Annotated in this window: 51 protein-coding genes (2 of these 51 running past the window's edge); 32 read left to right on the top strand and 19 right to left on the bottom strand. The window is 70.0% G+C overall.

Annotated elements, in window-relative coordinates; all coding sequences use genetic code 11:
• The 4 genes from galE to AC4PMY_RS16290 form a co-directional block, all read left to right on the top strand.
• Positions 1 to 681, top strand: the 3' portion of a protein-coding gene (gene galE / locus AC4PMY_RS16305; protein ID WP_491623208.1) for a UDP-glucose 4-epimerase GalE. 282 nt of this gene lie to the left of the window's left edge; only the last 681 of its 963 coding nucleotides appear in the window; the start codon falls outside the window, past its left edge; its stop codon occupies positions 679 to 681.
• Between the two features lie 186 nt (positions 682 to 867).
• Positions 868 to 1,197, top strand: a complete 330-nt coding sequence (locus AC4PMY_RS16300; RefSeq protein WP_079002812.1) for a WhiB family transcriptional regulator — start codon at positions 868 to 870, stop codon at positions 1,195 to 1,197.
• A gap of 111 nt (positions 1,198 to 1,308) precedes the next feature.
• Complete coding sequence (locus tag AC4PMY_RS16295) at positions 1,309 to 4,677, top strand: glycosyltransferase (RefSeq protein WP_491623207.1); 3,369 nt, start codon at positions 1,309 to 1,311, stop codon at positions 4,675 to 4,677.
• Positions 4,667 to 6,106 (top strand): DUF5719 family protein, encoded by a 1,440-nt coding sequence (locus AC4PMY_RS16290; RefSeq protein WP_491623206.1) that lies wholly within the window; start codon positions 4,667 to 4,669, stop codon positions 6,104 to 6,106. Before AC4PMY_RS16295 ends, AC4PMY_RS16290 begins: the two co-directional genes overlap by 11 nt.
• Before the next feature lie 16 nt (positions 6,107 to 6,122).
• On the opposite strand, the gene AC4PMY_RS16285 is transcribed toward AC4PMY_RS16290, so the two are convergent.
• Complete coding sequence (locus tag AC4PMY_RS16285; protein ID WP_064295223.1) at positions 6,123 to 6,560, bottom strand: metallopeptidase family protein; 438 nt, start codon at positions 6,558 to 6,560, stop codon at positions 6,123 to 6,125.
• Positions 6,561 to 6,655: 95 nt separating this feature from the next.
• On the opposite strand from AC4PMY_RS16285, the gene AC4PMY_RS16280 reads away from it, so the two are divergent.
• Both AC4PMY_RS16280 and ahcY read left to right on the top strand, forming a co-directional pair.
• Complete coding sequence (locus tag AC4PMY_RS16280) at positions 6,656 to 6,877, top strand: DUF3499 family protein (RefSeq protein WP_064295224.1); 222 nt, start codon at positions 6,656 to 6,658, stop codon at positions 6,875 to 6,877.
• An 82-nt stretch (positions 6,878 to 6,959) separates the two neighbouring features.
• On the top strand, positions 6,960 to 8,450 hold the full coding sequence (ahcY, locus tag AC4PMY_RS16275) for an adenosylhomocysteinase (protein ID WP_064295225.1): 1,491 nt from the start codon (positions 6,960 to 6,962) through the stop codon (positions 8,448 to 8,450).
• Between the two features lie 22 nt (positions 8,451 to 8,472).
• Here the strand turns inward: ahcY and AC4PMY_RS16270 are convergent, their stop codons facing one another.
• Positions 8,473 to 9,333, bottom strand: a complete 861-nt coding sequence (locus AC4PMY_RS16270) for an RDD family protein (RefSeq protein ID WP_064295226.1) — start codon at positions 9,331 to 9,333, stop codon at positions 8,473 to 8,475.
• A gap of 67 nt (positions 9,334 to 9,400) precedes the next feature.
• On the opposite strand from AC4PMY_RS16270, the gene AC4PMY_RS16265 reads away from it, so the two are divergent.
• Positions 9,401 to 10,396, top strand: coding sequence for a stage II sporulation protein M (locus AC4PMY_RS16265; protein WP_064295227.1), 996 nt, complete (start codon positions 9,401 to 9,403; stop codon positions 10,394 to 10,396).
• 3 nt (positions 10,397 to 10,399) lie between these two features.
• Here AC4PMY_RS16265 and AC4PMY_RS16260 read toward each other — a convergent pair whose 3' ends face one another.
• Complete coding sequence (locus AC4PMY_RS16260; RefSeq protein ID WP_056012681.1) at positions 10,400 to 10,795, bottom strand: DUF5997 family protein; 396 nt, start codon at positions 10,793 to 10,795, stop codon at positions 10,400 to 10,402.
• Between the two features lie 98 nt (positions 10,796 to 10,893).
• Here AC4PMY_RS16260 and AC4PMY_RS16255 point away from each other — a divergent pair, with 98 nt between their 5' ends.
• A complete protein-coding gene (locus tag AC4PMY_RS16255) occupies positions 10,894 to 11,760 on the top strand; it encodes a LysR family substrate-binding domain-containing protein (RefSeq protein ID WP_064295228.1) in 867 nt (288 codons plus the stop codon).
• 60 nt (positions 11,761 to 11,820) lie between these two features.
• Here AC4PMY_RS16255 and AC4PMY_RS16250 read toward each other — a convergent pair whose 3' ends face one another.
• Genes AC4PMY_RS16250 through AC4PMY_RS16230 form a run of 5 tightly spaced genes read right to left on the bottom strand, consistent with a single transcriptional unit; the run spans position 11,821 to position 17,493 of the window.
• Positions 11,821 to 13,128, bottom strand: a complete 1,308-nt coding sequence (locus AC4PMY_RS16250; protein WP_064295229.1) for a DUF58 domain-containing protein — start codon at positions 13,126 to 13,128, stop codon at positions 11,821 to 11,823.
• Positions 13,129 to 14,118, bottom strand: a complete 990-nt coding sequence (locus tag AC4PMY_RS16245; RefSeq protein ID WP_064295230.1) for an AAA family ATPase — start codon at positions 14,116 to 14,118, stop codon at positions 13,129 to 13,131.
• On the bottom strand, positions 14,115 to 15,332 hold the full coding sequence (locus AC4PMY_RS16240) for a DUF4350 domain-containing protein (protein WP_139205506.1): 1,218 nt from the start codon (positions 15,330 to 15,332) through the stop codon (positions 14,115 to 14,117). Before AC4PMY_RS16240 ends, AC4PMY_RS16245 begins: the two co-directional genes overlap by 4 nt.
• The gene (locus tag AC4PMY_RS16235) at positions 15,329 to 15,997 is read right to left on the bottom strand and encodes a DUF4129 domain-containing protein (protein ID WP_064295231.1); all 669 of its coding nucleotides are present in this window, start codon (positions 15,995 to 15,997) and stop codon (positions 15,329 to 15,331) included. The genes AC4PMY_RS16240 and AC4PMY_RS16235 overlap by 4 nt, the downstream gene beginning before the upstream one ends.
• Positions 15,994 to 17,493, bottom strand: coding sequence for a DUF7847 domain-containing protein (locus AC4PMY_RS16230; RefSeq protein WP_491623205.1), 1,500 nt, complete (start codon positions 17,491 to 17,493; stop codon positions 15,994 to 15,996). The genes AC4PMY_RS16235 and AC4PMY_RS16230 overlap by 4 nt, the downstream gene beginning before the upstream one ends.
• Before the next feature lie 163 nt (positions 17,494 to 17,656).
• Between AC4PMY_RS16230 and mtrA the strand changes: the two genes are divergently transcribed.
• The 5 genes from mtrA to hpf all read left to right on the top strand — a co-directional run bounded on the left by mtrA (position 17,657) and on the right by hpf (position 23,347).
• The gene (gene mtrA, locus AC4PMY_RS16225) at positions 17,657 to 18,340 is read left to right on the top strand and encodes an MtrAB system response regulator MtrA (protein WP_064295232.1); all 684 of its coding nucleotides are present in this window, start codon (positions 17,657 to 17,659) and stop codon (positions 18,338 to 18,340) included.
• Between the two features lie 6 nt (positions 18,341 to 18,346).
• Positions 18,347 to 20,038, top strand: coding sequence for an MtrAB system histidine kinase MtrB (gene mtrB, locus AC4PMY_RS16220; RefSeq protein WP_071262479.1), 1,692 nt, complete (start codon positions 18,347 to 18,349; stop codon positions 20,036 to 20,038).
• The gene (locus AC4PMY_RS16215) at positions 20,031 to 21,764 is read left to right on the top strand and encodes an LpqB family beta-propeller domain-containing protein (protein ID WP_491623204.1); all 1,734 of its coding nucleotides are present in this window, start codon (positions 20,031 to 20,033) and stop codon (positions 21,762 to 21,764) included. Before mtrB ends, AC4PMY_RS16215 begins: the two co-directional genes overlap by 8 nt.
• Before the next feature lie 275 nt (positions 21,765 to 22,039).
• Entirely contained in the window at positions 22,040 to 22,561 is a 522-nt protein-coding gene (locus AC4PMY_RS16210) for a ComF family protein (protein ID WP_491623203.1), read from the top strand.
• 141 nt (positions 22,562 to 22,702) lie between these two features.
• The gene (gene hpf / locus AC4PMY_RS16205) at positions 22,703 to 23,347 is read left to right on the top strand and encodes a ribosome hibernation-promoting factor, HPF/YfiA family (protein WP_079002806.1); all 645 of its coding nucleotides are present in this window, start codon (positions 22,703 to 22,705) and stop codon (positions 23,345 to 23,347) included.
• Here hpf and AC4PMY_RS16200 read toward each other — a convergent pair.
• Positions 23,322 to 23,942: a PadR family transcriptional regulator gene (locus tag AC4PMY_RS16200; protein WP_491623202.1), complete on the bottom strand. Its 621-nt coding sequence runs from the start codon at positions 23,940 to 23,942 to the stop codon at positions 23,322 to 23,324. The two genes, hpf and AC4PMY_RS16200, sit on opposite strands and share 26 nt — an antisense overlap.
• 226 nt (positions 23,943 to 24,168) lie before the next feature.
• Between AC4PMY_RS16200 and secA the strand changes: the two genes are divergently transcribed.
• Entirely contained in the window at positions 24,169 to 26,997 is a 2,829-nt protein-coding gene (secA, locus tag AC4PMY_RS16195) for a preprotein translocase subunit SecA (RefSeq protein ID WP_491623201.1), read from the top strand.
• 94 nt (positions 26,998 to 27,091) lie between these two features.
• On the opposite strand, the gene AC4PMY_RS16190 is transcribed toward secA, so the two are convergent.
• Entirely contained in the window at positions 27,092 to 27,592 is a 501-nt protein-coding gene (locus AC4PMY_RS16190) for an Rv3235 family protein (protein WP_491623200.1), read from the bottom strand.
• A 147-nt stretch (positions 27,593 to 27,739) separates the two neighbouring features.
• Here AC4PMY_RS16190 and AC4PMY_RS16185 point away from each other — a divergent pair, with 147 nt between their 5' ends.
• Entirely contained in the window at positions 27,740 to 28,330 is a 591-nt protein-coding gene (locus tag AC4PMY_RS16185) for a hypothetical protein (RefSeq protein ID WP_491623199.1), read from the top strand.
• 33 nt (positions 28,331 to 28,363) lie between these two features.
• Here AC4PMY_RS16185 and AC4PMY_RS16180 read toward each other — a convergent pair whose 3' ends face one another.
• The gene (locus AC4PMY_RS16180; RefSeq protein ID WP_064295239.1) at positions 28,364 to 28,660 is read right to left on the bottom strand and encodes a helix-turn-helix domain-containing protein; all 297 of its coding nucleotides are present in this window, start codon (positions 28,658 to 28,660) and stop codon (positions 28,364 to 28,366) included.
• 189 nt (positions 28,661 to 28,849) lie between these two features.
• Here AC4PMY_RS16180 and AC4PMY_RS16175 point away from each other — a divergent pair, with 189 nt between their 5' ends.
• The 4 genes from AC4PMY_RS16175 (at position 28,850) to AC4PMY_RS16160 (ending at position 32,955) form a co-directional block, all read left to right on the top strand.
• On the top strand, positions 28,850 to 29,506 hold the full coding sequence (locus AC4PMY_RS16175; protein WP_491623198.1) for a hypothetical protein: 657 nt from the start codon (positions 28,850 to 28,852) through the stop codon (positions 29,504 to 29,506).
• A complete protein-coding gene (locus AC4PMY_RS16170) occupies positions 29,506 to 30,771 on the top strand; it encodes a CpaE/TadZ family protein (protein ID WP_491623197.1) in 1,266 nt (421 codons plus the stop codon). Before AC4PMY_RS16175 ends, AC4PMY_RS16170 begins: the two co-directional genes overlap by 1 nt.
• 208 nt (positions 30,772 to 30,979) lie before the next feature.
• On the top strand, positions 30,980 to 31,315 hold the full coding sequence (locus AC4PMY_RS16165; RefSeq protein WP_064295242.1) for a histone-like nucleoid-structuring protein Lsr2: 336 nt from the start codon (positions 30,980 to 30,982) through the stop codon (positions 31,313 to 31,315).
• 140 nt (positions 31,316 to 31,455) lie between these two features.
• Positions 31,456 to 32,955: a sensor histidine kinase gene (locus AC4PMY_RS16160; protein ID WP_079002802.1), complete on the top strand. Its 1,500-nt coding sequence runs from the start codon at positions 31,456 to 31,458 to the stop codon at positions 32,953 to 32,955.
• A gap of 77 nt (positions 32,956 to 33,032) precedes the next feature.
• Here AC4PMY_RS16160 and AC4PMY_RS16155 read toward each other — a convergent pair whose 3' ends face one another.
• The gene (locus tag AC4PMY_RS16155) at positions 33,033 to 33,281 is read right to left on the bottom strand and encodes a WhiB family transcriptional regulator (RefSeq protein WP_056012627.1); all 249 of its coding nucleotides are present in this window, start codon (positions 33,279 to 33,281) and stop codon (positions 33,033 to 33,035) included.
• Between the two features lie 193 nt (positions 33,282 to 33,474).
• On the opposite strand from AC4PMY_RS16155, the gene AC4PMY_RS16150 reads away from it, so the two are divergent.
• Positions 33,475 to 33,900, top strand: coding sequence for a hypothetical protein (locus AC4PMY_RS16150; RefSeq protein WP_491623196.1), 426 nt, complete (start codon positions 33,475 to 33,477; stop codon positions 33,898 to 33,900).
• A gap of 10 nt (positions 33,901 to 33,910) precedes the next feature.
• Here AC4PMY_RS16150 and bcp read toward each other — a convergent pair whose 3' ends face one another.
• From bcp to aroA, 3 genes are read right to left on the bottom strand one after another with little or no spacing between them, the layout of a single operon-like run.
• Positions 33,911 to 34,390, bottom strand: a complete 480-nt coding sequence (bcp, locus tag AC4PMY_RS16145; RefSeq protein WP_491623195.1) for a thioredoxin-dependent thiol peroxidase — start codon at positions 34,388 to 34,390, stop codon at positions 33,911 to 33,913.
• Between the two features lie 13 nt (positions 34,391 to 34,403).
• The gene (rsgA, locus tag AC4PMY_RS16140; protein WP_064295360.1) at positions 34,404 to 35,465 is read right to left on the bottom strand and encodes a ribosome small subunit-dependent GTPase A; all 1,062 of its coding nucleotides are present in this window, start codon (positions 35,463 to 35,465) and stop codon (positions 34,404 to 34,406) included.
• A 4-nt stretch (positions 35,466 to 35,469) separates the two neighbouring features.
• Complete coding sequence (gene aroA / locus AC4PMY_RS16135; protein ID WP_491623194.1) at positions 35,470 to 36,819, bottom strand: 3-phosphoshikimate 1-carboxyvinyltransferase; 1,350 nt, start codon at positions 36,817 to 36,819, stop codon at positions 35,470 to 35,472.
• A 43-nt stretch (positions 36,820 to 36,862) separates the two neighbouring features.
• On the opposite strand from aroA, the gene AC4PMY_RS16130 reads away from it, so the two are divergent.
• Both AC4PMY_RS16130 and AC4PMY_RS16125 read left to right on the top strand, forming a co-directional pair.
• Positions 36,863 to 37,552: a sigma-70 family RNA polymerase sigma factor gene (locus AC4PMY_RS16130; RefSeq protein WP_079002798.1), complete on the top strand. Its 690-nt coding sequence runs from the start codon at positions 36,863 to 36,865 to the stop codon at positions 37,550 to 37,552.
• On the top strand, positions 37,549 to 37,800 hold the full coding sequence (locus AC4PMY_RS16125) for a zf-HC2 domain-containing protein (protein ID WP_064295247.1): 252 nt from the start codon (positions 37,549 to 37,551) through the stop codon (positions 37,798 to 37,800). Before AC4PMY_RS16130 ends, AC4PMY_RS16125 begins: the two co-directional genes overlap by 4 nt.
• 16 nt (positions 37,801 to 37,816) lie before the next feature.
• On the opposite strand, the gene AC4PMY_RS16120 is transcribed toward AC4PMY_RS16125, so the two are convergent.
• Both AC4PMY_RS16120 and AC4PMY_RS16115 read right to left on the bottom strand, forming a co-directional pair.
• A complete protein-coding gene (locus tag AC4PMY_RS16120; protein WP_079002797.1) occupies positions 37,817 to 39,520 on the bottom strand; it encodes a cation:proton antiporter in 1,704 nt (567 codons plus the stop codon).
• A 136-nt stretch (positions 39,521 to 39,656) separates the two neighbouring features.
• Complete coding sequence (locus AC4PMY_RS16115; protein ID WP_071262472.1) at positions 39,657 to 43,412, bottom strand: multifunctional oxoglutarate decarboxylase/oxoglutarate dehydrogenase thiamine pyrophosphate-binding subunit/dihydrolipoyllysine-residue succinyltransferase subunit; 3,756 nt, start codon at positions 43,410 to 43,412, stop codon at positions 39,657 to 39,659.
• A 146-nt stretch (positions 43,413 to 43,558) separates the two neighbouring features.
• Between AC4PMY_RS16115 and guaB1 the strand changes: the two genes are divergently transcribed.
• Entirely contained in the window at positions 43,559 to 44,998 is a 1,440-nt protein-coding gene (gene guaB1 / locus AC4PMY_RS16110) for a GMP reductase (RefSeq protein WP_071262471.1), read from the top strand.
• A 48-nt stretch (positions 44,999 to 45,046) separates the two neighbouring features.
• Positions 45,047 to 45,346, top strand: coding sequence for a hypothetical protein (locus AC4PMY_RS16105; protein ID WP_071262470.1), 300 nt, complete (start codon positions 45,047 to 45,049; stop codon positions 45,344 to 45,346).
• A gap of 15 nt (positions 45,347 to 45,361) precedes the next feature.
• On the opposite strand, the gene AC4PMY_RS16100 is transcribed toward AC4PMY_RS16105, so the two are convergent.
• Positions 45,362 to 46,207, bottom strand: coding sequence for a LysR substrate-binding domain-containing protein (locus AC4PMY_RS16100; protein ID WP_079003972.1), 846 nt, complete (start codon positions 46,205 to 46,207; stop codon positions 45,362 to 45,364).
• Between the two features lie 203 nt (positions 46,208 to 46,410).
• On the opposite strand from AC4PMY_RS16100, the gene AC4PMY_RS16095 reads away from it, so the two are divergent.
• From AC4PMY_RS16095 to AC4PMY_RS16085, 3 genes are all read left to right on the top strand, one after another.
• Complete coding sequence (locus AC4PMY_RS16095) at positions 46,411 to 47,724, top strand: MFS transporter (RefSeq protein WP_491623259.1); 1,314 nt, start codon at positions 46,411 to 46,413, stop codon at positions 47,722 to 47,724.
• A gap of 149 nt (positions 47,725 to 47,873) precedes the next feature.
• On the top strand, positions 47,874 to 49,193 hold the full coding sequence (locus AC4PMY_RS16090; RefSeq protein WP_064295253.1) for a hemolysin family protein: 1,320 nt from the start codon (positions 47,874 to 47,876) through the stop codon (positions 49,191 to 49,193).
• Positions 49,190 to 50,239: a hemolysin family protein gene (locus AC4PMY_RS16085; RefSeq protein ID WP_064295254.1), complete on the top strand. Its 1,050-nt coding sequence runs from the start codon at positions 49,190 to 49,192 to the stop codon at positions 50,237 to 50,239. The genes AC4PMY_RS16090 and AC4PMY_RS16085 overlap by 4 nt, the downstream gene beginning before the upstream one ends.
• A 75-nt stretch (positions 50,240 to 50,314) precedes the next feature.
• Here AC4PMY_RS16085 and AC4PMY_RS16080 read toward each other — a convergent pair whose 3' ends face one another.
• Positions 50,315 to 51,391: an NADH:flavin oxidoreductase/NADH oxidase gene (locus AC4PMY_RS16080; protein ID WP_491623193.1), complete on the bottom strand. Its 1,077-nt coding sequence runs from the start codon at positions 51,389 to 51,391 to the stop codon at positions 50,315 to 50,317.
• Between the two features lie 140 nt (positions 51,392 to 51,531).
• Here AC4PMY_RS16080 and AC4PMY_RS16075 point away from each other — a divergent pair, with 140 nt between their 5' ends.
• The 5 genes from AC4PMY_RS16075 to AC4PMY_RS16055 form a co-directional block, all read left to right on the top strand.
• A complete protein-coding gene (locus AC4PMY_RS16075; RefSeq protein ID WP_491623192.1) occupies positions 51,532 to 52,395 on the top strand; it encodes an ADP-dependent NAD(P)H-hydrate dehydratase in 864 nt (287 codons plus the stop codon).
• 149 nt (positions 52,396 to 52,544) lie between these two features.
• The gene (locus AC4PMY_RS16070) at positions 52,545 to 53,075 is read left to right on the top strand and encodes an FMN-binding protein (RefSeq protein WP_491623191.1); all 531 of its coding nucleotides are present in this window, start codon (positions 52,545 to 52,547) and stop codon (positions 53,073 to 53,075) included.
• A gap of 20 nt (positions 53,076 to 53,095) precedes the next feature.
• Positions 53,096 to 53,983 carry an FAD:protein FMN transferase gene (locus tag AC4PMY_RS16065; protein WP_491623190.1) on the top strand — a complete coding sequence of 296 codons (888 nt, stop codon included), beginning with the start codon at positions 53,096 to 53,098 and terminating at the stop codon, positions 53,981 to 53,983.
• A 58-nt stretch (positions 53,984 to 54,041) separates the two neighbouring features.
• Positions 54,042 to 55,583 carry an FAD-dependent oxidoreductase gene (locus AC4PMY_RS16060; protein ID WP_491623189.1) on the top strand — a complete coding sequence of 514 codons (1,542 nt, stop codon included), beginning with the start codon at positions 54,042 to 54,044 and terminating at the stop codon, positions 55,581 to 55,583.
• 89 nt (positions 55,584 to 55,672) lie between these two features.
• On the top strand, positions 55,673 to 56,074 hold the 5' portion of the coding sequence (locus AC4PMY_RS16055) for a glycosyltransferase 87 family protein (protein ID WP_491623188.1). The gene runs 828 nt beyond the window's last position; 402 of the gene's 1,230 nt are visible here — the first part of the coding sequence; its start codon is at positions 55,673 to 55,675; its stop codon lies beyond the right edge, outside the window.

Here is a 56,074-nt window from a genome sequence, read left to right as displayed (position 1 = left end):
ACGGCCACCGCGATGCTGCTCGCCGCGATGGAGGAGCACCGGGTGGAGCGCATCGTCTTCTCGTCGAGCGCCGCGGTGTACGGGACCACGGACGTCGACCTCGTCACGGAAGACACCCCGAAAGCACCCGAGTCGCCCTACGGCGAGTCCAAGCTCATCGGTGAGTGGCTGCTCCGCGACCAGGGTGTCGCCACCGGGCTGCGCCACACCTCGCTGCGGTACTTCAACGTCGTCGGCTCCGGGACGGACGAGGTCTACGACACGAGTCCGCACAACCTCTTCCCGCTCGTCTTCGACGCGCTCCTCGCCGGACGCACCCCCCGCATCAACGGCGACGACTACCCGACGTCGGACGGCACCTGCGTCCGCGACTACCTGCACGTCGCGGATCTCGCAGCCGCGCACGTCGCCGCAGCCAAGCGGCTCGATGCGGGTGAGCCCCTCGAGGCGGCGTACAACCTCGGAAGCGGGGACGGGTCGAGCGTCGGCGAGATCATGACCGCGATGGCGGAGGTGACCGGGATCGACTTCACCCCCGAGATCATGCCGCGGAGGGCGGGCGATCCCGCACGGATCGTCGCGTCCGGCGCGCTCGCAGCGCGCGACCTCGACTGGCGGATGCGACACGATCTGCGCCAGATGGTGGAGAGCGCGTGGCGGGCCAGGCGCGCCGCCGACTGACGTCGCGCGGCCGCACGATCCGCCCCGACAGGCCCCGACACCCAGTTCGGGTCACACTCGGCGCGTCGCGAACCCTCACCTCGTGATTGAGGCTTTACGATGTGCGACTTGACTCGACCATAACTACAAGGGTGTAATTATGTATCGCGCCGCGTGGCGCAGGGTACGAGTAGGTGGGGAGACGGTATGGCGATTCCTGAGTATCGTGCCGGAGTACCCGACGACTGGTTCGTCGATCCGGTCAATCTGGGAGTCCCCGGCGTCCGTCAGCCCGCTGCGGAGGGCGAGGACGACACCCAGCTCTCCTGGCAGACCGATGCGCTGTGCGCGCAGACCGACCCCGAGGCGTTCTTCCCCGAGAAGGGTGGATCCACGCGCGACGCGAAGCGGATCTGCACCAGCTGCGACGTCAAGTCGCAGTGCCTGGAGTACGCGCTCGCGAACGATGAGCGCTTCGGCATCTGGGGCGGCCTCTCCGAGCGCGAGCGCCGGAAGCTGCGCAAACGCGCCGTCTGACGCTCCTTCGAACGCCGACCGAGCCGCTCCCGGCTCACCGGAACGCCCCCGATTCGGGGCGCGCCCGCTCGGTTCCCGCTCTTCCGGCCGGACCCGCTTAGTCTGAATCCGATGTCTCCCCGAGTAACGGCGATTCTCGTGGTGCGCGACGGCTCAGAGCCGCTCGCACGCACGCTCGACGCCCTCCGTGCCCAGACCCGTCCGGCGGACGGGATCATCGCCGTCGCCACCCGCGCGAGTGAGGCGACGATCGAGGAACTCGGCCGCGTCCCCGGCATGAAGCTCGTGACCTCGACCGAGGATCTCAGCTTCGCGCAGGCCGTGGCCGCCGGCGTCCGCGTCACCGATCAGCCTGAGGACGCCGAGCAGATGCTCTGGTTGCTCTCGGAGGACACGGCTCCCGAGCCAACGGCGCTCGCCGCACTGTTGGGCGCCCTCGAGGTCTCACCGTCCGTCGGTGTGGCCGGTCCGAAGATCCTCGACTGGGACGACGCGTCGTTCCTCCGTCGCTACGGCGAGACGATCACCACCCTCGGTGCGGCGGTCCCGGTGGTCGAGGACGAGCTCGACCAGGCTCAGCACGACACGATGAACGACGTGATGGCGGTCGGTCCGGCCGGCATGCTCGTGCGCCACCAGCTGTGGGACCAGTTGGGAGGCTTCGACCAGGCCCTCGTGGCGGACGACGCCCTCGACTTCTGCATCAGGACCCGCCTCGCGGGCTACCTGGTCGCGGTCGTGCCGACGGCGCGGGTCGCCTCCGCCGGCGAAGGCATCGCCGGGCCCTCCTGGTCGAACCGGCTCGGCGCGCGTCGCCGCCGCCACCGTCAGGCCCGCGCCGCGCAGCTCCACCGCCGTCTCGTCTATGCGCCCGGGATCATGGTCCCGGTGCACTGGCTCAGCCTCGTGCCCCTCGCCATCCTCCGGGTCATCGGCCACTTCGTGAAGAAGCAGCCCGAGCTCGTGCTGGGCGAGCTCTCGGCGGCGTTCGCCGTCGCGTTCTCCGGGACGAAGGTCGGGAGCGCCCGGCGCCAGCTCGCGAAGAACCGGACCTTGGGCTGGTCGAGCATCGCCGGCTTGCGGATGCGACTCGACGAGGTCCGACGCAAACGCGCGCTCGCGCGGGAGGCGACGCAGATCGGCTTCATCGGCGAGGAACGCGACCTTCGCTTCTTCTCCGGCGGAGGCGCCTGGGTCGTCCTCGCGACGGCGGTCATCGGAGCGGCCATCCTCGCTCCGCTCCTCGGGGCCACGTACCTCACCGGCGGAGGGCTCCTCCCGCTCTCGGCGACGGTCGGCGACCTCTGGCAGCACATCGGCTTCGGCTGGCGCGACGTCGGCCTCGGGTTCGTCGGCGCAGCCGACCCGTTCAGCGCTGTCCTCGCGGTACTCGGGAGCATCACCTTCTGGCAGCCCTCGTTCTCGCTGGTCCTGCTCTTCCTGCTCGCGCTCCCGCTCTCGGCGCTCGGCGCCTGGTTCGCCGCCACCCGGCTCACGGAGCGAAGCGGTCCTCGTGCGGTGGCGGCGCTGCTCTGGGCGCTCGCCCCGACGCTCCTGACCGCGCTCGCCGACGGTCGTCCTGCGGCCGTCATCGTCCACGTCCTGCTGCCCTGGCTGTTCTACGCGGGTGTGGTCGCTTCCCGGTCGTGGGCCGCAGCCGGCACGAGCGCCTTCCTCTTCGCCGCGATCGTCGCGAGCTCGCCGTCCCTGGCCCCGGCGTTGCTCGTCATCTGGCTCGTGGCGATGGTCTTCGCCGGTCGGGGAGTCGCGAGGGTGGGACTCGTCCCGATCCCCGCCATCGCGCTGTTCGCCCCGCTCATCTGGCAGCAGGGGATCCATCGCAACAACTGGCTCGGACTCCTCGCGGATCCGGGCGTCGCGACGCCCGCGACCGCGGCTTCCGGCTGGCAACTGTCCCTCGGCTTCCCCGGCGGCAGCCTGGGTGGATGGAGCCAGCTCGGCGCGGCGCTCGGGCTACCGGGTGCTGCTCCCGGCATCGTGGTGCCCGCGCTGCTCGCGCCGCTCGCGATCGTCGCCCTGCTGGCCCTGTTCCTCCCGGGGTCCCGACGGGCCGTCCCGTTGCTCATCGCGGCGTTCCTCGGACTCGTGTCGGCGGTGTTCGCCACGCATCTCCTCCTCGCCTCCGCCGCCGGAACGGCCGTCCCTGTCTGGGCCGGTGCGGCGATCAGCCTGTACTGGCTCGGAATCGTGGGCGCTGCGACCCTCGGCCTCGACCGCATCCCACGGTTCCGGGCGGTTCCGGCGATCGTTATGGTCATCGCCGCCGCGGTGATCGCCCTCCCGCTCGCCCTCGCCCAGCCCCTCGGCACCTCGGTGGTCCGGGAGAGTTCCGGGCGCCAGCTGCCCGCCTACGTGACGGCCGCGACGCAGACCGATCCTCGGCTCGGCACCCTCGTCATCACGCCCGGTGACGACGGCACCATCACCGCAGTCGTCATCCGTGGCCAGGGGGAGACGCTCGACGGCCAGTCCACCATCGCCCAGACGGCCCCCGGCGTGTCCTCGGACGACCGCGTCGTCGCCGAGCTCGCCGGTAACCTCGCGTCGCAGAGCGGACTGGACCCGACGGAGACCCTCGTCGAGCACGGCATCGCCTTCGTGCTGCTGTCGCCGGTCGCCGACGGCGAGGAGCAGACGGTGGCAGGTCAGACCGCCGGTCGTGCGGCGAGTGCGCTCGACGCCAACGCGGCGCTGGTCGCCGTCGGTGACACGACGAGCGGGACGCTCTGGCGCACCGTCGCGGACGTCGGCACCGGCCCCGAACTCCCCACGTCCAACGTGCTCGGCACCCTCATCGGTGTCGGCCTGGGCGTCGTGTTCCTCATCACCCTGCTCCTGAGCATCCCCAACGGCGCATCCCGCGACGGGTACCGCGCGGGATCCCGGAAGCCCGTGAAGCTGAAGGGTCGTGCCGCTCGCAAGGCGGCCGCATCCGGGGTGGCGGTCGCGGTGATCGACGACGAGGCGACCGGCACGTACGACGACGAGCAACCGTCCGCCGATCTCGACGACGAGGCGGAGGGTTCCGAGTCGGCCACCACCGCCGACGCGTCGACACGTCCCTCCAAGCCGCGTTGGTGGCGCCGGGGTCAGGCCTCCGCCGAGGCACCAGCTCCCGCGTCGGCACAGGCCGAAGCAGCCGATGACGCCGTGTCGGTCGATGACGCTGCGTCGACCCCCGACGCCGCGTCGGCCGATGACACCGTCGCTCGCGATGGAACCGGGGCGGTGGTGGAAGACGCCGTCGACCCGGACCCCGACGTGACCGGATCGACGCCGGCCGCCGACGCCGTCGTGGATGCGAACACCACAGCCGACCAGGTCTCCGACGAACCTGCGGTCGCCACGGGGGATGCCGTCGTGTCCGAGGCGGATCCGAGCGACTCGACCGAGACGGCGCCGGATACCGACACCACCCGCCGGGACACCCCTGGAACGGAGCAGCCGCATGCCCAGTAAGCGCGGAGTCGCCATCACCTCCGGTCGGATCGTCACCGGCCTCGTCGGGATCGGGATCGCCGCGGTCACGATCGCAGCGGCCGGGCAACTGCCCCTCCCGACGGTCGAGATCGCCCCTCAGGACATCCGAGTCACCCCGGTGGCCGGCGACCAGTCGGTCGTGTGCCCTGGGCCGCTGCTCGCCCTGGCCCAGGACGCGACGGCCGCCACGGCAGCCGGCTCCTTCGGCCCGGCGAGTGTCGACTTCGGAGCGAACGGGGTGACGCCCACGACGCGTGAGCTGGCCGCACCCGACAACACGAGCGGCGCGGCGGACGGCGGACCCACGGTGATCACCGTCCCCGGCGCGACCGACGGGACGGTGACCCCACTGAGTGGCGCGCAGTCGCAGATCGCCGCCGAAGCCGAAGCCGAGGTCGCCGGTCTGGCGGCCGCCGCCTGCACGCCGGCCTCGGCCGAGAGCTGGCTCGTCGGCGGGTCGAGTGACATCGGTCGCACCACGCTGGTCCTGCTGAGCAATCCGTCGGCCGTCGATGCGAACGTGACCCTCGAGGTCTTCGGTGCTGCCGGGCGGATCGACGCTCCGGGTGCCGCCGGGATCGTCGTCGCCACCGGCACGCAGCGCGTGATCGCCCTCACCGGCCTCGCGCCCAACGAGCCGACCCCCGTCGTGCACGTGTCGAGCGAGGGCGGTCAGGTGGTGGCCGCGCTCCAGCAGAGCACGGTCCGCGTCCTGACCCCCGGCGGCGTGGAGGTCCAGGGGCCGACCGCGTCGCCCTCGACCGACCTCGTCATCCCGGGCGTCGTCGTCACCGCCCCGGCGGCCGCAGGGGCGAGCTCCGACACCGCGTCCGTCGACGACCGGGCCACGGCCCTCAGACTGTTCGCGCCGGGATCCGATGCCGCCGACGTCGTCATCACCGCCACCCGCGAGAACGCGAAGGACGAGCCGATCGTCATCGACGCCACCATCCAGCCGGGCGTTCCCGGCGAGATCGCCCTGGCCGACCTCCCGGCCGGTGAGTTCTCGCTGGAGGTCACCTCGACCCGACCGGTGGTCGCCGCGGCCAGGACGAACTCGCGCGGCGGAACGCTCGAGGATTTCGCCTGGTTCGGAGCGACACCCGCACTCGACGACACCGCGGCCTTCACCGTCCCGACCGGGCCGGGACAGAAGCTCCACGTCTTCAACCCGACCGGCACCGACGCCGAACTCACGTTGACGGGGGCTGACGGCAAGGAGACCACGGCGAAGGTCGGAGCCGGAGCCGCGGTGACGCTCGGCGTCGGCCCGGGTCAGAGTTACGTCCTCGCCGGGGGCGACGGCCTCCACGCCTCGATCAGTCTCGCTGCGGCGGGGCGGCTCACATCACTGCCGGTCACACCGCCGAACCCGCTGGCTGCGCCGATCAGCGTCTACCCGCGGTGACCGCGGCGGCCGCGGGTCAGAGGAACCGGTAGCGTTCCGGCCCGAGGTCCCAGGGGTCCTTGCCGAGGAGCTCGGCGACGGCGCGGAACACGCAGCTCTCCACCATCATGCGCTGATGCAGCTCGTCGTTCCGGTGGAGCTTGCTCATCCGCTGGATGGGCAGCCGGTACAGGATGATCCGTCGGCGTGCTCGGTCGACGAACCAACGGTCGACGCCGTCCGTCCCGGAGTTCTGCGCCGGCATCGCGCCGACCTCGAACCGGACGTCGGCGAGTTCGGCGGGCCAGGCTCCGCGGAGGTAGTCGGCGGTGGTGGCGACCGTCAGGTCGAACTGGTCGATCCGGGTGTCGATCGGTGGCACGTCCGGTCCGACGACGCTCGAACGACCGTTGCGACCGTGCCGTGATCGGCGGCGCGAGAGGGCGCCTCGCGTCTCCTCGTCAGCCTGCGCCATGCGTCCAGTCTAGGTGTCGTCGGCGGCCCGGTTCAGACCCGCTCGACCGGCGAGCCGGACGGTGCCGCCGGCGCCGCCGGGCTACGCTGGGGCAAATGGTGGACAGGATGTGTTCGAAGGTCGGCTGCTCGCGCGAGCCCGTAGCGACGCTGACTTATGACTACCGTGACTCGATGGCCGTCCTCGGGCCGCTGAGCATCGAGAAGAGTCCACACAGCTACGACCTCTGCTCCATCCATGCCGTACGGCTGAGCGTGCCGCAGGGCTGGAGCGTCGTGAAGCACAGCGTCCTCGGCGACGTCGGCTACGGCTCCTGACCAGCGGCATCCCACCGCGCCTTGCCGATCTCGGGGCCGACATGAAGGTCCACGACGCGTGACGGTCTGCGAGAATGGCGTCATGAGTTCTTCCGCACCGTCTGCCCCCACGACCACCCTGCCCTACAAGGTGGCCGACCTGTCGCTCGCCGAGGCCGGCCGACACCAGCTCCGCCTCGCCGAGAACGAGATGCCCGGCCTGATGGCCCTCCGCGAGGAGTTCGGCGCGAGCCAGCCCCTCGCCGGCGCCCGTATTGCCGGTTCGCTGCACATGACGGTGCAGACCGCGGTGCTCATCGAGACACTCGTCGCGCTCGGCGCCCAGGTGCGCTGGGCGAGCTGCAACATCTTCTCGACCCAGGACGAGGCGGCGGCCGCTGTCGCCGTCGGTCCGCACGGGACCGTCGAGGCACCGGCCGGTGTGCCGGTCTTCGCCTGGAAGGGCGAGACGCTCGAGGAGTACTGGTGGTGCACCGAGCAGATCTTCGACTGGTCGACCGAAGCGGCCACGGCCGGAGCCGAGTGGACCGGCCCCAACCTCATCCTCGACGACGGTGGCGACGCGAGCATGCTCGTCCACCAGGGCCGTCGGTTCGAGCTGGCTGGAGCGGTCCCCGACACGACCGACGCCGACAGCCACGAGTACAGCATCGTCCTCGACGTGCTCCGCCGTTCGCTCGCCGGCAGCAGCGACCGCTGGACGAAGGTCGCCGCCGACATCCTCGGCGTGACCGAGGAGACCACCACCGGTGTCCACCGCCTCTACGAGCTGGCGAAGCAGGGTGAGCTGCTGTTCCCCGCGATCAACGTGAACGACTCGGTCACGAAGAGCAAGTTCGACAACAAGTACGGCATCCGGCACTCGCTGCCGGACGGCCTCAACCGCGCGACCGACGTGCTCATCGGTGGCAAGGTCGTCTTCGTCGCGGGCTACGGCGACGTCGGGAAGGGCGCGGCCGAGGCCCTCCGCGGCCAGGGCGCTCGGGTCATCGTCTCCGAGGTCGACCCGATCTGCGCCCTCCAAGCGTCGATGGACGGCTTCCAGGTCGCGACCCTCGAGAGCGTCGCCGAGCAGGTCGACATCATCGTGACGTGCACCGGCAACTTCAACGTCGTCACCCTCGACCACATCCTCGCGCTCAAGCACCTCGCGATCGTCTCGAACGTCGGGCACTTCGACAACGAGATCGACATGGCCTCGCTCGAGGCGCTCGAGGGCGCCGAGAAGATCGAGATCAAGCCCCAGGTCCACGAGTGGCGCCTCCCCACGGGGCGCAGCGTCCTCGTGCTCAGCGAGGGACGCCTCATGAACCTCGGGAACGCGACGGGGCACCCCTCGTTCGTGATGAGCAACTCCTTCACGAACCAGGTGCTCGCACAGCTCGAGCTCTGGACGCGGATCGAGGAGTACCCGATCGGCGTGTACGTGCTGCCGAAGCACCTCGACGAGAAGGTCGCTCGCCTGCACCTCGACGCGCTCGGCGTGCAGCTGACGACGCTCACGGGCGAGCAGGCCGACTACATCGGTGTGCCGGTCGAGGGCCCGTACAAGGTCGACCACTACCGCTACTAGGCGGTGTCGCCGGTTCCCCGCCTCAGCGGTCGGGGAACCGGTGCGGCTGACCGCTCAGCACCGGCTGGAGGAGCGACAGTCGCTGACGGGCCGCGAGCTGGGCCTGGTACTCGCGCTCCCGGCGGATGACGGCGACCCCGACGAGGAACGCCTCCGGCGGAGCGATCGGCAGGGGCGACACGAATCGGGACACCTCTGCCGCGAGTTCGGCCGCCAATCGGGTCCTCGTGGCCGGGGTGAGCGAGCCGGCCTGCTTGAGGAACTGGGTGACGCGCCGCGCCAGCGGGTCGGGCAGTCGGGCGACGTCCGCACCGCCGGCCCAGGCGGCGAGCTGCGGCGGGATCATCGCCACGGGCTCCACCACCCGCGGCAGACGCTCACGTTGGCTGTAGGTCCCGGCGAGCACGTCGCCCAGGCGCTTCGAGCGAGCACTGAGCAGGCCGGTGAGTGCGGCGATGCCGCCAGCTGTGGCGTAGATCTCGAAGTACCCGGTGAGCGCACGGATGAACGCGTGCCGGAAGCCGGGTGCACCCCCGTCGTCTCGGACGATCCGCGCACCGACGACCAGTCTGCCGAGCGACCGTCCGCGGGTGGCGATCTCGACCGCTGCCGGCAGGACGACGAGGCAGAGCACCGTCAGGCCGAGCACGATGGCGGTGAACATCGCGGTGTCCATGGCGACTCCCGACAGGATCCAGGAGAACATCGCGAGCATGAGGCCGACGAACACGAGGATCGACACTACGTAGTCGATGATGGCACCCGCCGCGCGCAGGATGAATCCGGTGGGCCGCACGTCGAGGGCGACCGCCTCGCCGGTGATGAGCTCGGTGCCGTCGTCCAGCGTCGTCTCGTGCAGCGGGACCCTGGCCGGTTCGGACATGTGCTCCATTCAAGCAGATGCGCGGGGGACCGGCCATGGAGCGCCGCCACCGCGTAGCATGGCTGCGATGGACCTCGACGCCTACTCCGCAGCCCACCGCCAGGAATGGGACCGCCTCGACGCGCTCGGCAAGCAGCGGTTCTTCAGCGGGCCTGAGGCCGATGAGTTGATCGACCGCTATCAAGCCGGGGCGACCCAGCTCTCCGCGATCAAGACGACGGCCGGATCGACGCTCGTCGGCGACCGTCTCTCGGTGTCGCTGTCGCGGGCACGCCTCCGGTTCACCGGGGCCAGTGCGAACGTGTTGTCGAGTGTCCCGCGGTTCTTCGTCCTGGCGCTGCCGGCCGCGCTCTACCGGGTCCGGTGGGTGACCCTCGCGGTAGCGGTCGCGACCGTCGTCATCGCGACCCTGTACGCCGTGTGGATCGCCGGCAACCCACAGGTCCTCGCGAACCTCGGTACCGACGCCCAGCTCAAGCAGTACGTCGAGGACGACTTCGTCGCCTACTACTCCGACAACCCGGCCGCGAGCTTCGCCGGCCAGGTGTGGACCAACAACGCGTGGATCGCAGCGCAATGCGTGGCGTTCGGTATCAGCGGCGTCTGGGTCCCGTACATCATCGTCACCAACGCCCAGGGGGTCGGGCAGGCCGCGGGCGTCATGTTCGCCTACGGCAAGGGCGACGTGTTCTTCGAGTACATCCTCCCGCACGGCATGCTCGAGCTCACGGCGGTGTTCGTCGCGGCAGCGGCGGGTCTCCGCATCTTCTGGGCCTGGGTGGCACCAGGGCCACGGACGAGGGGCCAGGCGCTTGCCGAGGAGGGCCGAGCGCTGTTCACGATCGCCATCGGGCTGGTGATCGTGCTCTTCGTCTCGGGGCTCGTCGAGGGCTTCGTGACGCCGGCACCGTGGCCGTGGGCGGTCAAGATGCTCATCGGCGGGGGAGCGCTCGCCGCGTTCCTGACCTACATGTGCTGGTGGGGCGGTCGCGCGTACCGCTCGGGTGAGCGCGGCGACCTGGCTGCGTTCGAGGCCGGCGCGAAGCGGATCGTCGCCGGCTGACGGTTACTCGCCGGCTTCGGATCGTGCGCGGCGCTCGGCGTTCCTGGCGTTGACCCGGGCGTTCTCGGCGTTCACCTCGGCGTGGACGGCACGCTCCTGCACGAGCCAGGCGGGCAGCGTGCGGAGCAGCTCCTGGATCTGTTCGGTGGTCAACGCCTCGGTGATCTCGGCGCGAGCCAGACCGGAGGTCGACACGCCCAGCTTGCGGGCGACGACGTCGCGCGGGTGCGGTCCGTTCTTGCGGAGCTCGACGAGCCAGTCCGCCGGGTTCGCCTGCAGTTCGAGGAACGCCGACCGCGTGATCGGCTCCTCCTGGAACGACGCCGGGGTCGCCGGCAGGTAGACCCCGAGCTTCTTCGCCGCGGTCGCCGGTTTCATGATCTGTTCGCTCGCACCCATCCGCTCAGCGTACCTCGCTGCGGTGTCCTCGCCCAACCGGCCGGATCACCCGTCGACTGAGCTGCAGTAGTGTGGCAAGCCGAGCAGTGGAGGCTTCGATGGACAGGCAGGACGACCAGGTCGACGGGATCGAGGTCGGCGACGACGGGATCGGCGCCGACACGGTGCCGGAGATCGTTCCGCCGGCGCTGACCGTCGCCTACGCACGCGGCGTGAACCCGGGGAAGTGGGCGCGCATCTGGAGCGAGCGCCGTCCGGACGACGAACTCCGCCTGATCCGGGTGGACCTCGACGAGCAGCGAGCGGTCCTGGCCTCCGGTGCGGCGGACGTCGTGCTCGCCCGGGTCCCGATCGACCATGACGGGCTGAACACGATCGCCCTGTTCGAGGAGCTCCCCGTCGTCGTCTTCGCCAAGGGCGCTGCCCTCGGAGCCGAGGACACGGTCGGGATGGCCGCGCTCGCCGACGAGCAGCTGATCATGACGCCGCTCGTCCTCGAGTGGGCCGAACGTGCCGCCGCGCTCGGGTTCGAGGCCTCGGCGGCGCCGTTGACCGACGACCCGGAGGCCGCGGTCGAGCTGGCCGCGTCCGAGGTCGGAATCGTCGTGGTCCCGCAGTCGGTCGCGCGACTGCACCAGCGGAAGGACGTGGAGTACCGTCCGATCGCCGATCTTCCATCCATCCCGGTCGTGCTGGTGTGGCCTCAGGACCGCGAGGACGAAGCCGTGGAGGAGTTCATCGGCATCGTGCGCGGACGCACGGCCAACAGTTCGCGACGGTCCGCCCCGACCGAGCAGGCCGCCGCTCCTGCACCGCAGCAGGCCGCGAGACGACGGAAGAAGCCGAAGGCCGGCTCGACCCAGGGCACCGCCGCCGGGACGAGCCGGGGCGCCCAGCTCGCCGCGCGGAAGGCCAAGCAGGAGGAGCTCGCCCGGGAACGCCGCAAGAAGCGCAAGGGCCGCTGATCCGTTCTCCCGGGTCCCGCCGGCACGCGGAGGGACCCCGTCGATCGGCGACGGATCGGGTCAGAGTCGACCGGAGGCCTTGAGCGCGATGTAGGCGTCGGCGAGCGCCGGAGGCAGGGTCTCGGGTGAACCGGTGACGACGTCGGCCCCGAGCTGTCTGATCGCCGCCGACACGCGTTCGATGTCGAGCAGGGCGCGTTCGGCCGCAGCGGCGCGGTACACGGTCTCGCGGTCGCCGCGGTCGCGCGTGGCCTCGAGGGTCGCCGGGTCGACGACGCTCGTCACGACCACCGTGTGGCGCTGTGTGAGCTGGGGGAGGACGGCGAGGAGCCCGCGCGCGGCCCCGGGGGCGTCGATCGAGGTCTGCAGGACGACGAGGGCGCGCTGGTTCGTGATCTGTCTGACCTGGCCGGGGACGGCGTCCCAGTCGGTCTCGATGAGTTCCGGGTCGACGAGCGCCATCGCGTCGACCATCCTCGAGAGGAGTTCGGCACCGGTCGCGCCCTGGACGCGACCACGCACCCGCCGGTCGTAGGCGAGATAGTCGATGCGGTCCCCGGCTCTCGTGGCGAGGGCGGCCAACAGGAGCGCGGCTTCGAACGCCGTGTCGATGCGCGGCTCATCGGCGATGCGGGCAGCCGAAGTGCGGCCGGTGTCGGTGACGATGACGACCCGGCGGTCACGCTCGGGCCGCCAGGTGCGGATCATGACGTCGCCGCGTCGTGCCGTGGCACGCCAGTCGATCGAACGCACGTCGTCACCTCGCACGTATTCGCGGAGGGAGTCGAACTCGGTGCCCTGACCGCGGACCATGACGCTCGTCGCGCCGTCGAGCTCGCGGAGGCGTGCGATCCGGCTCGGGAGGTGCTTCCGGGAAGTGAACGCCGGCAGGACCCGGAGGTGCCCGGTGCTGTTCAGCGTCGCCTGTCGAGCGAGGAGACCGAGCGGACCGAACGACCGCACCGTGACCTGGGACACCCGTCGCTCGCCCCGACGGAACGGGGTGAGCACCAGGCTGAGGCTCCGCCGCTCACCGGGCGGGAGGTCGACGCGGAGCCGCTCGGTGGGCGCGCCGGCCGATGGCTGCCAGGCGTCGCGCACCAGCGCCCGGACGCGGCGACCTCCGCGGTTCGTCAGGAAGAGGGTGCTCGTCGCCGAGTCACCGAGCCTGACCCGGGACGGCAGCTGCCGCTGCAGGACGATGTCACGAGGCGAACCGGCGACCGCGAGGTCGAGCGCTCCGAGCGCGGCGGCGAGCACGAGCCACGCGATGAACGCCGGAGCTGCGTCGCCCGTGAGCACGCCGAGCACCACGATCGGCACGATGCCGAACGCGACGAGCGCGACGAACCTCCCGGTGACGGCCATCTAGATGGGCACCTGCACCTGCTGCATGATCGAACGCAGGATCGCGTCGACCGAGACACCCTCGAGCTCGGCCTCGGGCCGCAGCTGCATGCGGTGGCGCCACACCGGGAGGACCATCGTCTGCACGTGGTCGGGGGTGATCGACTGGTAGCCGCTCAGCCAGGCCCAGGCCTTCGCCGCGGCGAGGAGGGCGGTCGTCCCTCGCGGGCTGACCCCGAGCCGGACGGACGGGCTGCGCCGCGTGGCGCGTGCGAGGTCGACGATGTAGGCGAGGACGTCGGCGCTGGCACCCACGCGTCCGACCTCGAGCTGCGCCGCCCGCAGATCGGCCGCGCCCATGACCGGGCGGACGCCCGCAGCCGTGAGGTCGCGTGGGCTGAACCCGGCGGAATGCCGTCGGAGCACCTCCACCTCGACGTCGCGTTCGGGCACGTCGAGGACGAGCTTCAGCAGGAAGCGGTCGAGCTGCGCCTCGGGGAGCGTGTAGGTGCCCTCGTACTCGATCGGGTTCTGCGTGGCGGCCACGATGAACGGGTCCGGGAGTGGGAGCGAACGGCCGTCGACGCTGACCTGGCGCTCCTCCATCGCCTCCAGCAGGGCGGACTGGGTCTTCGGGGGTGTGCGGTTGATCTCGTCGGCCAGCAGGATGTTCGTGAACACCGGGCCCTCGCGGAACTCGAACTCCCCGGTCTTGGCGTCGTAGACGAGGGAGCCCGTGACGTCGCCGGGCATGAGGTCGGGCGTGAACTGCACACGCTTCGTGTCCAGACTGAGCGCGTGGCTGAGTGATCGGACGAGCAGCGTCTTCGCGACGCCGGGCACACCCTCGAGGAGCGCGTGGCCCTTGGCGAGGAGCGCGATGACGAGCCCGGTGACGGCGGCGTCCTGACCCACCACGGCCTTGCCGACCTCGACGCGGACCTGGGCGAGTGCTCGCCGGAGGTCGTCCGGGTTCGGTGCGGTGGATCCTGGCACGGGGGCGTCGGTCATGGATGGTTCCTTCCGGTGAGGTCCGTGGCGCGCGCGACGGCGGCTTCGAGATCGAGCAGGTGATCGGACAGGGAGACGAGCTCGGCGTCGCTCGTCGGTACGGCGTCGAGCAGGACGGACCGCACGTGCCGAGGGTCGAGTCCGGCGAGTCCGGCGACCGTGTCGGCGACCTCGACGACCGAGGCGTGGCGGGAGAGGCCTGCGGCGACCGCGAGGCGGGACACGGTACCGATCCGCAGCGCGTCCAGCGCCCGCTGACGGTTGCCGGACCGCTGGTAGAGGCGTGCGCGCCCCTCCATCGTCTCGCTCGCGCGGACCGCGACGGGCAGGTCCTCGATGACGAGCGGGCCGAAGCGGCGCCCGCGCCAGAACATGGCCAGGATCGCCGTGATGACGACGGTGCCGGTGACCCCGGCGACCCAGCTCGGCGTCAGCGCGTCGAGGCTCGGGGGGCCGGTGACGGGCACGTCGGCGAGGCTCGGCAGGTACCAGATCAACTGCTCGGTCGAGCCGAGCAGGCCGAGCGCGAGGGCGGCGTTCCCCGCACGGTCGACGACGTCGTTCGTCAGCGCGTCGGCCGAGCCGAGGAGCACCCGTGCGCCGTCCGCCTGCGTCACGACCGCGCTCCCGCCGCTGTCGGCCGTGAAGCAGCCGTCGGCGTCGGCGTCGGTGGTCGTGTACAGCGTCCAGCCACCGGTGACCGTCCCCGCCCGCTCGGCGGTGGGGTCGCCGCAGTCGGACGAGAGGACGTCGGTGGCATCCGAGCTGCCCGCGAACGAGACGCCGGGGAACAGGGTGCGGAGCGCCGCGGCCCGGGGGGTGACGACGACGAGTCCGGCGTCGGCGTCGCCCAACCGCTCGAGCTGCGAGGCCTCGAGCAGCCCGCTGGGATCGAACAGGAGGACGGTGCTGTCGGTGTCCTCGACCGCCTCGAGCGTCGCATCGAGCGTGGTCGTCTCCGTCACGGTGACGCCCTCCTGACGGAGCACCTGCGCGAGCGCGCGTCCGCCGTTCGGGGTCTGGTTGCCCGGACTGAGCAGCGCCGCGTCGATCGACGCGCCTCGCGTCGCGAACATGAGCACGAGGGCGATCCCGACCGCGAAGACCGCCGCGATGATCCAGAACCGGTTCCGTCGCAGCCGGGTCCGCAGCCGTGGTGTGGCGACGTCGGGCTCGGGCTGCCCATGCCCCGTGGGCTTCGCCGTGAGCGTCACCGGACCAGCTCCTCGGGGTCGGCGAGGAGCTGCGGCGCGGCGACGGAGAGCCGCGCGTCGAGCGCTTCGAGCTCCCGGTACTGCGCCTCGGTACCCGTCGCCTCGAGGTAGCGGACGGCGTCGAAGACGTCCGCGGCCTCCGCGAGCGCGCGCCCGTCCTGCGGGAACGCGGCCGCCGCCCGGGCGGCGAAACTGTGCGCCGTCGTGCCGGGGGTGACCACGACGATCGTCCGCTCGGACAGTCCGCGAGCGATCGCCCGATACAGCTCCTGGAGCGCGAGGGTCCAGTCGCCGGCCGCGGCGGCGGTCCTCGCGTCCTGGCGCAACCGCTCGGCGGTCCGATCGTCGCGTTCGCCGAAGAGGTCGAGCTGACGGGCGCTCCGCCGGTTGAGGCGGGGGACGCCCCACACGATGAACGCGATGACGATCCCGACGACGACCACGGTCATCGCGATGATCGGGAACAGGCCCGTGAAGGGGCCCTCACCCGGCACCCGGAGGGAGTTCACCCAGTCCCAGAACGCCTTCGACACGATGTCCCACAACGACGGTTGCGCCGTCTGGTACTCGGGCTTCGACAGCTCACGCTGCAAAAGGTCCCGGGCGCCCGGTGCATCCGGGACGAGCGGGACGTCGAGGCGCGACGCGAGGAACAGCGGGCTCATCGGGTCGCTTTGCCTCCGGCAGCGGCGGCGTCGAAGGGGTTGTCGACCGTCTCGCGGCCGCCCGCGCGTGCCTCGACGAACCGCGCGAGGTCGAGGTCGAGCCCCTCCTTGCGCATCCGCAGGTCCACATAGATGACCGCCGACGTGGCACTGATGACGACGACCGTGATCGCGCCGATGATGACGGAGACGAGCAATGACAGGCCCTGCGCGGCGATGGTGGCGACGATCATGGTCGCCTCCGAGTCCACCCCGACGAACAGCACGGGGACGAGACTCGCGAGCAGGCTGATCGGGGTCGCGACGACCTGCGACGCGACACTGACGACCGAGGAGACGAGGAACTGGACGCCGAAGGTCCGCCAGAAGTAGCCGTCGGTCAGGCGCCAGGAGCGAGCGAGCGAGGGGAACACCTTGCCGTTCTCGAGGACGATGATGCTCGGTGTGAGGGAGAACTTCGTCCCGAGCCACACGGAAGCGGCGATCAGGACGAGCAGGGCGCCGATGCCCATGACCACCGTCAGGACCACGCCCGTGGTCCCGCCGAGACCGGTCAGCACGAATCCGAGGCCCACGGCGACGGCGATGAACACCGTCACGACACCGATCAGGAGGAAGGTGTAGCCGATGAGCGGCAGGAATCGCGCTTTCGTGCGTCGCCAGAGCACGCCGAGTGGCAGCTTCTCGCCGAGGGTGCCGCGAGCGACCTCTTGCGCGATGATGCCCTGCAGGATCGCGCTGCCGGCGATCGAGACCGCCACCGGGATGAGGAAGGACAGGATGATGGCCGTGATGGCCCCGGCGCTGATGGCGTCCTCCTCGCCAGGGGCCGCCTGCGACAGCCGGCTCAGCGAGAGCCAGGTGACGACGCCGACGATGACGAGGGAGAGGACGGCGGTGAGACCCTGCAGCAGCAGGGCGCTCCCGAACGTCGCCTTCGGGTTGCGGCGCAGCACGAGGAAGGGCGCGCCGAACAGGTCGCTGAAGGACAGCGGCCGGAGCGGGATGAGCCCCGGCTTCGGCGGTGGTGCCCATCCCTGCTGGGGACCCGGGGCCCAGGACGCACCGGTCGCGTAGGGATTCGCGTCGTAGGCGGCGGTCGGAGCCGAGGGAGGGGTCCCGTACCCGGGCTGCTGAGCCTGGGGGTACGGCTTGGTGTACTGGGGCGGGACCTGCTGCGGATACGGCTGCTGGCCGTATCCCGGCTGTGGGTACGCCGCCTGCGCCGGATACCCGGGCTGCTGCGGGTATCCCTGCTGCGGCGGGTACCCGGGCTGCTGCGGGTATCCCTGCTGCGGCGGATAGCCGGGTTGCTGTGGGGCTCCCTGTGGGACTAGCGGCGGAGAGCCGGGCTGCTGCGGATACCCCTGCTGCGGTGGGGACGGCTGCGGTGTCGCCTGCTCCGGCGCCACCGGCTGCTGTGGCCCCTGCGGCGTCGCCCACGGGTTCGGATCCTGATCGCCCATCTCGCCCCCGGCTCGCTGTTCCGTGTCCATCAGCAACACCCCCTCGCCGTCTCGAACCCTTCCATGTTGTCACACCGAGCCTGCCCGCGACCGGCGGTTCGGCGGTTCTCCTGGACACTTCGACTACGCTGAGGCGAGACGTAAGGACACCGGTCAGGCAGCGCGGCCGGCCGGTCACACCCGAGACGGAGCTATGAACGCACGCATTCTCGTCGTCGACGACGACACCGCACTCGCCGAGATGATCGGCATCGTGCTGCGCACCGAGGGCTTCGAGCCGTCGTTCTGCGCGGACGGCGGCGGCGCGCTCCAGGCGTTCCGCGACACCAAGCCCGACCTCGTCCTCCTCGACCTCATGCTCCCGGGGATCGACGGGATCGAGGTGTGTCGCCTGATCCGCCAGGAGTCCGGCGTCCCGGTCATCATGCTGACCGCGAAGTCCGACACCGCGGACGTGGTGAAGGGGCTCGAGTCCGGCGCCGACGACTACATGGTGAAGCCGTTCAACCCGAAGGAGCTCGTCGCCCGGATCCGCACGCGGCTGCGCGCGCCGGCCGCGGACCTCGCGGAGACCCTCCGCATCGGCGACCTCACCGTGGACGTCGCCGGCCACGAGGTCCGTCGCGCCGACGGCGTCATCGGGCTCACACCGCTGGAGTTCGACCTCCTCCTCGCGCTCGCGAGCAAACCGCAGCAGGTCTTCACCCGCGAGATGCTGCTCGAACAGGTCTGGGGATACCACTACAAGGCCGACACCCGGCTCGTGAACGTCCACGTGCAGCGGCTCCGCGCCAAGGTCGAGGAAGACCCCGACAACCCGAAGATCGTCATGACGGTGCGTGGCGTCGGGTACCGCGCCGGCGCGGTCACCGGCTGATCCGACATGGCCTCCCGACTCGCCGGCTGGGCGGCCGACTGGCGGCTGTGGCGGAGGTGGCCGCAGCAGGTGCGCTCCCAGTGGCGGCGCTCGCTGCAGTTCCGGACGGTCGCGATCACGGTCGGCCTCTCCGGACTCGCCATCCTCCTGACCGGTGCCTACCTCTCGTTCAGCATCGGCAACGACCTCTTCCAATCCCGGCTGCAGCAGGCGCTCGGAGGCTCCGGTCGCGCCATCGCTTCGGCGCAGAGCATCCTCGACGCGTCCGACGCCAGCGAGCGGGTCGCCCTGCAGCAGCTCATGGGGACCGTGCGGACCGATCTCCAGACGACCTCCGGCAGCAGCCTCATCGCCGCCTACCGAGCACCGGGCCAGGACTTCAGTCAGGTCACGCCCCCGGGCTTCGAATCGCCGGGGCTCGGCGGCGGTGTCATCTCCGACGCGCTGACCGAGGCGGTCCGGGCCGACCCGGACACCCTCCAGTGGCAGTCGGTCACCCTCACCGCGTCCGACGGCTCGTCGACGGCCGGCATCGTGGTGGGCTCGGAGGTCTCGATGCCGACCGCGGGGTCGTACGAGATCTACCTCGGCTACGATCTGAGCGACTCGGAGCAGACACTCGGCTTCGTGCAACGGACGCTCTTCGTCGCGGGCGTCGGCCTCATGATCCTCGTCGGTGGTGCCGCGTGGTTCATCGTCCGCTTCGTCGCGACACCGATCCGGTTCGCCGCCGAGACGAGTCAACGTCTCGCCGGCGGTGACCTGGACGTGCGGATGCCCGAGAAGGGCGAGGACGAGCTCGCCATCCTCGCCCGCTCCTTCAACGGGATGGCCGCCAGCATGCAGAAGCAGATCAAGGAACTCGCGGAGCTCTCGCTCGTGCAGCAACGGTTCGTCTCGGACGTCTCGCACGAGCTGCGCACGCCCCTGACGACCATCCGCCTGGCCGGCGACGTGCTCTACGACCAGCGCGACTCCTTCCCACCGGCCACCGAGCGGACGGCCGAGCTCCTCCACGACCAGGTCGGGCGGTTCGAGATCCTGCTGGCCGACCTGCTGGAGATCAGCCGCTACGACGCGGGCAGCATCGAACTCGAATTGGAACCGACGAGTCTCGTCCATCTCGCCGAAGAGGTCGTGGAGGAGCTCCGCCCGCTCGCGGAGCCCACCGGTTCGGACCTCCGGATCGTCGCACCGGGTGGCTACTCTGCGGTCCCGATGGACCCGCGGCGTATCCGGCGGATCGTGCGCAACCTCGTCGGCAACGCCATCGAGCACGGCGAGGGCAAACCGATCGTGGTGTCGGTGGACAGCAACGAGTCCTCGGTCGCGATCGCGGTGCGCGACTACGGCCAGGGCATGACGCGCGAGGCGACCGAGCGCGTGTTCGACCGCTTCTGGCGCGCGGACCCGTCGCGCAAGCGCACCATCGGCGGGACCGGGCTCGGGCTCGCGATCTCCCTCGAGGACGCGGTCCTGCACGAGGGGTGGCTGGAGGTCTGGTCGGAGCCCGCCGCCGGCTCGTCCTTCCGCCTCACCATCCCGCGCGAACCCGGGACGGAGATCGTCCGCTCGCCCATCAGCCTGCCGCCCGACGATGCGATCGAGTCCATCGTCGACGAGCTCACCGCGCCGACGACCCGCTCACTCCCGACCGTGCGATCGACGGACGACGACAAGGAGGATGCTCATGGTTGACGTCCCCGCACGATCGCCGAGACGACGGTCCGCAGTACGTCGGATCGCTGCGGCGGCGCTGCCGATGCTCCTCGCGGTGGTGCTCAGCGCCTGCGTGGGCATCCCGAGGGGTGGCTCCGTGCAGGACGGCGGCACGGTCGAGGGGGACGGCGGCGACGTCGACGTCAACTTCATCGCGCCGGGCCCCGCCGAGGGGGCGACGCCGGAGCAGATCCTCCGGGGCTTCATCGACGCCGCCGCAAGCCCGCAGAACAACTACGAGATCGCGCGGGAGTTCCTCGCACCGGCGCTCCGGTCCGACTGGGATCCCGACGCCGGAGTGACCATCGACCAGGGCGGCCGCACGTTCGCCCCGGTCGCCGACACGGTGCAACTCACCGTCAGCCCCGTCGCGGCGGTCGACGATCGGGGTGAGTACCGCGAATCGGGGAACTCGTCGCCGCTCAGCTGGACCTACTCCTTCGAGCAGGTGCGGGGGGAGTGGCGGATCGCGGCTGCTCCGCCGGGCATCGTCCTCGAGTCCTCGACGTTCGCCGACGTCTTCGCGGCCTACTCCCTGAGCTACTTCGACCCGAGTTTCACCCGACTCGTCCCCGACCAGCGCTGGTTCCCCTCGCGAGCGTCGACCGCGACGAGGATCGTCGGGGCGCTCCTCGACGGACCGGCCGAATGGTTGAAGGGTGCGGTGGCGACGGCGTTCCCCGAGGGGACCTCGCTCACGAGTGACGCCGTTCCGGTCGAGGCAGGGACCGCGCGCGTGGACCTGACCAAACCGGCCCTGCAGGCGGACGCGGTCACCCTTCAGCGGATGCAGCTCCAACTGAGCAGCAGCCTGGTGCAGCTGTCGGGCAGCGTCGGCGGGGTCGCCGCCGTCTCGAACGTCGCGATCACCGTCGTGGGCAACTCCACGCAGATGGTCTCGCCGCTGTCGCTCGCCGCACCACGGGTCGACCCCCGGGCACTCGTCCAGCGCGGGGACGAGTTCGGCTTCGCCTCGGGGAACCGGCTCGAGGCCGTGCCGGGGATATCTGCGGCGGTCGTGGCGGCCGGGGCCGACGCGGCCGTGTTGTCCGCCGACCATGACCAGGCCGCGGTCCGTTCCGCCGCCGGCGTCACGGTGATCCAGGCGGACGGCGACGTCCGGCTCGTCGACAACCGCCCGGGCCTCCTCCCGCCGACGATGGACCCGTTCGGCTTCACCTGGACGGTCCCGGCGACGGCGCCGTCCGCACTGCTCGCGCACGACGCCGCGGGTGGCACGGTGCAGGTCGCGACGAGTTGGACCGGCGCGTCCACGATCGATTCGATCCAGGTGTCCCGGGAGGGTACGCGCCTCGTCGCGCTGCTCAGGGACGGGACGCAGTCGCGGCTCGTGGCCGCCGCGATCATCCGCGGTGACCGGAACGCGCCGTTGCGACTCGGCGACCCCGTGGAGCTCCGGGTGATGTCCACGGAGGCGACGACCGTCACCTGGGTCGACGACATCACGGTCGCCGTCCTGCTGGGCGGCGGTGACGGGACGACGATCGTCACGCAGCAGATCGGCGGCCGCTCCGCGCCCGTGCCCAAGCTGGCGGACGTCACGAACCTGGTCGGGGGCAACGGGCCGACGCAACTGCGTGCCCTCACGAGTGACGGCCGGCTGCTGTTGCCCCGTGGATCGAGCTGGCAGGAGGCGGGCAGCGACGTCCGGTTCATCGCGACCCAGCTGGGGTCGCCGGACTGAGTGAGCGCGCTCCACAGCGCGTCCGGAGTCCCGGAGCCGTCTGCGTCTCGGACGATGCGCCACCGGACGCGCTGCGTGGGCGCGACCATCGGATGATGCGATCCTCGTCGAGTCGAAGTGCGCCCCTCGCTCATGTCCGCGAAGCCTGCCTGGACGCGTGGGCCCTGCTGGTCCCGGTCACGTGCGCCGGATGCGGTGCGCCTGACCGTGGCCTGTGCGACGACTGCCTCGGGCGTCTGGTCCGGCCGGCGGCCACCGACGACGATGCCGACCTCGTGCGGTGGAGCGATGCGGGCGGTACCCCCGGTCTCGCCGACCGTCGGTACGACGAGTTCGTCGGCGCCGTCCTCCTCGCCTACAAGGAGGACGCCCGGACCGGCCTCGTCCGTCCGCTGGCCGCCGCGCTCGAACCGGCGTTCCGGTCCGCCGTGCTCGAGGCGAGCCGGGCGATGGGCGGCGTCTCGCCGGAGATCGCGACGATCCCGGCCAGGCGATGCGCCGCCCGCGATCGGGGCTTCCATCCGGTGGAGCAGCTCGTGCGTCGGCTCGGCACCAGACCGTCGCGCCCGCTGCGGTGGGCGCGGCAGCCAGCCGACCAGCGGGACTTCGGTCGGGCTGAGCGTCTGGAGAACCTCGCCGGGGCACTGGTCGCGGCGCGGCGGCTCGACGGGCGCCGATTCCTCCTCGTGGAGGACGTCGTCACGACGGGGGCCACCGTCGGGGAGGCCGTTCGGGCGATGCGCGACGGTGGTGGTCTCGTGGTCGGTGTCGTGGCCCTCGCCAGGGTCGGACCGTGAACGGACGGCGGGTCACGAGGCCGGAAGATGAACGTTCCCTGAACACCGCTGATGACTTCCGCAGGCTCGGGCACTACGGTGGCAGAACGGCGTGAAAGGACCGCCCGGGACCGGGTGGTCAGCCGGATGAGGAGGTCGAACGTGGATATCAACATCGTCGGACTTGGACTCGGCATCACCGATCGGTTCCGCGAGTACGCGACCGAGAAGGCGGAGAAGGTCGCCCATCTGGTCGAGCAGGCGCAGTCGCTCGACATCAAGGTGTCCCGCCATCACGACGCCAACGGGCGCAAGGGCGAGGACCGTGTCGAGCTGACGCTCGTCGGCCCCGGACCGTTGGTTCGTGCGGAGTCGACCGGCTCCGACAAGTACGTGGCCTTCGATCTCGCGATCGCGCGGATGCTCGAGCGCGTCCGCCGCTCGAAGGACCGCAAGAAGGAGCACCGTGGCAAGCACCGCACCTCCTTGCACGCCGCCAGCAGCGAGGGGTTCAGCGGCGTCGACATCACCCCTGCCGCGCCGGAGCTGCTCGAGCAGGTCGCTACCGGCAGCGTCGCGACGCTGACCCACGAGGACGAGGAGCAGGAGGCGTACTCGCCGGTCGTCATCCGCACGAAGGAATTCCCCGCGGAGTGGATGAGCGTCGAAGACGCCGTCGACCGCATGGAACTCGTCGGCCACGACTTCTTCCTGTTCATCGACGCCTCGTCGGAGCGGGCGAGCGTCGTGTACCGCCGTAAGGGCTGGGACTACGGCGTGATCAGCCTCGGGGACGGCTCGAACTAGCGTCCTGCACTCCGACCGACGCGGTCGCCCGGTTCGCCGGGCGGCCGCGTCGTGGCATGTCGGTGGCGACGTCGAAGACGGCGTCGTGCACCCGCAGGCGTGCCGAGGTCACCTCGAGCCAGTCGAGCTCGGCCAGGGAACGTCGCCGTCTGGCTTCCAGCCCGATCCACGCGATGTCACCCTGCGGCGTCGGGGGGAGCGCCGACAGATGCTCGTCGAGCTGCTGCACGAGATCGAGCGCCCACGCGCGTTGGACGGCGATGACCCCGAACACGTCGACGCCGTCGAGTGACGCTGCGAGGGCGACCTTGTTCGGGAGTTCGTCCCTCGAGGCGTTCGCCGTGACGGGTGTCGCCCACCAGCGTTCGAGGACGTCGCGCCCGTCGGCGGTGATGCGGTAGAAGACATGCCCCTGTGCGTCCACGGCGGCCCGCTCGACGAGCTTGTCCCGCTCGAGACGATCGAGGGTCGCATAGGCCTGGCCGACGTTGAGCGGTGTGTCGGGCGTCGTCCGCCGGTCGAACTCACCGCGCAGACGGTACCCGTAGTCGTCACCGAGCGCGAGGATCGCGAGCAGACCGTGCTTGACCGACATCGAACCTCCATGAACTACCTACGCGGTAGGGTGTTGCCAGCCTAGTGAGCCGTCCGTCCAGCGCTGCGGCGGCACTCCGTCGACATCCGTCCGCCTGCGATACACAGCGTCCACTCAAGGGACTCCCCGCTAACATGTTCAGAGGACTGCCCCGTTCTGGTGCACCCCGTCCGTTCCGGTCAGTCGACCAGGACGGAGATCAGGAACACGTAATGGAGAGCAATTCGTGGCCTCACCACTTGAGAAGATCCTTCGCGTCGGCGAAGGTCGCATCCTCCGGAAGCTGACCAGCCTCACGAAGGCGGTCAATGCCCTCGAGGACGACTTCACGGAGTTGAGCGACGAGGAGCTGAAGAGCGAGACCGTCGAGCTGCGCGAGCGCTTCGAGAACGGCGAGACCCTCGACGACCTCCTCCCCGAGGCCTTCGCCGCGGTGCGCGAAGCTGCACGCCGCACGATCGGCATGCGCCACTTCGACGTCCAGATCATGGGTGGGGCCGCGCTCCACCTCGGCAACATCGCCGAGATGAAGACCGGTGAGGGCAAGACGCTCGTCGCGACCCTTCCGGCCTACCTGAACGCCATCGCCGGCAAGGGCGTGCACATCGTCACGGTGAACGACTACCTCGCGTCGTACCAGTCGGAGATCATGGGGCGCGTCTTCCGTGCGCTCGGCATGACGACCGGTGTGATCGTCGAGGGGCAGACGCCGGAGCAGCGTCGCGAGCAGTACGCGGCCGACATCACCTACGGCACGAACAACCAGTTCGGCTTCGACTACCTCCGCGACAACATGGCGTGGCAGGCCAAGGACATGGTCCAGCGCGGTCACTTCTTCGCCGTCGTCGACGAGGTCGACTCCATCCTCATCGACGAGGCACGGACCCCGCTCATCATCTCCGGGAAGGCCTCCGGTGAGGCGAACCGCTGGTTCCAGGAGTTCGCGCGGCTCGCGGTACGACTCGAGCCCGGTGAGGACTTCGAGGTCGACGAGAAGAAGCGCACCGTCGGCGTGCTCGAGCCCGGCATCGAGAAGGTCGAGGACTACCTCGGCATCGACAACCTCTACGAGTCCGCCAACACCCCGCTCATCTCCTTCCTGAACAATGCGATCAAGGCCCGCGCGCTCTTCAAGAAGGACAAGGACTACGTCGTGATGAACGGCGAGGTGCTCATCGTCGACGAGCACACCGGTCGCATCCTGGTCGGACGTCGCTACAACGAGGGCATCCACCAGGCGATCGAGGCCAAGGAGGGCGTCGCCGTCCAGGCCGAGAACCAGACCCTCGCGACCGTGACGCTCCAGAACTACTTCCGTCTCTACGAGAAGCTGTCCGGCATGACCGGTACTGCCGAGACCGAGGCGGCGGAGTTCATGTCGACGTACAAGCTCGGCGTCGTCCCGATCCCGACCAACCGCCCCATGCAGCGCATCGACCAGTCGGACCTCGTGTACAAGAACGAGGAGGCGAAGTTCGCACAGGTCGTCGAGGACATCGTCGAGCGCCACGAGCAGGGCCAGCCGGTCCTCGTGGGCACGACGAGCGTCGAGAAGAGCGAGTACCTGTCGCGGCTCCTCGCCAAGAAGGGCGTCAAGCACGAGGTCCTCAACGCGAAGAACCACGCGCGTGAAGCCGCGATCATCGCCCAGGCCGGTCGACTCGGCTCGGTCACCGTCGCCACCAACATGGCCGGTCGTGGAACCGACATCATGCTCGGCGGCAACGCCGAATTCCTCGCCGTCGCGGAGATGAACGCCAAGGGCCTCAGCCCGATCGACACCCCCGAGGAGTACGAGGCCGCGTGGGACGAGGTCTTCACCGAGGTGAAGGCAGCGGTCAAGGAGGAGGCCGACAAGGTCATCGACGCCGGTGGACTCTACGTCCTCGGTACCGAACGCCACGAGTCGCGCCGCATCGACAACCAGCTGCGCGGTCGCTCCGGTCGTCAGGGAGACCCGGGCGAGAGCCGGTTCTACCTGTCCCTCACCGACGACCTCATGCGCCTCTTCAACGCCGGAGCCGCGGAGAGCCTCATGGGGCGTCAGAACGTGCCCGACGACCTCGCGATCGAGTCGAAGATCGTGAGCCGCGCGATCCGCAGTGCCCAGTCGCAAGTCGAGGCGCGGAACGCGGAGATCCGCAAGAACGTGCTCAAGTACGACGACGTCCTCAACCGGCAGCGTGAGGCGATTTACTCCGACCGCCGCCACATCCTCGAGGGAGACGACCTCCACGATCGTGCGCAGCAGTTCCTGGAGAGCGTCGTCGACGACGTCCTCGACGAGCACACCGGCGAGGGTAACGGCGACGACTGGGACTTCGACGCACTCTGGGCAGAACTGAAGACGCTCTACCCCGTCGGCCTGACGATCGACGAGGTCGTCCAGGAGGCCGGGACGAAGGGGCGGATCAACCGCGACTTCATGCGCCGCGAGATCCTCTCCGACGCCAAACTCGCCTACACCAACCGCGAGGAGTCGCTCGGTGCCCCGGCGATGCGCGAGCTCGAGCGCCGCGTCGTCCTCCAGGTGATCGACCGCCGCTGGCGCGACCACCTGTACGAGATGGACTACCTGAAGGACGGCATCGGTCTCCGGGCCATGGCGCAGCGCGATCCGCTGGTCGAATACCAGCGTGAGGGCTACGCGATGTTCCAGCAGATGATGGGCCAGATCCGTGAGGAGAGCGTCGGCTTCCTCTTCAACCTCGAGGTCGAGGTCGCCGGGGAGGTCGACGCGGGCGCCGCCGCACCGGCGATCACGGCCAAGGGCCTGACGCAGGAGACCCCCGACACCGAGAAGCTCAGCTACTCCGCTCCGAGCGAGCAGGGTGGGGTCGAGGTCCGCAACCAGCGCGGGCAGATCGAGAAGGCGGCCACCGAACGGGCACAGCGTCTCCAGCAGACGAACCGTCCCGCCGGCGACGCGGCTCCCGCCACGAAGGCCGCCCCGGCCGCGAAGGCGTCGCGCGGGGCCTTCGGCCAGCAGTCGGAAGCCCCTGCGGCTGCTCCGAGCAACCGTTCGGACCGTCGCAAGCAGGGCAAGAAGAAGTAGGCGTACAGCGGCACGAACGGGAGCCCTCCGGACCATGGTGACATCGGTCCGGAGGGCTCTCGTCTGTCGGGTGCGGGCGGACGTGCCGCGGCGGTCAGAGCACGCTCACCGAGGTCGCCCTCCAGCGGCCGTCCAAGCCCTCCAAGCGGATGGCCACGGCTCGGGACCGGGCTCGTCCGTGGACGACGACCACGGACTCTACGACGCCGTCGCGTGGCTCGGAGACGGTCACGGTGCCGATCGAGACGACCGGGACGGTGCCCGGGACGCCGCGGACGCGTCGTGCCCGTTCGGCGAGGATCACGCGCTTCAGCAGGACGGTGTGCACGTCGGCGGTGATCCAGCGCGCGAGCTGCGTGAGGTCGCGGGCTCCGGCGATCACCTCGATCACGCTCCGAGTCAGGTTCTCGAGCAGTGGTCGCGGATCGGGGAGCTCGGCTCGGGGCGCCGGTTGGGGCGCGAAGTAGTCGTCCGCACCGGGGCGGGCGGCCGCCCGTACCTCTCGCGTGCGTCGCTCGGGGAGCGGAGGCGCGGGCCGGAGACGAGCCGTGCGTGCTTCGGGCTCGTCGTCGTCGTGCCGGGCAGCGGTGCTCATGGGGCCTCCGAGGGGTGGGCGGCCGCCACGAGTCGGGCGACCAGAATCTGACATGTAAAACTCATCATGTCAGTTTTCCGGTGTCCGGTACCAGGGGTCTGTGGAGAATGTAGGACGCGGCCGCGCTCGGCGCACTACCGTCGGCGTATGCGTTGGGACAGCCTGTTCGACGATCTCGCCGGTCAGCTCGACGACGAGCTCGCCGTCGACGACGACGCCGTCCGCGTCGAGGCCGAGCGGCTTCGACGTGCGCGTCTCACCCTCCGTGAGCGGCTGGTCGCCCTCAGCGGCGATGCCGGCGCACCGGGACCGCTCGTCGTCGAACTCGTCGACGGGACGACCTGGCGGCTGCGGGTCCGGAGCATCGGGAAGGACTGGTTGCAGGCCGATTCCGGCAGCCCGGGCGGCCGGGAGGTGGTCGTCCCGTTCGATGCGATCGCGGCAGTCGCCATGACGCAGACCCAGGTCGATTGGAGTCTCGACGACGTCGCGGTCCGCGAACCGCGACTGCTCGACCGCCTGACCGTCTCATTCCTGCTCCGTGATCTGTGCCGGCGCCGTGCTGCGGTGGTCGTGCGGACCCGGACGGGCAGCTGGACGGGCACGATCGACCGGGTGGGCCGCGATCATCTCGATCTGGCCGTCCACGAGCCTGGGTCGCCGCGCCGGAGCCGGAGCGTCGAACAGATCCGCGTCGTCGTGCTCTCGGAGGTCGTCATCGTCGAGCGTGCTGCCTGAGGCGTTTCGGCGGGCGCCCGCCGGGGCCGGGGCTCAGCCGAGGGGAGGCACGGGCCGGAGCATCGGTGCGCCGGAGAACTCGGCGAGTTCGGTGAGCTGGGCCTGATGCCAGAGGCCTGCACGACGTGCCTCCTCGTACTGACCGCTGATGAAGGCTTCGAGTGCCGGGAACTCGATGCGCCACGGTCCGCTGCGCCCGATCCGGATGGCGGGCAGCTCACCGCTCGAGATGAGCTCGGCCACGTGCTGGGCCGAGACGTTCAAGACCTCGGCCGTGTCGGCGACGGTGAGGAAGCGACCGAGCGGGGCCGCATCGCGCTGCGATTCCATTCCTCGATTATCCTCTCGCGCGAGCATCGTCCGCCGGGCTGTGGATAACTTCGGCGCGATGTCCGGAGCCCGGGCAGCATGGGACCGGAAGCGGCGCGCGGGGTGCCCATGAAGGAGGAGACGGTGCGGGGAAGCGAGCGGGGACACGGATCGGAAGGCGGAGGGGCGCGAAGCGACGGCGACGAGCGGATGAGCGACCGTCTCGCCGGACTGCGTCATGGTGTCGGCGGACGGCCGGTGTCCCGGTCGCGCATCTGGGTGGACCCACGCTTTTTCGTGGGCCTCATGCTGGTGGTCGCGTCGATCCTGGGGGTGTGGTGGCTCGTCACGACCTCGAGTCGGACGACCCCGGTGTATGCGGCCTCCGAGACGCTGACGCCCGGAACGCGGCTCGACCGCTCCTCACTCCAGGTGATCGACGCACGTCTGGGATCGGTCGAAAGCGGGTACCTCGGAGCCGGAGCGGCGCCGCCGGCGGGAATCGTCGTCACGCGGACGATCGCGGCGGGGGAGCTCGTACCGCTCGACGCGCTCGGCGAGGCGAGCGCCGTCGGCGTGACCACGCTCGTCGTCGAACCGGCCGGCCGGCTCGGCGCCGACGTCGTGCCGGGGACCGTCGTCGACCTCTGGGCGGCCGCGCCGGAAGGCGACGGGTACGGAGTGCCGGAGGTGCTGGTCTCGGCCGCGACGGTCGTCCGGGTCGGCGAGGACGAAGGGCTCCTGTCCGGCCGCGGCTCGGTCGCGCTCGAGCTCGCGGTCCCACGCTCGGCCGTCGCGACGGTCCTCTCGGCGACGGCTGCAGCGCACCTGCTGTCCGTGGTCCCCACCGAGCCCGGCGAACGCTGATGCTGCGTGTCGGACTCGCCCTCGATCCGCGGGTCGAGGGCGAGATCCTCGCGACGATGCTCGACCTCGGACACCGCGTCGCCTGGCGCTGTCACGACGTCGCCGAACTCGAGGAGCGCATCGGCACCGGTACGCCCGTCGACGTGCTCCTCGTGTCACCCGGGGTCGACCGCCTGCGCGCCGAACTCATCGACCTCGCGGACCGCGTGGGTACGAGGGTCGTGGCGCTCGCGTCCGGCGAGTCCGAACGCCGCCTTGCGGCCGGGCTCGGTCTGGTCGACATCGTCCTCCTGCCGGTCGATCCTGAGGAGCTCGATCGGAGCATCGCGCCGCTCGACCTCGCCGGCGACGGCCCTCGTCCGGTCGCTCCGGCCGCGGGGCGGGTCATCGCCGTGTGGGGCGCGGCCGGGTCGCCCGGCACGACCACCGTCGCCGCAGGTATCGCCAGCGAGCTCGCCGCGCGCGGACGACGGGTCGTCCTCATCGACGCGGACACGTACGGGTCATCCGTCGCGGCCATGCTCGGCCTCCTCGACGAAGCACCCGGGTTCGCCGCGGCCTGCCGATTGGCCGGAAGTGGAGCGCTCGACATCGAGCAACTCGAGCGGATCGCGGTCGTCCATCCGTCGCCATCCGGCGCGTTCCGCGTCCTGACCGGCATCTCACGCGCGGCACGCTGGACGGAACTGTCGACGGAACGCGTCGCGACGACCATCGAACGGTGCAGGGCGTGGATGGACGACATCGTGATCGACACGGCGTTCTGCCTGGAAGCGGACGAGGAGATCTCGAGCGACCTGTTCGCGCCCAGACGGAACGGGGCGGCGTTCGCCGTCCTCGGCTCCGCAGACCGGGTGGTCGAGGTCGGCGCGGCCGACCCGGTCGGGGTCACGAGGTTGCTCCGCGGGCACGCGGAACTCGTCGAACTCGTCGACCCGTCGCGCATCTCGGTGGTGGTGAACCGGCTGCGTGGCGTCGCGCTCGGTGCCGGCCCGGCAGGTCAATTGGCGTCCACGCTCTCCCGCTTCGGCGGGATCGAAGCGGCCGCGCTCCTGCCGGAGGACCAGCGGGTGGTGGACGCTGCGGTGATCGCGGGGAGGAGCTTGCGCGACCAGGCCCCGCGAGGGGCGCTTCCGGTCGCGCTGCGGCGGTTCGTGTCCACCGTCCTCGACCAGGAGCCGGCGACGTCACGGGACCGCTCGCGGCGCTCGGCGGGTGGAGTGCGTGGGCGTCGTGCGCGGAGTCGGTCACGCCGCGCGGAATAGTCTCGACGGAGTCACTCAATACAATTGGGTGATCAACTGAATACGCATTTGCACGCCGATATATGCATCTGCATTCTCCTCCGATGCATCGCTATCCGTTGGGTGATGAATTACTCCGATATCGTGTCGGTATTCAGATTCGCTTGGTGGTGTTCGATATGATCGGATAACCGTCGGACTCACCACGGATATCTTCAGGAGGACCCCCATGGCGCAGAAAGTCATCACCACATACATCGACGATCTCGACGGCAGCGAACTCGCTTCCGGATCAGGAGAGACCGTCCGGTTCGCGATCGACGGAACCGAATACGAGATCGATCTCGGTGCGGACAACGCGAAGAACCTCCGCGAGTCGCTGAAGCCTTACATCGGAGCCGGACGCCCGGTCAAGCGTGGGCGCCGCACCTCGAGCACCAGCACCCGCAACAGCGCCGAGAACCTCGCCGCGATCCGCGAGTGGGCCGCGAAGAACGGGCACGCCGTGTCGTCGCGCGGACGCATCCCCCAGGCGGTCCAGGACGCCTACCGCGCGGCCAACTGACGCATCACGTCCGATCGACGGCGCTCAGCGGCCCCAGGCGGGCCGCTGAGCGCCGTCGTCGTTCCGTGCCTGCCTGACAAGAGGTCGTCCGGGGACGCCCGGCGCACTCGGTGCCGGTCGGCCGAGCCTAGACTGGCATCGTGTCGACGCTCAGTGATCTCGTTCTCGCCCAGGGCCGCTCCAGTGCGGCCGACGTGGAGTGGCTGCACATGCTGCTCGCGGACAGCCAACTCCTCGCGGATCTGGCGTTCGCCGATATCGTCATCTGGGTGCCGACCGATTCCGGCAGTTTCATCGCGGTCGCGCATTCGCGTCCGTCGAGTGCCGCGACACTCTTCTATCGCGACTTCGTCGGTCAATCCATCAAGCAGGAATGGCGCAAGCAGGTCACCGACTGTTTCGAGAGTGGACGGATCATCGAGTCGTCCGCACCGGACTGGTACGAGGAGACCCCGACCAGGGTTCGTGCCGTGCCCGTCGCCCGGCGGATATCGCCGACCGAGACGACCAATGCCGATGGACCCATCGCGGTCATCACCCGTCACACCAATCTCGGTGAGGCTCGTACGCCGAGCCGCCAGGAACTCACCTTCAACGACTGCGCGAGCGACCTGTTCGAGATGATCGCGGTGGGTGACTTCCCCGATCTCGGAGCGCCGACCGGACCACGCCGAGGCGCGCCGCGCGCGAGCGACGGCCTGATCCGTCTCGATGTCGACGGTACCGTCACCTTCGCCAGCCCCAACGCGCTCTCGGCCTTCAACCGGATCGGATTCGCCGAGGAACTCGAGGGCGAGTCGCTCGCGGACGTCACGACCCATCTGCTCTCCGGGACGGGGACCGTCACCGTCGACGAGTCCCTGCCACTCGTCGTCACCGGTCGGGCGCCGTGGCGGACCGACATCGAGGACAAGGGCGTGACGGTCTCCCTCCGGGCGATCCCGTTGCGGAGCCGCGGCGAGCGGGTCGGCGCGATCGTGCTCTGCCGTGACGTCAGCGAACTGCGTCACCAGGAGCAGGAACTCATCACCAAGGACGCGACGATCCGCGAGATCCACCACCGGGTGAAGAACAACCTCCAGACGGTCGCGTCGCTCCTGCGGATCCAGGCCAGGCGGACGCACTCGGAGGACGCCCACGACGCCCTCACGCAGGCCATGCGGCGCGTGGCCGCCATCGCGGTCGTGCACGACACGCTGTCCGAGGGGCTCAATCAGAACGTCGATTTCGACGAGGTCTTCGAGCGCGTGCTCCTGCTCATCGCCGAAGTGGCGAGCTCGCACAACACCACGGTCCGCCCGAAGTCCTCCGGCTCGTTCGGCGTGCTCCCGAGCGAGTACGCGACGCCACTCGCCCTCGCGCTCACCGAACTCGTCACCAACGCGGTGGAGCACGGCCTGAACGGCCGCGACGGCGACGTGGAGATCACGGCCGACCGCACGGACGAGCTGCTGAGCGTGCAGGTCCGCGACAACGGCGTGGGGCTCCCGGAGGGGAAGGTCGGGTCCGGTCTCGGCACCCAGATCGTGCGGACGCTCATCCAGGGGGAACTGGGCGGGACGATCGACTGGCACACGCTCATGGGGAGCGGCACCGAGGTCACGATCGCGATCCCGATGCGCTGGGTCGCCAAGAGCTGAGGTCCTGGTCCGTCGCGAACGGCCGCGGGCATGCAAGAACCCCGGGGCCGTTCGGCACCCGGGGTTCTCGTCCGCTACTAGGAGGCGCGGCGGGCGCGAGCCGCGCGACGCTTGAGAGCGCGACGCTCGTCTTCGCTGAGGCCGCCCCACACACCGGAGTCCTGGCCGGTCTCGAGCGCGTACTGGAGGCACAGCTCCGTGACACTGCAGGTGGCGCACACGGCCTTCGCCTTGTCGATCTGATCGACCGCCGGACCGGTGTTCCCGACCGGGAAGAACAATTCCGGGTCGACGGTCAGGCAGGCAGCTTTATCGCGCCAATCCATAGGGGAGCTCCTTTTATTGCATGGTGAGATTTCTTCAACCGAGTGAGGGGTATCGGGAAGCGAAAGCCGAAATGCGAGGGGGATGATCGTCCGGGATTCGGGATCTGTCCACACCCTCGTGGACCTCATGTCGGCCTCAAACATGGTTTCATATCGGTAAGAGCAAATCAATAGCCAAGTTTGGGTGAACCCTGTGAGTACCGATCGAAACGCCACCTCCGCTCCGAACCCGGATGAGCGTCGTCATCCGGCGGTGCTGGCCTTCATCGTCCTGCTCGTCGCCGAGGCGTTGCTCATGATCGGGCTCTCGGCCTGGTTCCTCTTCGAGCTGGTCGCGGCGACGCCGGCCTCGTTCACGAGCGCACTGGCGATCTTCGTGATCCTGCTCATCGCCACGACGTTCGTCACGGCGCTCGCCCTCGGCGCGATCCGCGGACGGAGCTGGATCCGCGGGGGAGCGGTCACCTGGCAGCTCGTGCAGATCGCCGTCGCCGTCGGCGCGTTCCAGGGGGTCTTCGCGCAACCCGCGATCGGGTGGTTCTTGCTGCTGCCGTCGCTGGCCGTCCTCGGGCTCCTGTTCACGCCGGCGGTCGCCGCCGTGACCCGACGCGAGATCTGAACGCGACGCGTCAGGCGTCGAGGCCGAGGGCCTTGCGGAGGCTCTTCACGTGGCCGGTGGCCTTGACGTTGTACCGGGCGAGGGTGAGGGTGCCCGTCTCGTCGATGACGAACGTCGAGCGGAGGACTCCCGTGACGATGCGTCCGTAGGAGTTCTTCTCGCCGTAGGCTCCGTACGCCTGATGGACCGTCAACTCCGGGTCGCTGAGGAGCGGGAACGTGAGCCCGTCCTCCTCCTGGAAGGCCTTGAGCTTCTCGACGGAGTCCTTCGAGACACCGAGCACCACGTACCCGGCTCCGCCGAGCGATGCGAGGTTGTCGCGGAAGTCGCACGCCTGGGTGGTGCAGCCGGGCGTCATGGCGGCGGGGTAGAAGTAGAGGATCACCCGTCGTCCGGCGAAGTCCGACAGGGACAGGCTGGTGCCGTCCTGGTCGGTGAGGGTGAACGCGGGGGCCGGGTCGCCGGCAGAGAGACGGAGGGGTTCAGGCATACCCCAAGCCTAGTCAGGAGTACTGGTCTGCTTTGATCGTCGCGAAGGTCCCCAGCAGCCGCTGGAGCGAGTCGAGGCGTGCCGGGCCGTTCTCCCCGAGCCGCCCCTCTGCGACGGCCTCGATGATCGCGCAGTCGGGGGCGTCGGGCAGATGGGTGCAGCCGCGTGGGCACTCGAGCGCGATCTCCGCGAGGTCGGTGAACGACTTCAGGATGTTGGCGGTGTCGACGTGTCCGAGACCGAACGAGCGGACGCCCGGGGTGTCGATGACCCATCCGGATCCTCCGGGCGCCTCGATGCGCAACGAGACGGTCGACGAGGAGGTGTGACGGCCACGTCCGGTGACGACGTTCACATGCCCCGTGGCGCGCTCCGCGGTGGGGACCAGGGCGTTGACGAGGGTGGACTTGCCGACGCCCGAGTGGCCCACGAAGACCGTGTCGTGACCGATGAGGGCCTCGGTGATCTCTGCGAGAGGGACGTCGTCCTCCCGGCTGCGGAACACCCGCAGGCCGAGCCCGGCGAAGTTCGCGAGGAACTCGTCGGGGTCCTGGAGGTCCGTCTTCGTGATGCAGAGGATCGGGGTGATGCCCGCGTCGTAGGCGGCGACGAGGTAGCGATCGACGAGGCGGGCCCGTGGTTCGGGGTTCGCAGCGGCGACGACGATGAGCATCTGGTCGGCGTTGGCGACGACGACGCGCTCCATGGCGTCGGTGTCGTCGCCGCTGCGGCGGAGCAGCGTCGTGCGCGGCACGATCCGTACGATGCGCGACAGCGTGCCCTCGGCGCCCGAGGTGTCGCCGACGACGTCAACCCGGTCGCCGGTCACGATGGCCTGCTTGCGGAGTTCACGAGCGCGAGTCGACGTCAGGACGCGCTCCTCGGGCGTGCCTTCGTCGAGGAGCACGGTGTAGCGACCGCGGTCGACCGCGAGGACGCGGGCGGTCAGTGCATCGAGGTGCTCGGGCCGCGTCTTCGTCCGTGGGCGGTTCGCCTTCGGGTTCGGCCGCATCCTGATGCTCGACTCGTCGAGTTCCGGTTCGTCGTCGTCGACGCCGTCGTCCCACCAGCTCATCGGTTCAGCCCCCGACCATCGCATGCCACAGTTCGGTGAACTGCGGCAGCGTCTTCGCGGTCGTGGCGACGTTCTCGATGGTGACCCCGGGCACGACGAGACCGAGGATCGCTCCCGTGGTCGCCATGCGGTGGTCGTGGTAGCTCGACCACTCGCCGCCGTGGAGCGGGCGCGGCTCGATGCGGAGACCGTCCGGGAGCTCCGTGACGGCGCCACCCAGCTTGTTGATCTCCGTCGCGAGGGCCGCGAGGCGGTCGGTCTCGTGGTGACGGATGTGCCCGATGCCCGTGATGGTCGACGGCCCGTCGGCGAGTGCCGCGAGTGCGGTGAGGGCGGGCGCGAGCTCACCGCCGGTGGTCAGGTCGAGGTCGACCGCGGTGATCCGCTCGCCGCCGGTGACGGTGAGGCGGTCGCCGTCCAGGGTGACCGTCGCACCGAAGCGGGGCAGGAGGTCCGCCAGGTCGGCACCGACCTGGGTGGTGGAGGTGGGCCACCCGCGGAGCGTGACGCTTCCGCCGGTGACGAGCGCCGCGGCGAGGAACGGTGCGGCGTTGGAGAGGTCGGGCTCGAGGTCGACGTCGAGCGCGGCGATCGTGCCGGGGGCGACGACCCACTCACCGACGGCGGGCTGTTCCACGGTGACCCCTCGGGCCGCGAGGGCCGCGATGGTCATCTCGATGTGCGGCAGGCTCGGCAGACGCTCGCCCTCGTGGACGAGGTGGAGCCCCTGCTCGAAGCGTGCTGCGGCCAGCAGGAGGCCTGACACGAACTGGCTCGACGACGACGCGTCGATCGTGAGCTTGCCACCCTTCACCGTGCCCGTGCCGTGCACCGTGAAGGGGAGCGCCTTCCGGCCGTCGTCGCTGATGTCGACGCCGAGCGCCTGGAGCGAGCCGATCATGGTGGCCATCGGCCGGTTCCTGGCCGAGGGGTCGGCGTCGAACACGGTCGGCCCGAGGGCGAGGGCGGCCAGCGGTGGGACGAACCGCATGACGGTGCCGGCGAGCCCGCACTCGACGGTCGTGCTGCCGAACAGCTCGCCCGGCGTGACGAGCCAGTCCTTACCGAAGGCGCCCGACGCCGGTCGCTCGACGATGGTCGTCCCGAGTGCGCGCAGCGCCTCGACCATGTTGGTGCTGTCCATCGAGTGGAGCGGGGCGCGCAGGAGGGAGGGCCCGTCGGCCAGAGCGGCCAGGACGAGCTCGCGGTTCGTGAGCGACTTCGAGCCCGGAAGCGAGACGGTCGCATCGACCGGACCGGCCGCGACGGGCGCCGGCCAGGCTGCGTCGTCGTGCTCGGGTTCGGCATCGCCGTACACGTCGAAATCTGGTGCGGAATACGGATTGGTCAACATTGGTTCCAACAGTAGTCGGGGTCGAGAGCAGAAGGAGGAGCGGATGTCCACAGCGGTACTGGAACGACCGGTGACGGAGGCCGATCACGGCCGTCTGGCGCTGGCCGTAGACTGGCCGGTGATGACCTCCGTCGACCCAGAAGCCCTTCCGGCCGAGCCGGACCCCCGATCACTGTTCGAAGCACAGGCACTGCCGTTCATCGATCAGTTGTACGGCGCTGCCATGCGCATGACGAAGAACCCGTCGGACGCTCAGGACCTCGTCCAGGAGACGTTCGTGAAGGCCTTCGCCGCGTTCGCGCAGTTCGAACAGGGCACCAACCTCAAGGCGTGGCTCTACCGCATCCTCACGAACACGTACATCAACACCTATCGGAAGAAGCAGCGCGAGCCGTACCAGGGCACCATCGACGACCTCGAGGACTGGCAGTTGGGCGGTGCCGAGTCGATCAGCGCCACCTCCAGCCGATCCGCCGAGGCCGAAGCGATCGATCACCTGCCGGACAGCGACGTGAAGAACGCGTTGCAGGCCATCCCGGAGGACTTCCGCCTCGCGGTGTACCTCGCCGACGTGGAGGGCTTCGCCTACCAGGAGATCGCCGACATCATGAAAACGCCCATCGGGACCGTGATGAGTCGTCTGCACCGTGGCCGACGACTCCTCCGCGACCTGTTGGCCGACTACGCCTCGTCCCGGGGGTTCACCGTGACGAAGCAGGGGAGCAAGAAATGAGCGACTGCGGCTGCGACAAGGCCAAGCGAGACCTGGAGGAGTACCTCCGTCACGAGGTGTGCAAGACGGAGGCCGCCGACATCCGCGAGCACCTCGCGAACTGCCCGGAGTGTCAGAACGAGGCGCTCGTCGCCCAGACCCTCACCGAGGCCGTGCAGCGGGCGTGCAAGGAGACGGCACCCGAAGACCTGAAGAACCAGGTCCTCGCGTCGCTCCGGGCCACCCAGGCCACCCACGAGAGCGCCTGACGGCCGACCGACGGCATCAGCCGGCACCGTCGAGGCGTGACTCCTCGACGTCCAGCATCCGCTGCGCCTTCGCCAGCACCTCTGAGGAGTAGCTGCCGGTCGCCCGCGCATCGAGGAGCGCGTCGCGTTCGGCGTCGAGCACCCGGCGTCGCAGTTGTCGGAACTGCTCGTGCGGGCCCACGCCGGCGTCGGTGCGTTCCGCCGCCGACTCGACGCGGATGAGGCTGCTCGTACGCACCCGGTCGACGACCGCGGTGTCGAACGGTTCGCCACCGTCCGTGCGCAGCTGCGGGTCGTCGAGGGCGGCCACACCGACGGTCGAGATCTCCTCGACGAGACCGGCCAGTTCCGCCATCGCGGCCTGCTCGTCCGTCCCGCCGACCCGGGACAGCCGGATGACGAGCGGGAGGGAACCGCCCTGGAGCAGCAGGGTGACGATCGCGACCGTGAACGCGATGAGGACCAGCTCCGCCCGATACGGGGTGTCGAGCGGCAACGACTGCGCGGCCGCGATCGTGACGACCCCACGCATACCCGCCCAGGCGAGCACCGCGCCGCCGCGCCACCCGAGTCCCTCGCGTTGCAGGAAGTCCAGGTCGGCGCTCCGCCGGGCGATCGACCTCGAGAAGGCGGCCTTGCGCTTGGCTGAGCGCGCGTTCTCCGTCGGATGCTCCTCGAGACGTGCAGAGACCTCCGCCAGCCTCGGGCGCCGGGAGAGGGCCTCCCGTTCGTCGCGTCGCAACGACCAGACGAGGACGCCGACGAACACGATGCGGACGACGATGAGGGTGCTGGCGGTCAGCAACCCCAGGCCGATCGACGACCAGATGCCGAGGTCGTCCTGCTCCACCTGCGAGACGATGGCCTCGAGCTCGAGGCCCATGAGCAGGAACACCCCGTTCTCGAGGAGGAACTGCGTCGTCCGCCAGTTGATGCGCTCGCTGATGCGGTCCTGAGCGGTGAAGTACTTCGCGCTCTGATGCCCGGTGTAGAGTCCGGCGACGACGACCGACAGGACGCCCGAAGCGTGGAAGTGCTCGGCGGGCAGATACGCGATGAACGGCACGGCGAAGGAGATGACCGTCGTGAGGACCGGGTCGCCGAGGCGGGACCGGATCCGGACCGTGATGAACCCGACGACGATCCCGATCGCGATCGCGAGCGCCACGGCATAGGCGAAGTCGCCCAGGACACCCCACAGCGAGACCGTGCCGGCGGTCGCGGCGATGGCGGAGCGCAGGAGGACCAGGGCCGAGGCGTCGTTCACGAGGCTCTCGCCCTCGAGGACGCTCACGAGTCGCGACGGCATGCCCAGCCGCTTACCGATCGAGGTCGCGGCGACCGCGTCGGTCGGACTGACGACGGCACCGAGGGCGATGCCGGCGGCCAGGCTCAGGTCGGGGAGGATCGTCGACAGGATCCAGCCGATGAGGACCGACGACACCACGACGAGGACGACCGAGAGTCCGGAGATCGCTTTGAGATTGCGGCGGAAGTCGACCAGGGGAACGTTGACCGCGGCGGAATAGAGGAGCGGTGGCAGCACGCCGGCGAGGATCCACTCCGGCTTGACCTCGACGTCCGGCACGAACGGCAGATAGCTGAGGGCGAGCCCGACCAGGACGAGGATGAGCGGGGCTGCCACGCGCAGCTTGTTCGCGAAGCGGGCCACCGCGACGATGGTCACCACCGCGACGACGGCGAGGAATGCGAAGTCCATGGCGTCAGCCTATTGGCGGCGGCTCACCGCCCACGCACGGATCACTGTCGCCGTGCTGACCACCCGCGCCCAGACGACGACGCAGACGACGACGACCGCCCGTCGGAACGGGCGGTCGTCGATCGTGCGGCTGGGGTCAGAGCGCCAGCGCGGTGCGGAGGAGTTCCGCCTGCTCGGCGGCGTGACGCTTCGCCGAACCCGTGGCGGGGGAGGCGGACGCGGTGCGCGACACGTTGCGGATCGTCCGACCCTCGAGGTGCTTGGCGGCCTCCAGGCAGATGAACGGCCACGCGCCCTGGTTCTCCGGCTCGTCCTGCACCCACACCAGTTCGGCGTTCGGGTACTGCGCGACCACGGCGTTCAGCTCGGCCACCGGGACCGGGTAGAACTGCTCGACGCGGACGAGGGCGATCTCGTCGTTCGGCTGCTTCTGCAGCTCGCTGAGGAGGTCGTAGTGGATCTTCCCGGAGTGCAGGAGCACCCGCTTGACCGCGGCCTTGTCGGTGATCCGCGCGTCGTCGATCACCGGCTCGAAGCGGCCCGAGGTGAAGTCCGCCACCGGGCTCGTCGCGCCACGCAGACGCAGCATCGCCTTCGGGGTGAAGACGACGAGCGGCCGACGCGGGCGGGCGTACGCCTGGCGACGCAGCAGGTGGAAGTACGACGCGGGGGTCGACGGCCGTGCGACGGTCATGTTGTCCTCGGCGCAGAGCTGCAGGAACCGCTCGATCCGCGCGGACGAGTGGTCGGGGCCCTGGCCTTCGTAGCCGTGGGGGAGGAGGAGCGTGACACTCGACCGCTGCGACCACTTCTGCTCGGCGGAGGAGATGAACTCGTCGATGATCGTCTGCGCGCCGTTGGTGAAGTCGCCGAACTGCGCCTCCCACAGCACGAGCGCGTCGGCGCGTTCGACCGAATAGCCGTACTCGAAGCCCATGACCGCGTACTCGCTGAGGAGCGAGTCGTAGATCCAGAAGCGGGCCTGGTTGTCGCTGAGGTTCGCGAGCGGCAGCCACTCCTGGCCGTTGACCCGGTCGTGGAGGACGGCGTGGCGCTGCACGAAGGTGCCGCGGCGGGAGTCCTGTCCGGACATCCGCACCGGGGTGCCCTCGATGAGCACCGATCCGAGTGCGAGCAGTTCTCCGAAGCCCCAGTCGATGTTGCCGTTGCGGCTCATGTCGAGACGCTTCTCGAGGAGCTGCTGCACCTTCGGGTGCACGGTGAACCCGGCGGGCTTGTTGTTGAACGCGTCGCCGATGAGCTGCACGACGCCCTCGGAGACGCCGGTCGTCTCGAGTTCGCCGGAGTAGCCGTCCTCGTCGAGGACCTCGGTCGGGATCGGCGTCGGCGAGGTCTGCTCGGCGTGCGTCTCCATGAAGGCGCGTTCGAGGCGGTCCTGGAAGTCGCGGTGCGCGGCCTCGTACTCCTCCTCGGTGATGTCGCCACGGCCGACGAGCGCCTCGGTGTACAGCTTGCGCACGGAGCGCTTCGCCTCGATGAGGCTGTACATGAGCGGCTGCGTCATCGACGGGTCGTCGCCCTCGTTGTGGCCGCGTCGGCGGTAGCACACGAGGTCGATGACGACGTCGCGCTTGAACTCCTGGCGGTACTCGAAGGCGAGCTCCGCGACCCGCACGACGGCCTCGGGGTCGTCGCCGTTCACGTGGAAGATCGGCGCCTGGATGGTCTTCGCGACGTCGGTGTTGTAGATGGAGGAGCGGCCCTCGCCAGGAGGCGTCGTGAACCCGACCTGGTTGTTGATGACGACGTGGACCGTGCCGCCGGTGCGGTAGCCGCGGAGCTGGGACAGCTGCATCGTCTCGAGGACGACGCCCTGACCGGCCATCGCCGCGTCGCCGTGGATGAGGATCGGGAGGGTGCCGAACGCGCCGATCGGCCCCCGGTCCTGCTTCGCGCGGACGATGCCCTCGAGCACGCCGTTGACGGCCTCGAGGTGCGAGGGGTTCGCGGCCAGGTAGACCGGGATCTCGCGGCCGTCCTCGGCCTTGAAGGTGCCCTCGGTGCCGAGGTGGTACTTCACGTCGCCGGAGCCGTGGCTCGCCGGGTCCTGCGTGCCCTCGAACTCGCGGAAGATCTGACCGTATGTCTTACCGGCGATGTTCGTGAGGACGTTGAGGCGGCCGCGGTGGGCCATACCGATCGCGACCTCGTCGAGCTGGGCCTGCGACGCACCCTGGAGGATCGTGTCGAGGAGGGCGATGGTGGACTCGCCGCCCTCGAGGCTGAAGCGTTTCTGGCCGACGTACTTCGTCTGCAGGAAGGTCTCGAAGGCCTCGGCCTCGTTGAGCTTGCCGAGGATGCGCATCTGCTCGTCGTGCGTCGGCTTCTCGTACTTGCGCTCGACCTTGCTCTGGATCCACTTGCGCTGCGCGGGGTCCTGGATGTGCATGTACTCGATGCCCGTGGTGCGGCAGTACGAGTCGCGGAGGACGCCGAGGATGTCGCGCAGCTTGGCCGTGCGGGCCGAGCCGAAGGCGCCCGTGACGAACTCGCGGTCGAGGTCCCAGAAGGTCAGGCCGTGGGTCTCGATCTCGAGGTCGGGGTGCGACCGCTGCACGTACTCCAGCGGGTCGATGTCGGCCATGAGGTGGCCGCGGACGCGGAACGCGTTGATGAGCTCCTGGACGCGGGCGGTCTTGTCGACGGCGTCGGCGAGGTCGACGCTGATGTCGGGCGACCAGTGGATCGGGTCGTACGGGATGCGGAGCGCGGCGAAGATGTCCTGGTAGAAGCTGCGGCTGCCGATGAGCAGCTCGTGGACGACCTTGAGGAACTCGCCCGAGCCGGCGCCCTGGATGACGCGGTGGTCGTAGGTGCTCGTGAGCGTGATCGTCTTGCCGATAGCCAGCTCGTTGAGCGTGCGCTCGGAGGCGCCCTGGAACTCGGCCGGGTACTCGAGGGCACCGGCGCCGATGATGCAGCCCTGGCCCTTCATGAGGCGGGGGACCGAGTGCACGGTCCCGATGCCGCCGGGGTTCGTGAGCGAGATCGTGACGCCCTGGAAGTCGGCTCCGGTGAGCTTGCCCTTGCGGGCGCGGGTCACGAGGTCCTCGTAGGCCGAGAGGTACTCGTTGAACGTGAGGGTGTCGGCGCGCTTGATGCCCGGCACCATGAGGGCGCGGGAGCCGTCGGGCTTCGGGAGGTCGATGGCGATGCCGAGGTTGATGTGCGCCGGCGCGACGACCGTGGGCTTGCCGTCGGTCTCCTCGTAGTAGACGTTCTGGCTCGGGAAGTCCTTCAGCGCCTGGATGAGGGCCCATCCGATGAGGTGGGTGAAGCTGACCTTGCCGCCCCGGGCGCGCTTCAGGTGGTTGTTGATGACGATGCGGTTGTCGATCATCAGCTTCGCCGGGATGGTGCGCACGCTCGTCGCGGTCGGGACCGTCAGGCTCGCGTCCATGTTGGTGGCGAGCGACTTGGCCATGCCCTTCAGCACGGTGACCTTGTCGACGTCCTCCGGAGCGGGTTCGGTCTGGTCGCTCTTCGGCTGCTGGACCTGGTTCGGGCTCGTCATCGGGGCGTCGGCCGGGATCGGGGCCGGCTTCGCCTGGACCGAGGTGGTGCGGGCGACCGGCTGCGCGCCGATGACCTGGATCGGGGCCGTCGGCGGGTTGACCCGGGCCGCCTCGTCAGACGCCGCGGGGGCGGGGGCCGGCGCCGTGGTGCCGACGGACGCCGCACCGTCGTCCGACTGGCCGCCCGTCGTCCCCTGGGCTGCGCCGTTCACCGGCCGGTAGTGCTCGAGGATCGGCCACCAGGAGCGGTCCACGGAATCCTTGTCGACGAGGTACTGCTCGTACATCTCGTCGACGAGCCATTCATTGGCTCCGAATTCGTTCGTTGCGCCGTCATCGGCGCCCACTCCGGTCATCTGGCTCGACACCGTCGATCGCCCACTCTCTCCGTTGAATTCTCACTGTTTGCAGGCAGGGAACATGCCCGCACGATCCAGTCATCAAGCCTAAACCCATTCCGTCGTCGGTGCGGCTCGGACGCCGCTCGGGATACGGTGTTCTCATGCGGTTCATCGGTGAGATCCCCAGCCACGACCTGACGTACTCGGACGTGTTCCTCGTCCCCAGCCGCTCCGGGATCACGAGTCGACTCGACGTCGACCTGGCTCCGGATGACGGCACCGGCGCCACGATCCCGATCGTCTCCGCCAACATGAACTCCGTCACCGGGCCACGTCTCGCGGCGGCCCTGGCGCGGCGCGGCGGACTCGGCGTCCTGCCGCAGGACATGCCGCTCCAGGAGCTCGACGCGGCGATCCGCTGGGTCAAGGAGCAGCCGGTCGCCTTCGACACCCCGCTGATCATGCGCGCCGATCAGACCGCGGCCGACGCCCTGCGCCTGATCCCCGCGGTCGCCGGTCACGGCATCGTGCTCCACGACGAGCGCGACGCCTTCGCCGGCTGCATCCCGGCCGCGCGTCTCGCCACGGCGCTGCCCGACGCACGGCTCGGCGACCTCGCGCGCGGATCGCTCGCCTCGATCGACGCCGACGACGTGACCGGTGGCCGGGCCGCGTTCGACCTCATGGTGGCCGCCGACCTCGAGTTCGCGCCCGTGCTGCACCACGGAGCGGTGGTCGGCACCCTCAGCCGGACGAGCGCGCTCCGGTCGACCATCTACACGCCGGCGCTCGACGCGTCGGGCCGACTCCGGGTCGCCGCGGCGATCGGGATCAACGGTGACGTCGCCGTCAAGGCGCAGGCGCTCGCCGCCGCCGGGGTGGACGTCCTCGTGATCGACACCGCCCACGGGCACCAGGAGGGCATGCTCCGGGCGATCGCGGCCGTCCGCGCCCTCGGTCTCGGCCTCCCGATCGTTGCCGGCAACGTCGTGTCCGCCGTCGCGGTGCAAGACCTCGTCGACGCCGGTGCCGACATCCTCAAAGTCGGTGTCGGACCCGGTGCGATGTGCACCACGCGGATGATGACGGCGGTCGGACGTCCGCAGTTCTCGGCCGTGCTCGAGACGGCCGCGACCGCCCGCGCACTCGGCGCGAAGGTCTGGGCGGACGGTGGCGTCCGCTACCCCCGCGACGTCGCCCTCGCCCTCGCGGCCGGTGCGTCCTCGGTCATGATCGGTTCGTGGTTCGCCGGCACGATCGAAGCCCCCGGTGAGCTGCAGCGCGCCGCCGACGGGTCGCTCTACAAGGAGAGCTGGGGCATGGCGTCGACGAAGGCCGTGCATGAGCGCTTCGGTCGACTCGATCCCTTCGAACTCGCGCGGAAGACGCTCTTCGCCGAGGGCATCTCGTCCTCCCGCATCACGATCGACCCGCTCCGGCCCTCGGTCGAGGACCTCCTCGACATGATCACCGCCGGTGTGCGCTCGTCGTTCACCTATGCGGGTGCCGACTCGGTCCCGGGCTTCCACGAGCGCGCCATCGTCGGCGTCCAGTCGGCCGCCGGGTACGAGGAGGGCAAGGCGCTGCCCGTCTCCTGGTGAGCCGGGGCACTGGTGCGGCACGCACGACCGCGGTGGGATGATGGGCCCATGGCGGTGAACGGTGGGACGCGCGGGTTCGGTGTCGGCATGCAGGTCCTCGTGCTCGTGGACCCGGCATCCGATCCCTCGACGGGGGAGCGTGCTTCCGGGGTCATCGTCGCGCCCGGCCGCCAGCGCGCCGCGGCGTTCGTCTCGGTGTGGACCGAACAGCTGACGACGTGGATCGTCGAGTTCGACGAACCCTTCACCGCGCCCGACGGCAGCGGCCCGCACGAATCGGCCGAGGTCCGCGAGACCTACCTCATCCCGGCGCCGTTCGCCGAGGCGTGGGAGTCCGTCGACGCCTGACCGCCGTGGGCTCGCTCAGGCGAGCGACCGGTCCATGATGGCCGAGGAGAGCGCCTCCACCGGGCCGGCAGCCGCCAACGGGTTCGCGAGCAGGGTGAAGTCGACGCCGCCCAGGGTCGGGAGTTCCAGCCGGTTGCTCAGCATGACGAGGTCGCTCGGGATCAGGCTGCGCGGGAAGACCGCGACGCCGAGCCCGGCCCGCACCGCTGCGAGGACGCCGTTCACCTCCCGCGTACTGCAGGTGATCCGCCAGGTGCGCCCGGCGGCCTCCAGGGCGTCGATCGCCAGCTGCCGGGAGAGACTCGGATCCTGGTAGGCGATGAGGGGGACGGGCTGGCCCGGCTCGATCGTGGTCTTCTCGAGACCGACCCAGACCATCGAGTCGGTCCGTACGAGCTTGCCCTCGTTCTGGCCGGGGTGCATCTTGATGAAGATGAGGTCGAGGGCGCCCGCCTTCAGCCGGCGGTACAGCGGCCCGCTCTGGTTCACGGTGAGTTCGAGGTTCAGCTGCGGGTGACCCTGCCGGAAGTGCCGCAGGATCCGGGGGAGCTGGGTCATCGCGAGGTCGTCGGCGGCCCCGAAGCGGAGGCGACCGCTCATCGCCGAGCCGGTGAAGTAGCTCTCCGCCGAGGCGTGTGCAGCGAGGATGGTCCGCGCGAACCCGGCCATCGCGTCACCGTTGTCGGTCAGGCGGACCGCTCTCGTGTCCCGGACGACGAGCCACCGGCCGGCGGCCTCCTCGAGCCGTCGGATCTGCTGACTGACCGTCGGCTGGCTCAACCCGAGCTGCGCGGCGGCACGCGTGAAGTTCTTCGTCTCGGCGACGGCCAGGAAGGTGCGCAGCAGGGCGGGGTCGAACATGCGTGAGCCGATCATTCAGGAATCGAATAGGACTGATAGGGATCATCCTGCTCGGAAATGGCCGCGTCGGCAATAGCGTGGACGGGAGCCGACGGCCTCCGCGGCTCCACCCATACGACACGCACTCGACATACGAAACGCTGGCTCTCTCCGTGACCCCTCCCTCCGACACCGCCGTCGCTCCGCCGCCGCCCACCGCCCCCATGCCGATCGTGGGGGAGCGCCCCGCCTGGCGGGACACCTTCTCCTCGCTCCGCGTCCCGAACTTCCGACTCTTCACGATCGGACACATCGTCGCGACGACCGCGATCGGAATGCAGCGCATCGCGCAGGACTGGCTCGTCCTCGAACTCTCCGGCAGCGTCGCCGCCGTCGGAATCACGGTCGCGATGCAGTTCGCGCCCATGCTGCTGTTCGGACTGCTCGGCGGCGTGATCGCGGACCGCTACTCGAAGCGCGTGCTGCTCATGATCACGCAGGCGCTCGCCGCCGTCCTCGCGGTCGCGCTGTCGATCCTGACGCTCAGCGGCGCGGTCGAGGTGTGGCACATCTACGTCATCGCCTTCATGCTCGGGCTCGTCACGGTCGTCGACAACCCGGCGCGACAGGTGTTCGTGAACGAGCTCGTGGGCCCGGCGAGACTGCGGAACGCCATCAGCCTCAACTCCGCCGTCTTCCAGCTCGGGCAGCTCGTCGGTCCGGCCGTCGGCGGTGTCCTCATCACCGCCGTCGGTTCCGGGTGGTCCTTCGCGATCAACGCCCTCGCCTGCTCCGGCGTCGTGCTCACCCTGGCGCTCATGCGTGTCTCGGAACTCGTTCCGACCCCGGTCGTCGCGAAGGCGAAGGGCCAGCTCAAGGAGGGGCTCGGCTACGCCATGCGGAAACCGGCCATCCGGTGGACGGTCATCATGGTCGCGTTCATGTCGGTGTTCGCCTTCAACCTGCCGGTCCTGCTCGCCGCCTACGCCTCGGACGTCTTCGACATCGGCGCGAGTGGCTACGGGTTCCTCAACGCCCTCGTCGCCGTCGGAGCGCTGACCGGGGCGCTCGCGTCGACGAGGCGTGGGGGTGTGGACCTGCGCATCGTGATCGTCGCGGCGGCGGCGGTCGGTGTCCTGCAGGCGGCCGCCGGCGCGATGCCCGTGCTCCTGCCCTTCGCCCTCCTGCTCGTCGCGGGCGGGGTCGCGAACCTCCTCTTCATCACGGCGGCGAACTCGCTCGTCCAGCTGTCGTCCAACGTGGCGATCCGCGGACGGGTGATGTCGCTGTACATCCTCGTGCTGCTCGGCGGGCAGTCGATCGGCGGTCCGCTCATGGGCTGGCTCGTCGAGGTCGCCGGGCCACATGTGGGCATGATCGTCTCGGGTGGGGTCCCGGCGCTCGCCGCGGCGTGCATCGGAGCACGGTTCCTCCTCCTGCGGCGTCGGAAGCGTCGCGCGGCCGAGGATCGCCAGCGGCAGACGGAGGCTGAGAAGAACCCCGGAAATCCGGGGTCCACAGCCGCGGATGTCCGATAGACTCGTCCGCACAATGGACGACCCTCCTTCAGACAGATCCCCCGGCCACCATCCCAGCCCCGTGCTGACCCGATCACGGGAGACGACCGCCCATCCGGGCGACGGATCCCCCACTCCGGCATCGACCGCTCAGCACGGACGGGATCGTCATGTCTGAGTGGATCATGCTCGGCGTCGGCCTCGTACTGACCATCGGCACGGGCTTCTTCGTCGCCTCCGAGTTCGCGCTCGTGAACCTCGACCGCGCCGATCTCGAGGCCCGCCGCGACCGTGGTGAGACCCGCCTGACGATGACGATCGCAGCGCTCAAGATCACGTCGACGCACCTGTCGAGTGCGCAGCTCGGGATCACCCTGACCACCCTCCTCACCGGTTACACCATGGAGCCGGCGCTGTCGTCGATGCTCGCCGGTCCGCTCGGCGCCATCGGGATCCCCGAGGGCGTCGTCGCCGTCGTGGCGACGATCGTCGCGATCACCCTCGCCACGCTGCTCAGCATGATCATCGGCGAGCTCGTCCCGAAGAACTTCGCGCTCGCGTTGCCCCGGCAGACGGCCAAGTTCGTCGTCCCGTTCCAGACGGCCTTCACCTGGGTGTTCAAGCCCGCCATCGTGGTCCTCAACGGCAGCGCCAACGGCTTGCTGCGGTCGATGGGCATCGAGCCCAAGGAGGAGCTGTCGGGAGCACGGACGGCCGAGGAGCTGTCGTCCCTCGTGCGTCGATCGGCGCTCGAGGGCACACTCGAGGCCGACACCGCGACCCTGCTCAACCGCACGCTCCGCTTCTCGAGCCACGACGCGTCGGACGTCATGACGCCCAGGCCGCGCATCGCGTCGATCCAGCGCGGCGAACCCGCCCAGGCGGTGCTCGCCCTCGCGAGGTCGACCGGCCACTCGCGCTTCCCCGTCACCGATGCCGACGTCGACGACATCACCGGTGTGGTGCACGTGAAGCAGGCCATCGCAGTCCCGCGCGACCGCCGCGGCGAGGTGCCCGTCTCGGCCCTGCAGTCACCGGCGCTGCGCGTCCCGGAGACGATGAAGCTGGACGTGCTGCTCTCGCAGCTGCGCGGACGCGGCTACCAGATGGCCGTCGTGGTCGACGAGTACGGCGGCACCGCCGGCGTGACCACCCTCGAGGACCTCGTCGAGGAACTCGTGGGCGAGGTCGCCGACGAGCACGACCGTTCGCGTGCCGGGGTGGTCCGCGGACGCGACTCCACGACCTTCCCGGGCAGCCTTCGTCCCGACGAACTCCTCGAGCGCGCCGGCGTGCGCGTCCCCGAGGACGGCCCGTACGAGACGGTCGCGGGCTACGTCATGAGCGAGCTCGGACGGCTCGCGGTCTCAGGCGACGAACTCGAGCTCGAGGACGGAACGCTCCGCGTCGAGCGACTCGACGGCCGCCGGATCGATCGGATCCGATTCACCCCGAGACCCGTCGTGTCGGAGGACGGTGGTGACGTATGAGCGACTGGGCAGGAATCGCCTGGCTCGTGGTGCTGCTGCTCGCCAACGCCTTCTTCGTCGGTGCCGAGTTCGCGGTCATCTCCGCGCGTCGGTCGCAGATCGAACCCCTCGCCGAGCAGGGGAGCCGGAGCGCCAAGACCGCGCTGTGGGCCATGGAACACGCCACGCTCATGTTGGCGACGAGTCAGTTGGGCATCACCGTCTGCTCGCTGCTCATCCTGAACGTCTCCGAACCGGCGATCCACCACCTGCTGGAGGTGCCGTTGGCGCTCACCGGCTGGCCTGAGGAGACCATCGGCACGGTGGCGTTCATCATCGCGCTGCTGCTCGTCTCCTACCTCCACGTGGTCTTCGGCGAGATGGTCCCGAAGAACCTCTCCTTCTCGATCCCGGATCGCGCGGTGCTGCTGCTCGCTCCGCCGCTCGTCTTCGTGGCGCGCGTCTTCCGTCCGATCATCGTGTCCCTCAACGCGACCGCGAACGCCGTCCTCCGCCTGTTCCGGGTGGAGCCGAAGAACGAGGCCGCGAGCGCGTTCACGCTGGACGAGGTGGCGACCATCGTGGACCAGTCCACCCGCGAGGGTGTGCTCACCGACTCGACGGGTGCGCTCGTTGCGGCGTTCGAGTTCACCGAGAAGAAGGTCCACGACGTGGCCCTGCCGCTCGGGAGCCTCATCACGCTGACGGAGGAGGCCACCCCCTCGGACGTCGAGCGCGCCGTCGCCAAGTACGGCTACTCGCGGTACGTGATCGTCGACGACGAGTCGGTGCCGATCGGCTACCTGCACCTGAAGGACGTGCTGCGGTACGACGACCTCGACGGCAGTGGCGACGAGGAGCGGCCGGTGCCCGCGAAGCACATCAGGCAGCTCGTGTCGGTGTTCGAGGATTCGGACGTCGAAGACGCACTGACCACGATGCGCCGCTCGGGAGCACACGTCGCCCGGGTGTTCGACGAAGCGGGCGCCACCACCGGGGTCCTCTTCCTCGAGGACATCATCGAGGAGCTCGTCGGCGAGGTCCAGGACGCCACCCGGCGTCGCTGATCGGACGCCGGAGCACGGACACGACGACGGCCCGCACGCGAACGCGTGCGGGCCGTCGTCGTGTCGGGGTCGAGCTCAGGCTCGCGGCTTGGCCCGCTCGTACTGGCCAGGCCAGGCGACCTCCACGCCGAGCTCGGTCGCGGCGCGCAATGCGAAGTGCGGATCACGGAGCGCCTCGCGGGCGACCATGACCGCCTCCGCCTGCCCGTCGGCGACGATGGCCGCGGCCTGCTGGGCGTCGGTGATGAGTCCAACGGCGCTCGTGTCGACACCTGTCGATCCGATGTGCGCCGCGAATGGGACCTGGTATCCGGGGGAGAGCGGGATGCGGACGCCGCCGACGGCTCCACCGGTCGAGATGTCGAAGAAGTCGGCGCCTCGCTCGGCGCACCAGGCGGCGACGGTCGCGGTCTGGTGCTCGTCCCATCCGTCGTCCACCCAGTCCGTGGCCGAGAACCGGACGAACAACGGCAGACCGGCTGGGAGGACGCCGCGCACCGCCTCGACGACGCGCAGGAGGAGCTTGGCCCGGTTCTCGAGCGAGCCGCCGTAGCCGTTTTCGCGGTGGTTGACGAGGGGGGAGAGGAACTGGTGGAGCAGGTAGCCGTGCGCGGCGTGGAGTTCGATGACCTGGAAGCCGGCGTCGACCGACCGGACGGCCGCCGTCCGGAAGTCGTCGACGACGCGGTCGATGCCCTCGTCGTCGAGGGTCTCCGGGACGGCGTAGCCCGGGAAGGCCTCGGGCGACGGAGCGACGGTCGACCAGCCGCCCTCCTCGATCGGCACGCTGCCGTGCCCGTCGGTGCCCCAGGGGGCGAACGTGGAGGCCTTCCGGCCGGCGTGCGCGAGCTGGATGCCGGGGACGGCACCTTGCTCGGTGATGAACGCGGTGATCCGTCGCCAGGCGTCGCGCTGTTCGTCGTTCCAGATGCCTGCGTCCTGGGGGGTGATCCGACCCTCGGGGCTGATCGCCGCCGCCTCGGAGATGACGAGGCCGAAGCCGCCCGCCGCGAACTGGCCGAGGTGCATGAGGTGCCAATCGGTCGGGACGCCGTCCCGGGCGGTGACGCTGTACTGGCACATCGGGGCGATCCACAGGCGGTTGGGGACGGTGAGGTCGCGGATGGTGATCGGATCGAACAGCTGGGGCACGGAACTCCTCGGGTCTCGGGGCGACGGGCGTCGACACCCGGCTCAACGTCCCCGGGCGCGCTCGGATTCCCGACACCGGGATGACCGACGATCGACGGCTCGGAGCCGGGTCGCCGCGGCGACTGGCCTAGGGTGATGGCATGGCCGAACCGCGACTCTGGACCCCTGCCGACGCACGCGACTGGATCGCCGTGCCCGATGCCGAATCGGACAAGTACTCCCGGGGGGTCCTCGGTGTCGTGACCGGGTCCGACCGCTACCCGGGTGCCGCCGTGATCGGTGTCGAGGCGGCGATCCGCACCGGCGTCGGCATGGTCCGCTACCTCGGAGCGGACCGAGCGGCGAACCTGGTCCTGCAGCGCCGCCCCGAGATCGTGACGGCGGAGGGGCGTGTGCAGGCGTGGCTCATCGGCTCCGGTATGGACCCCGGCAAGCTGACCCGCGAGGAGAGCTCGCTGCTCGACGCAGCCCTGCACGGGGGCGAGCCGGTCGTCGCCGATGCCGGGTCGCTCCGTCGCGTCGCCGCGGGTGCCCACCAGCGGGCGTTCGGTGTCGACGAGTCGTGGCGCATCGTGGCCACCCCCCACGTCGGTGAACTGGCGACCATGTTGAGCGGCCTGGGGAGCCCGGCCGAGGTCGGGGACATCCGTGCCGACCCCGTGTCGTACGCGGCCGACGTCGCCGCCCGCCTCGGCATCATCGTGGTGCTGAAGGGCGGCACGACCCACGTGGTCGCGCCGGACGGCGACGCCATCACGGTCTCCGGCGGATCGCCCTGGCTCGCGACCGCCGGCACCGGCGACGCCCTGGCCGGGATCATCGGGGCGCTCGTCGCCACGAACGCCGAGCGCGTGCTCGCCGACCCCGGCTGCCTGGCGAGCGTCGCCGCGAGCGGGGTGCTCCTGCACGCGGCCGCCGGGGACGCCGCCGCAGCCGACGGCCCGCTGGCCGCGCTCGACGTGGCCGAAGCGGTGCGCGGTGTCGTCGGGGGTCTCCTCCGCTGAACGAGCGTTCATCGGTGGACGAAGGACAACTCCCAGAACGCTCATAGCTCGCCCATAGGGAAGCTCAGGACACTGGTGCCACCGCGGCGGAGACCTCGCCGCGGCGGCCGCCGCACCGCGGCCCACACATCGCCCGAGGAGATTGAACGATGCGCAACCCCACCCCCACCACCCAGCCTCCCGTCCGCACGCCACGGCTGTCCGTGGCGGCGAAGAAGACGACGTTCGCGGCCCTGACCGGCCTCACCCTCGTCGGCAGCCTGGCCGGTTGCTCGGCGGCCGACGCCGGCAGCTCGACCACCACCACGCAGCCGAGCACCGAGAGTGCGGCGACGCCTGAGGCGACCACCTCGACCGACGCCGCGGCGGGATCGGGCGCCACCGACTACCAGGACGGCTCCTACACCGCGGACGGCAGCTACCAGTCGCCGAACGGCACCGAGTCGATCACGGTGACCGTCACCCTCGCCGCGGACACGGTCACGGCGGTCGACGTCGTCTCGCACGCCGAGAGCGCGAACAGCAAGCGCTACCAGGCGGAGTTCATCTCCGGGATCGCCGCCGAGGTGGTCGGCAAGGACATCGACAGCCTCAAGGTCTCCAAGGTCGCCGGTTCCTCGCTCACGAGCGGCGGCTTCAACGCGGCCATCGACACGATCAAGACCGAAGCGAAGGGCTGAGCCGCGGGGCCGGACCGACGATGAGCGAGACGACACTGCGCTTCGAGGCGATCGGCACCGGATGGGAGCTCGACACGTCTCTCCCGCTCGAGCCCGAGACCGCTGAGGCCGTCGCCGCGTGCATCGACCGGTTCGACCGGACCTGGTCGAGGTTCCGGGACGACGCGTTCATCGCGCGCTTCGCCGCCGGCCAGGTCTCGACCGCCTTCCCCGATGATGCGCGCGAGGATGCGGTCGCGCTGCTCGACACGTACCGGCGTCTGCACGATGCCACCGCCGGAGCCGTGACGCCGTTCATCGGCACCTCGCTCGAACGGCTCGGCTACGACGCCTCCTACTCGCTCGTCCCACAGGGCCCGGCGGTCGCCGCCCCGCACTGGGACGACGTGGCCCGATGGGACGGCGAGGTGCTCGAGACGAGCCGTCCGCTCGTGATCGACATCGGCGCGGCCGGCAAGGGGCGGCTCGTGGACCTCGTCGCGGACCTCCTCCGCAGCCACGGCCACGAGTCCTTCACGGTCGACGCCTCGGGCGACCTGCGTCACGAGCACGGGTCCCGCGCGGCGGACCCACTCCGCATCGCGCTCGAGCATCCGTACGATCCCAGCAAGGCCATCGGGGTCGCGACGATCGACGACGGAGCCCTGTGCGCCTCCGCCACCAATCGTCGTGCCTGGGGCGACGGCCTCCACCACGTCATCGACGGCCGGACCGGCGAACCGACGAGGACCGTCGCGGCGACCTGGGTCACCGCCCGGGAGGCGATGGTGGCCGACGGACTGGCCACCGCGCTGTTCTTCACCGATCACGAGACCCTGGCGGAGGCGTTCACCTTCGAGAGCGTCCGCATGTTCACGTCCGGTCTCACCGACCGGTCCGTCGGGTTCCCCGGCGAACTCTTCACCTGAGTCACGCGCCACAGGGCCCGAGCCCGGTCGGCACCATCTCCCAGAAAGCAGACCGCACATGAACGGCCGTACCGGCTCCTTCTTCGGCACCGTCCTCGGGCGGGTCACCATGTACCGCCTCGTGACGCTGTCACTCGGCACCCTCGCGATCTACGCCTTCGTGCTGTCGCTCTTCGGGCAGGTGTTCTACAAGCCGCTCGAGCTCCTCGCCACCCTGGTGACGCTGCTCGTCGTCGGCTACCTGACGAACCGCCTGTTCGGTGCGCTGTTCCAGGTGCAGCCGCACAGCGAGTCGTCCGTCATCACCTCCCTCCTGCTGTTCTTCATCCTGTGGCCGACGAGCGAGCCCACCGCGCTGGCCTGGATCGCCCTCGCCGCCACGGCCGCCTCGGCGTCGAAGTACCTGCTCGCGATCCGGGGTCGACACGTCCTCAATCCGGCGGCCATCGCCGCACTGGTGATGAGCGTATTGGCGAGCTACGTCACCCTCCCGGGCGTGTCACCGTCGGTCTGGTGGGTCGCCAACCCGTGGCTGCTGCCCGGTGTCGTGATCCTCGGCGGCCTCGTCCTCATCCGGACGAAGCGACTCACCATGGCACTCGTCTTCATCGTGCTCTCCTGGGCGCTCGTCACCGTCCGGCTCGTCACCGGTGGTCAAGAGCTGGGACCGGCACTGCTGGCTCCGCTCACGTCGTACCCGATCCTCTTCCTCGCAGCGTTCATGCTCACCGAGCCGCTCACGCTTCCACCGCGGCGCTGGCAGCAGCTCGCCGAGGCGGCGATCGTCGCGGTGCTGTTCTCCATCCCGTTCATGCTCGGCCAGGTGGCGTCGACCCCGGAGCTCGCGCTCATCGTCGGCAACGTGCTCGCGTTCGCCGTCGCCCGTCGTCGGGGGATGCGTCTGACGCTCGAAGGCACCCGCGCCCTCACCCCGACGGCGGTCGAGTACCGGTTCAGCTCGAAGCGGTCGATCCCGTTCGCGGCCGGCCAGTACCTCGAGCTGTCGTTGCCGCACCGCGGAGCCGACGTCCGCGGCTCGAGGCGCGTCTTCAGCATCTCCTCGCCACCCGACGACGACCGCACGATCCGCGTGGCGATGCGTGTGCCCGAGCGGGCCAGTAGCTTCAAACGGGCGCTGAGTGCGCTGCCGGTCGGCGCGAGCCTCTCGGCGACCGGCGTGTGGGGCGACTTCGTCCTGCCGAAGGACGCGAGCAAGCCGATCCTGCTCATCGCCGCCGGCATCGGGATCACCCCGTTCGCCAGTCAGCTGTCCCGCCTGCACCTCCGCGCCGACAAGCGTGACGTCGTCCTCGTCTACGTCGTGTCAGACGCGCAGGAGCTCGCCTACGCGGCCGAGCTCGAGACCTGGGGGACACCGGTGCTCGTCGTGGGACCGACGGACGACGTCCGCCTGCCGGACGGCTGGCGTGGCCTCGGACCCGGGCGCCTCGACCACGAACGCCTCGCCGAGGCCGTCCCGGATCTGGCCGAGCGTGAGGTCTTCATCTCCGGGCCGCCCGCGATGATCGAGGCCCTGAAGCCCGCCCTGCGCGGGATCGGCGTCGGACACGTCCGCACCGACGCCTTCAGCGGGTACTGATCAGCAGGCTCGCGGACCCGACCCGCTCGGGCGTCGAGCGAGTGGCGGACGGGTTCCACAGGCGGCGCGAGCCTAGGATGGTCCACGTGATGCGGCGTTGGCTCCTCTGGTGCGGGTTCGGCCTCGTGCACCTCCTCGTCGGGTGGCTGTGCCTCGTGGCGGAGGGTCTCCCGCTCGGCGACGTCGTCCTCGTGTACCGGCCGTGGGTGGAACAGGCGACGTCCGGCGGGCCGATCCCCGCCATCGATGAGCCCTGGGTCTATCCGATCCTCGCGATCGTCCCCATGCTGATCCCGCTGCTGCTCGGCAGCGCCGGGTACGGCGTCGGCTGGCTCCTGCTGGTGACCGCGATGAACGCCGGGGCGTTCGCGGTCCTCCTCGGCAACGGCCACTCGCGCCCACGATTGGTCGCGGCATGGTGGTGGCTCGCGTTCCTCCTCCTGCTCGGACCGATCGCGCTCGCCCGGATCGATTCCGTGACCGTCCCCATC

This window comes from Plantibacter sp. MDV22-iso1, assembly GCF_058408345.1.
Note: the sequence above shows the minus strand (reverse complement) of the source record. Positions and strands in the feature narration are given on the sequence as shown.

Coding starts and splice junctions, on each gene's coding strand:
- AC4PMY_RS16300 (WP_079002812.1), top strand. CDS start 868: ATGGCGATTCCTGAGTATCGTGCCGGAGTACCCGACGACTGGTTCGTC.
- AC4PMY_RS16295 (WP_491623207.1), top strand. CDS start 1,309: ATGTCTCCCCGAGTAACGGCGATTCTCGTGGTGCGCGACGGCTCAGAG.
- AC4PMY_RS16290 (WP_491623206.1), top strand. CDS start 4,667: ATGCCCAGTAAGCGCGGAGTCGCCATCACCTCCGGTCGGATCGTCACC.
- AC4PMY_RS16285 (WP_064295223.1), bottom strand. CDS start 6,560: ATGGCGCAGGCTGACGAGGAGACGCGAGGCGCCCTCTCGCGCCGCCGA.
- AC4PMY_RS16280 (WP_064295224.1), top strand. CDS start 6,656: ATGGTGGACAGGATGTGTTCGAAGGTCGGCTGCTCGCGCGAGCCCGTA.
- ahcY (WP_064295225.1), top strand. CDS start 6,960: ATGAGTTCTTCCGCACCGTCTGCCCCCACGACCACCCTGCCCTACAAG.
- AC4PMY_RS16270 (WP_064295226.1), bottom strand. CDS start 9,333: ATGTCCGAACCGGCCAGGGTCCCGCTGCACGAGACGACGCTGGACGAC.
- AC4PMY_RS16265 (WP_064295227.1), top strand. CDS start 9,401: ATGGACCTCGACGCCTACTCCGCAGCCCACCGCCAGGAATGGGACCGC.
- AC4PMY_RS16260 (WP_056012681.1), bottom strand. CDS start 10,795: ATGGGTGCGAGCGAACAGATCATGAAACCGGCGACCGCGGCGAAGAAG.
- AC4PMY_RS16255 (WP_064295228.1), top strand. CDS start 10,894: ATGGACAGGCAGGACGACCAGGTCGACGGGATCGAGGTCGGCGACGAC.
- AC4PMY_RS16250 (WP_064295229.1), bottom strand. CDS start 13,128: ATGGCCGTCACCGGGAGGTTCGTCGCGCTCGTCGCGTTCGGCATCGTG.
- AC4PMY_RS16245 (WP_064295230.1), bottom strand. CDS start 14,118: ATGACCGACGCCCCCGTGCCAGGATCCACCGCACCGAACCCGGACGAC.
- AC4PMY_RS16235 (WP_064295231.1), bottom strand. CDS start 15,997: ATGAGCCCGCTGTTCCTCGCGTCGCGCCTCGACGTCCCGCTCGTCCCG.
- AC4PMY_RS16230 (WP_491623205.1), bottom strand. CDS start 17,493: ATGGACACGGAACAGCGAGCCGGGGGCGAGATGGGCGATCAGGATCCG.
- mtrA (WP_064295232.1), top strand. CDS start 17,657: ATGAACGCACGCATTCTCGTCGTCGACGACGACACCGCACTCGCCGAG.
- mtrB (WP_071262479.1), top strand. CDS start 18,347: ATGGCCTCCCGACTCGCCGGCTGGGCGGCCGACTGGCGGCTGTGGCGG.
- AC4PMY_RS16215 (WP_491623204.1), top strand. CDS start 20,031: ATGGTTGACGTCCCCGCACGATCGCCGAGACGACGGTCCGCAGTACGT.
- AC4PMY_RS16200 (WP_491623202.1), bottom strand. CDS start 23,942: ATGTCGGTCAAGCACGGTCTGCTCGCGATCCTCGCGCTCGGTGACGAC.
- AC4PMY_RS16190 (WP_491623200.1), bottom strand. CDS start 27,592: ATGAGCACCGCTGCCCGGCACGACGACGACGAGCCCGAAGCACGCACG.
- AC4PMY_RS16185 (WP_491623199.1), top strand. CDS start 27,740: ATGCGTTGGGACAGCCTGTTCGACGATCTCGCCGGTCAGCTCGACGAC.
- AC4PMY_RS16180 (WP_064295239.1), bottom strand. CDS start 28,660: ATGGAATCGCAGCGCGATGCGGCCCCGCTCGGTCGCTTCCTCACCGTC.
- AC4PMY_RS16175 (WP_491623198.1), top strand. CDS start 28,850: ATGAGCGACCGTCTCGCCGGACTGCGTCATGGTGTCGGCGGACGGCCG.
- AC4PMY_RS16170 (WP_491623197.1), top strand. CDS start 29,506: ATGCTGCGTGTCGGACTCGCCCTCGATCCGCGGGTCGAGGGCGAGATC.
- AC4PMY_RS16165 (WP_064295242.1), top strand. CDS start 30,980: ATGGCGCAGAAAGTCATCACCACATACATCGACGATCTCGACGGCAGC.
- AC4PMY_RS16155 (WP_056012627.1), bottom strand. CDS start 33,281: ATGGATTGGCGCGATAAAGCTGCCTGCCTGACCGTCGACCCGGAATTG.
- bcp (WP_491623195.1), bottom strand. CDS start 34,390: ATGCCTGAACCCCTCCGTCTCTCTGCCGGCGACCCGGCCCCCGCGTTC.
- rsgA (WP_064295360.1), bottom strand. CDS start 35,465: ATGAGCTGGTGGGACGACGGCGTCGACGACGACGAACCGGAACTCGAC.
- aroA (WP_491623194.1), bottom strand. CDS start 36,819: ATGTTGACCAATCCGTATTCCGCACCAGATTTCGACGTGTACGGCGAT.
- AC4PMY_RS16130 (WP_079002798.1), top strand. CDS start 36,863: ATGTCCACAGCGGTACTGGAACGACCGGTGACGGAGGCCGATCACGGC.
- AC4PMY_RS16125 (WP_064295247.1), top strand. CDS start 37,549: ATGAGCGACTGCGGCTGCGACAAGGCCAAGCGAGACCTGGAGGAGTAC.
- AC4PMY_RS16120 (WP_079002797.1), bottom strand. CDS start 39,520: ATGGACTTCGCATTCCTCGCCGTCGTCGCGGTGGTGACCATCGTCGCG.
- AC4PMY_RS16115 (WP_071262472.1), bottom strand. CDS start 43,412: ATGACCGGAGTGGGCGCCGATGACGGCGCAACGAACGAATTCGGAGCC.
- guaB1 (WP_071262471.1), top strand. CDS start 43,559: ATGCGGTTCATCGGTGAGATCCCCAGCCACGACCTGACGTACTCGGAC.
- AC4PMY_RS16105 (WP_071262470.1), top strand. CDS start 45,047: ATGGCGGTGAACGGTGGGACGCGCGGGTTCGGTGTCGGCATGCAGGTC.
- AC4PMY_RS16100 (WP_079003972.1), bottom strand. CDS start 46,207: ATGTTCGACCCCGCCCTGCTGCGCACCTTCCTGGCCGTCGCCGAGACG.
- AC4PMY_RS16095 (WP_491623259.1), top strand. CDS start 46,411: ATGCCGATCGTGGGGGAGCGCCCCGCCTGGCGGGACACCTTCTCCTCG.
- AC4PMY_RS16090 (WP_064295253.1), top strand. CDS start 47,874: ATGTCTGAGTGGATCATGCTCGGCGTCGGCCTCGTACTGACCATCGGC.
- AC4PMY_RS16085 (WP_064295254.1), top strand. CDS start 49,190: ATGAGCGACTGGGCAGGAATCGCCTGGCTCGTGGTGCTGCTGCTCGCC.
- AC4PMY_RS16075 (WP_491623192.1), top strand. CDS start 51,532: ATGGCCGAACCGCGACTCTGGACCCCTGCCGACGCACGCGACTGGATC.
- AC4PMY_RS16070 (WP_491623191.1), top strand. CDS start 52,545: ATGCGCAACCCCACCCCCACCACCCAGCCTCCCGTCCGCACGCCACGG.
- AC4PMY_RS16065 (WP_491623190.1), top strand. CDS start 53,096: ATGAGCGAGACGACACTGCGCTTCGAGGCGATCGGCACCGGATGGGAG.
- AC4PMY_RS16060 (WP_491623189.1), top strand. CDS start 54,042: ATGAACGGCCGTACCGGCTCCTTCTTCGGCACCGTCCTCGGGCGGGTC.